The following is a 57,043-nucleotide window of genomic DNA, read 5'->3' as shown; positions in this document are numbered from 1 at the left end:
TGTCGACCGCGCCGTCGTTGAGTAGCTGCGCTTGTTGCGCGCCCGAGCCCCAGAACGCAGCGATGTGCTGCTTGAGCCGCGCCACCTTGTCGATCGCGCGCTTGAGGCCTTCATCGGTGGACAGCGTGGTGTACACATCCTGTGGCGCGACGCCATCGGCCATGAGCGCAGGCTCCAGATGGCCGAGCGCCTGGTTGCGATAGGCGCGGTGGCCGGGGAAACGCTCGACGTCCCAGAAATCGGCCCACGAGGCCGGCGCGGCATTCTTGTAGACCTCGGTGTTCCAGGCGAGCGCGGTGGAATACAGATCGCCCGCCACCCAATGCTCGCCGTGATAGCCGGGAAAGAAGGTGGAGACGTCGATGACATCGTAGTCCAGAGGTTCGAGCAGCTTCTCGGCGCTGGCGCGTGCCGCCCCGCCGGCCCCGATGCTCACCACGTCCCAGTTCACCGAATTCGAGCGTACCCGCAAGCGCAGGTCGGCCAGCCCATTGTAGGTTTCCTCGACAAGTTCGATGCCGAGCGCCTTGGCCGCGGGGCGCCAGACCGCTTGGCTTTGCGCGCGCTGGTAGGGTCCACCCCATGAGACGACGGTCAGGCTCTTGCGCCCTTGCGCCGACGGCGCGGGAACGTAGGCGCTCGCGACCAGGGCTGCGGACGAAAGGAGAAAGGTGCGACGTGATACGACAGTCATGGCGATTCCCGGTGAATGGAGGGTGACTGGGTTACCGCCCACTCAGGTCGCGGCGACCACGGTGAGCGCGCCGGTATCGGCGCCAGGAAGAAGCGGCACGCCTTGCAGCGTGATCCGGTGCATCAGACGCGCTTGTCCGTGATAGTCGTTCAGCGCGAAATGCCAGGTCGCGCGGTTGTCCCAGAACGCCAAGGTGTTTTCCCGCCAGCGCAGGCGCATGGTGAACTCGGGACGCGCCGCATGTTGGTAAAGGAATTCGAGCAACCCGCGGGACTCGGCCTGCGACCAGCCATCAATGCCGACCGTGAAGTCCGGGTTGACATAGAGCGCCTTGCGGCCGCTGATGGGATGACGAATGACGACCGGGTGCACGGCATCCTGCGTGGCCGAGCCGGTATTCATCAGCCGGCCCTGCAGATCGCCCCAATCGCGCACGCGCTGCGCGCCGAAGACGTGCCGGCTGGAATGCAGCGCCTGCAAGCCATCCAGGGTGTGCTTCAAACCGTCGGACAGCGCGTCGTACGCGGCATACATGCTGGCGAACAGGGTATCGCCACCAAGCGTGGGGACGGTCCGCGCATACAGCAGCGACCCCAGGGCCGGCGCAAGATCATAGCTGTGATCGGTGTGCCAGCCCTCGCCGATGTTCGACTTCTGCCCAGGGTCCTTGCGCACTTCGGCGATCATCGGGTATCCCGGCACCGCCGCGAAAAACCGGTTGACGTCGATATTGCCGAAGCTCTCGGCCACGGCAATGTGCTGCTCGGGCGTCAACGACTGCTCGCGAAACACGAGCACGCCGTATTCGCCCAGCGCCCGGCGCAGGCTGGCGAGCTCCTCGTCGCCCAGCGGAGCGGTCAGGTCGACCCCACACACCTCGGCGCCGACATAGGCGGACGCCGGCTTGAATTCGATTCGCGTGCTCATGATGGATCCCGTTCTCGACAGTGGCTCCGGTGAATTCACCAGGGTTTTTTATTGCATTGCAATACTTAATAAGTATATGCAATACCTAATATCGATATGCGGTTTCATTATTGGGATCGCGCGAAGGTTTTGTCAAGAACGGGATGCATCGCAACGCGTTGAGCGAGCGAACAGGCCGTCAACCTGCTCCGTGCGTTGTGCGCGGAGATGGGAAGCTTGGACAAACGTCGTTGGCTAGGGGCCAGTGCGCCCCGGGGACGGTCACGCGCGGGCAAGCATGTCGCAGCGCACGTTGGGGCGCCATCGGCGCGAAGCCGAGTCGGCCCGCCGGCAGGAAGTCTGCGCGGTTATCGTCTCGCGTTCGAAAAACTGCTCATCGCCCGCCAGCCAGCGGCCCGGGTGCGAGGTGCGCGGGGCCAGCCTATGGCGCCAGGTTCAACCAAGTCGGGCGCTGGGCAACCCCCATCGGGACGGCCGTCATCGCGGGCCCGCCGTGCGGCACCACTCGCCCGTCAGCACGCGTTTGCCATGAAGGTCTCGAGCGCGCGGAAGACACCGTCGCGCAGGTCGGCCTCGCGTCAGCAGATCGAGCCTCCGGTGCGGCGCGACCATCGCCATGCCACGCCTGCCACGCTATCGCGACGGCGGATTCGAGGCCGCACTAGATCGAATGAATCGCGCATCGCATGCCTGCGACACGATGCTAGCCGAGGATCTGGACGGCCTTGTACACCGCTGCCGCCAGGGCGCCGAGAAAACCGACGCCGGCGAGTATGACACCCAGGTTGCGGTCGCGGAACCCGAACCCGATCAGCATCAGCGTCACGGCGACGACCACGAAGACCAGCAGGGTGTTGTTGCTTATCATGAGGTTTTCCTTGGACTGCGCATGCCCGCACATGGTAGCAGGCCGGCCGCGTGCCGGCTCGGCCAGTCGGGCTGCGATACACTGGGCTGTTTTGGTGGACTCAGGAAACGTCGTTCCATGTTGAACTTGCGCCGATTGTTCCCGGTCGCGGCGGCCAGCGCCGTCCTCAGCGCCTTCACCTTCTTCACCCAGACCGCCGTGCAGGCGCGCGAAGCCGCGCCGCAACCGGCGGCGACCCAAGCCAATGCCCCGCTGCAGCTTCCGGCTGGCATCACGGCGGGCCCGTCCGTCGAAGGCGTGACCGAATACCGCCTGGTCAACGGCCTGCGCGTGCTGCTCGCGCCCGACCAGTCCAAGCCCACCACCACGGTCAACATGACGTATCTCGTGGGCTCGCGCCACGAGAGCTATGGCGAGACCGGCATGGCGCACCTGCTGGAACACATGCTGTTCAAGGGGACGAGCACCCAGCGCCACGCGCTCGGCGAGTTCTCGCGCCGCGGCCTGCGCGCCAACGGCTCGACCTCCCAGGACCGCACCAACTACTTCGCGAGCTTCGCCGCCAACGCCGAGACCCTTACCTGGTATCTCGGCTGGCAGGCCGACGCCATGATCAACTCGACCATCCTGCGCAGCGACCTGGACACGGAAATGACCGTGGTGCGCAACGAGATGGAAAGCGGCGAGAACAGCCCTTTTCGCATCCTGCTGCAGAAGATGCTGTCGATCGCCTACGACTGGCACAACTACGGCAAGTCCACGATCGGCGCGCGCTCCGATGTGGAGAACGTCGATATCGGCCAGTTGCGCGAGTTCTACAAGCGCTACTACCAGCCCGACAACGCCGTGCTCATCGTGGCCGGCAAGTTCGATCCCCAGCAGGTGCTGGAGGACATCGCACGCGACTTCGGCCGCATTCCGCGGCCCGAGCGCGAGCTGCCGCCGCAGTACACGGTCGAACCCGTGCAGGATGGCGAGCGCTCGGTCACCCTGCGCCGCACGGGCGGCTCGCCGCTGGTGGCCGCCCTCTATCACGTGCCCCAGGCCGCCAGCCAGGAGTCGCCGGCGGTCGAGGCGCTCAGCGTCATCCTGGGCGATACGCCGTCCGGCCGCCTCTACCATGACCTGGTGGCCAAGCAGAAGGCGGCCGGCGTGTTCGCCTTCTCTCTCGATCAGCGCGATCCCGGCACGGTGCTCTTCGGCGCCCAGCTCGAAGACGGCATGGACCCGTCCGACGCGCTCTGGACCTTGATCGATACGGTCGAGACGCTGGTACAGAATCCGATCCGGCAGGACGAGCTCGATCGCGCCAAGGCCAAGCTCATCCTCGATTGGGAACAGACCTACAGCGACCCGCAGCGCGTCGGCGTGGCGCTCTCGGAAGCCATCGCCTCGGGCGACTGGCGGCTCTTCTTCCTGCGCTGCGACCGCATCCGCGAGCTGCAGCTCGCCGACGTGCAGCGCGTCGCCGAGCAATGGCTGCTGCGCAGCAACCGCACCGAAGGCCGCTACATTCCGACCGACAAGCCGCAGCGCGCGCCGGCGAGCCCGGCGCTGGATTTCGACGCGATCTTCAAGGACTACAAGGGCGATCCCGACTTCAAGCAGGTCGAGGCGTTCGACCCCACGCCCGAGAACATCGACGCACGTACCGAGCTGCGCACGCTGGAGCTGCCCAACGGCGAGGTCTCGCTCGCGCTGCTGCCCAAGGCCACGCGCGGCGCACGCGTCGAGGCCCGGCTGCAACTGCACTTCGGCGACGCCGAGGCGCTGCGCGGACAACGCCTGGTGGCCAGCAGCGCGGCCAGCCTCCTCGATCGCGGCACCAAGTCCATGAGCCGCCAGCAGATCCAGGATCGCTTCGACCAGCTCAACGCCTCGGTCGGCTTCGGCGGATCGGGCACCGACGTCAGCGCGAGCATCTCGACCACCCGTGACAACCTGCCCGAGGTCATCGCCCTGGTCATGCAGATCCTGCGCGAAGCCACGTTCCCGCAGGATCAGGTCGACGAGTACAAGCGCGCGGTGTCGGCTGCGCTGCGCTCGGCCATGACCGAGCCCACCCAGATCGCGGTGCGCACGCTCGCCCGCCACGACAACCCCTGGCCCGCCGACGACGTGCGCTACGTACCGAGCTTCGAGGAATCGCAGAAGGAACTCGAAGGCCTGCAGCGCGAGGCACTGGTCGCCTTTCACGAATGGTTCTACGGCGCCGGCAAGGTGCAGTTGACGGCCGTCGGCGACTTCGACGCCAACCAGGCGCAGAAGGCGCTGGTCGACGGCCTGCAGGGCTGGCAGCAGGCGCCCGCCTGGCAGCGCATCCCGCAGCCCTATCGCGACGTGCCGGCCAAGCAGTACGTGGAGCAGACGCCCGACAAGGCCAATGCCTTCTACATCGCCCGCCAGCCCATCCCGGTGCAGGACGACAACCCCGACTTCGCCGCGCTCTACCTGGTCAACGCCCTGCTCGGCCAATCCGAGACCTCGCGGCTGTGGATGCGCATCCGCGAGAAGGAAGGCCTGTCCTACGACGTGCGCAGCATGCTCTCGGTCTCCTCCTTCGAGCCCTCGGCCGACTGGACGATCTACGCGATCTATGCGCCCGAGAACCGCCAGCGCCTGGAAACCGGCCTGCGCGAAGAGATCGAGCGCGTGCTGAAGGAAGGCTTCACCGAAGCGGAAGTGCGCGAAGGCGTCTCCGCCCTGCTCAACCAGCGCAGGCTGACCCGTGCGCAGGACGCGGCGCTCGCCAACGCGTGGATGAGCTATCTCGAAACCGGCCGCACCTTCGCGTGGTCCGCCAGGATCGACGAGCAGCTCAGGCAGCTCACCGCCGATCAGGTCAATGCGGTGGTGCGCAAATACCTCAAGCCGCGCCAGTTCACTTCCGTGCTGGCGGGCGACTTCAAGAAACCATGAGCGGTCTATCAGTATCCCCTGGCGCGGTGCGGCCATACGTCGGCGCCGCGCTGTGCGCCCTGGCTTTCGCCACGCCGGCACTGGCCCTGGACCAGGGCTTTCCCCTGCGCGACGCGCTGGCCCACCTGCCGCGCGTGCTGCTCGAACAGACGGTCGCGCAGCCGGCGTACTTCGTCGACGTCTCCGCCGCCCTGCAGACCGCGCCCGCCCAGGCCACACCGGCCGAGCTGGTGCGGCGCATGCAGGTGGGTGGCGGGCTGCGCGCCGTACAGGCGCTCGCATCGGGCGGGGCAACCGTCTGGCAACAGGCGGCCGGCATCGCGCCCAGCGATCTGCACTACCTCGTAGCCTTCGGCAAGCCGGCCGCGCGCACCACCGTGTGGGGCCTGGGCTCGGCCGCCAGCGTCGCCCAACTCATGCACGCACTGCCGGCCAAGGGGTTCTCGCCGTATGCCGCCAACGGCCTGCGCGAGGGCCTCGCGAACGGCGAACCCATGGTGCTGGACCTGTCGCGACGCGAGCCCGACAACCCCTGGCTGGGCGCGCGCGGGCAAACCTCGATCGTGGCGCCGCTGGACACCGGCGTGGTCCAGGCCGGCACGCCGCAGGCCGCCTCGCTCGTGCAGCAGGCGCGCCTGACGGACAGCCTGGCCGCGCATCCTGCGCTGAGCCCGGCTCTGGGCGTGCTCCAGCAGGTGGCCCAGGAGGATGGCACCCGCGTGATCCAGGCCTTGGTGCTGCGCCCTTCCGATCTGGCGCTCGAGCCCGACACACCGGCCGAGCGGGCGACCCAGGCGCGGCTGCGCGGCGCCCCCAACCCGCCCGCCGAGCCCGCCGGCGAACGCGTGCCGCCCTACGAGGCCGGCATCGTCGCCGACCTGCAGGGCAGCCGTGCGCCCGAGGTCGGGGTCGCGCTGAGCTATCGCGACTGCGTGGCCGCCACCGCCGCCGGCGAAGTACTTGCGCGCGCCTGGCAGGCGGGCAACCCCGCCGGCAGCGCACGCGAACCTCAGGGCCGCCCGCGCGCGGACGCCACCGTCACCGTCAGCATCACCACGCGCGAAGAACAGGACGGCTGTGCCGTTCTTGCCCGCCTCACCGAAGCGGGCGGCGAACGCTCGGCCAACCCCGTCTTCGACGCGGTGGCCACGGCCATCGACAACGACGACCTGCGCATTCTGCGCCTGGCGCCAACCGCACCATGACACGGCGCATCCCGTACTCCCTGCTCTGCCTGACGGCCGCACGAGTCTAGGGCACCGGCTCCCCTGATGTCGGAGTCGGTGCCGGATGCCGTACGCGGCCTCAGACATCGCCTCCCTCAGCGCACGGGCCCCGTGGCCCGACGGAGTACGACCGTGATTTCCTTCTGCCTCCACGCCGCGGGCCTCGCACGCCCGTGGCCACCTCCGCTCGAACTGCGGCTGGACGTCCAGTTGCCCGAAGACGAGCTCGCGCACGACCTCGCAGCCCTGCAGCGCAGGCTGCTCACCCCGGGCGACCCGCTGCACGGCCTGCCGGGCTTTCGCCTGAACCGCAGCTATCGGGTCAGGCACCGCGAAGCCGACGGCGAGAGCTTCCTGTATGTACAACACCGACCCAGCGGCGAGCTCGCCGGCTGCATCGTCTTCAATCGCCTGATCGAGCTCGACCGCCGCGCCGACCGTCTGCTGCGCTCGCCGCATGCGCGCGTTCTGCCGGCGCACCGCCGCCAGGGCATCACGCGGCAGATCTACCGGCATGCGCTCGATCATGGCATGTGCTTTCTGAGCGGCGCGCGCCAGTCCCCGGCGGCCCATGCGCTCTGGCTCTCATTGGCGCGCGGCTACCCGCATGGCTACGTCGCCGTGCGGAACAAACGCCTCGCCTGGCTGGGCACACAGGTCACACGTGCGGTGCGCGACGACCTGCATACCCGCACACTGCTGCTGGGCGCGGGCTGGAGCCTGCCGCGGTTCGCCGAGGCCGTGCGCATGCGCTGAGCGGCGGCGGCGTGGCCGGATGGCGAAGACAGTGAGCACGGGCCCGGCTGCGCGCCGCCCGCAAGCGTCATGCGGCTTGCCCGCACCCGATGCAGCGTGCTCGTCAGGCCGCTCCGCCGGCCGGTACGCGCCCGAGTTCGCGCGCCTCACGCTCGTACGGTTCGTACGAGGCCTTCAAGGTGGCGTGATTGAGGATCATCTCCGCCACCAGCGCGCGCGTCTTGGCGTCGTAGACCCGCGTGCGGACCCACACCGACTCCGTCTTGGCGCTTTCGCTGAGGGCGATGATCTCGCGCTCCAGCTCGTAGGGGTGGTCGACGAAGATCGGCCCCTGCAGATACCGGATCTGCTGACCGGCGAAAAGCCCGATCGCCGGGCCGCGGCCGCGGAAGCCCGCCTGGCCCATGGTCGTGCCCAGCAGCACGCTGACCATCTCCGTCGGGACGATTGGGCGCCCCCAGGGCGAACCTGCGCCATCCTCGGCGGTATACCAGGGGCACGGCTCGGTGATCACGCGCAGCTTGTCGTTCAGCGTGAACGGGTAATGCTCGCCCATGTGCTGATCGAAACCCATGCGCACGTGCTCCGGGCTGACCGCCCCCTTCTGGCCGACCGCCAGATCCCGGTTGATCACGAGTTGGGCCGAGGGCCGCAGGTTGGCAATGCGCTGCTCGATCTCGGTCGGGGGATCGTCGGCCAGCGGAGCACCCACCGACGCCGTTCCCTTCAGCACGGGCGTGCCGTCCTTCTTTTCCGCCCAGATCCGGACGAAGCGCGCGTCCGGCGCCGGCTGCTCCACGAAGGCGCGGACTTCCTCGCCCTCCACCACCATGTTCTGGTAGTGCGCGCTGATGCAGCCGGTCTCGAACCAGGCCGGCCCCCAGAGCGCGAGCAGGAGCGGGTCGAACTGGCTGAAATGCGTCGGGCCTTCGATCGGCGCGCCGCGCAGCCCCAGGTCGGCCGCCGTCGCGTCGTCGTGGATCGACTTGTGGCTGTCGTAGGTCTGGTCGGCCAGCATCTGGCGCGGCTTGCGCAGCGGGCCGGCGATGGCGATCGGCGTGGCAAACGGTGAAATTTTCAAGGTGTCTCCTCGGGAAAAGCGTTTGTGCTTGCAGGCTCTACCAAACGGCCCATGGCAAAGCATGGCACAGGAGCGCCACGGCGAACAGCCCGCCCCTGACGCGCCGAGGCCGGTGTGCGGTGCGCCGCTACAATGCCCGCATGACATCGCCAGCCCACCCCGACGACGCTGCCGTCGTCACCGCCGTGCGCCACTGGCTGGAACGCGCCGTGATCGGCCTGAATCTCTGCCCCTTCGCGCGCGCCGTGTACGTGCGCGATCAAGTCCGCCTGGCCGTCAGCGACGGCACCGATGCTCGCAGCGTGCTGTCGGACCTGCAGGCCGAGCTGCTGAGCCTGGCCGACACCGACCCGCAGACGGTCGACACCACCCTCGTGATCGTGCCCGCCGCCTTGCACGAATTCCACGACTACACCCACTGCCTCGCCGATGCCGAGCGCCTGCTCAAGCGCCTGAAGCTGCGCGGCATCATCCAGATCGCGAGCTTCCATCCCGACTACTGCTTTGGCGACGCCGAGCCCGAAGACATCGGGAACTACACCAACCGGGCCCCGTACCCGATCTTCCATCTGCTGCGCGAAGACAGCGTGGCGCGCGCAGTCCACGCCATTCCCGACCCGGACGATATCGTAGAAGCCAATCAGCGCAGATTGCGCGAGATGGGCCTGGACGGCTGGCGGCGCTGGATGGCGGGCCAGGGCTGACCCGCAGTGAAAGATCCCGGTTGATCGCGAGTTGGGCCGAGGGCCGCAACCTGCGATCCTCAGCCGAGTTCGCCCCTCAACGCATAGTGGATGCTGAATTCGTTCGAATAAACCGTGTCGCCGCACAATAGCGGCCTGTCCTGCAAGTCGAAGACCACGTGCTCGCGCACCAGCAACGCTGCACCACGAGGAACCCGAAGCTGCTGGGCCAGCGAGGCCGTCGCCGACGTGGCGCGCACGACGTTGTCGATGCGGGCGATGCGCAATCCCAAACGCTCGCGGAACACCTGCTGTATGGCTTGACTCGCCAGCCACTGTGGCTCGATCGCCTGTCCGACCACGCCGGTCAGGTAGCGGTCTTCGGCTGCAGTGCGCCCGCCCACGTGGCGCAGACGCCGCATGTGAAAAATCGGTTCGCCGACGGGCAACTGCAGCAAAGCCGCCTCCTTCGCCCCCGCGGGCAACTGCACATACGCCAGCAGTTCGTAGGCGACCTCCTCGCCCGCGGCCTGGGCACGCTCCTCATAGCCGGTCGCCACCGCAGTGTCGACTCGATCGTGCTGGCGCACGCTGACATAGCTACCGCTGCCGATCCGGCGAGTCACCACACCTTCGAACCCCAGCTCCTGGAAAGCCCGGGCCACGGTAGCGCGCGTCGTGCCGAAGCGGCGCGCCAGTTCGGGCTCCGACGGCAACTTGTCGCCGGGAGCAAAGCGGCCTGCAGCAATGCCGCTGCGGATGAAATCCTGGATCTGCCGATAGATGGGTACGTGCTGGCTCATGCGCGCGAGTATACCGAGGCGCAGTCCCCGCATCGCGTTCCCGCCGGATCAGGCCAACGGCCGGCGACGCATGTCCGACGCTTCACTAGGGTTTTCGCCGACTTGCATAGTTGACTAGTCGTATAGTTCAATGCAGACGCTGACCCTCGTCGGAATATCGCAACATGAATCTCGTCGACACCCACGTTCACGTCTTCACCCAGGATCTGCCGATGCTGGCCGCGCGGCGCTATACGCCTGCTTACGACGCCACCCTGGAGGACTACCGCGAGCATGGCGCGCGCGCCGGCATCACTCACACCGTGCTGGTGCAGCCCAGTTTCCTGGGCTTTGACAACAGCCACATGCTTGCCGCGCTGCGCCGGGACCCGCAACGGCTGCGCGGTGTTGCCGTTCTTCCGGTCGACACGCCTGCCGCAGCGCTGGACACACTGCAGCGCGACGGCGTGGTCGGCGTCCGTCTGAACCTGGATGGCCTGGCGCTGCCGCCCTTGCACGCCCCCGCCTGGCGGGTCTTTCTCACTGAACTGGCCCGCCGCGACATGCTGGTCGAGCTCCACCGCGCGGCGATCGACCTGCCGGCGCTCGTCCCTGCGCTGCTGGACGCAGGCGTGCGCGTGCTGGTCGACCACTTCGGGCGTCCGGACGACCTGCTGGGCCGCCACGATCCGGGCTTTCAGTACCTACTGTCGCAGGCCAAGACCGGCCGCGTCTGGGTCAAGCTGGCGGCGGGTTACCGCAATGGCTGGACATCCGCCGACGCGCAGACGGCCGTGGAGATCAGCGTCGAATTGCTGGCCCACTTTGGCAGCGGCCACCTGGTTTGGGGATCGGACTGGCCGCACACCCGCCACGAACACCAGAGCATTGCCGGCGCCCTCACGGCACTCGAGCACGGCGTCCCCGAGCCCGCCCAGCGCCAGGAAATCCTGGGCACCACGGCCATGCGTCTTTTCGGATTCTGACGTCATGCACGAGACGTCCTGCACACCGCCCGATTCCCGTCGCGATCTGTACGCGCAGGACGGCAGGCGCCTGGGGGCCTTCCATGCGCTGTCCACCCTGCAAGCGCGAAGCACCCGCGATCTGCGCCGACTGCCCTGCACCTTGCGCATCGTGCTGGAGGCCCTGCTGCGCCACCACGACGGCAGCCACGATATGACGCGCGCGATGAGCGCCGTGCTGGACTGGCAGCCCCGCGACGATCAGCGTCCCGACGTCCCATTCACGGTCGCACGCATCCTGGCTCCCGATGCCTCCGGCATCCCACTGCTGGCCGATCTTGCGGCCATGCGCGACGCGGCCCGCGAGCACGGCGCGCCCGCCACGGCCATCGCCCCGGCGCTACCTGTGGACCTGGTGGTCGACCACTCGCTGCAGGTGGACCATGCCGGCGCCGCGGATGCCGCCGAACGCAACCTTCGCCTGGAGTTCACGCGCAACGCCGAACGCTATGGTTTCCTCAAATGGGCCGCGCAAGCTTTCGAGCGCATCCGCATCGTGCCGCCGGGCAACGGCATCCTGCACCAGGTGAACCTGGAGTTCCTGGCGCACCAGGTATGCCAGGATGGCGATCTGCTGTACCCCGACAGCTTGATCGGCCCCGACAGCCACACCGCCATGATCAACGGGCTGGGTGTGCTCGGCTGGGGGGTGGGCGGGATCGAAGCCGAAGCCGCCATGCTCGGCCAACCCTTGATGTTGCGCCTGCCGGACGTGGTGGGCGTCGAACTCTCGGGCCGCGTGGGGGCTGGCATCACCACCACCGATATCGCCCTGACCTTGACCCGGCACTTGCGCCAGGCTGGCGTCGTCGGCAAATTCGTGGAGTTCGTCGGCGCAGGGGCAGCGGAACTTGCAGCGCCCGAGCGCTGCACCATCGCCAACATGGCGCCCGAATACGGTGCCACCGCCGCATTCTTCTGTATCGACGAACGCACGATGGACTATCTTGCCAGCACGGGCCGTTCGCCGGAACACCTGGAGCGCATACGCGCCTATTGGCGCGCGCAAGACATGTTCGGCATCCCGGCCGCGGGCGACATCGACTACAGCGCCCTGCTGCACATCGACCTCTCGACAATCCGCCCCAGCGTCAGCGGGCCGAGCCGCCCGCAAGACCGTATCGACCTGCGCGACATGGCCGCACAGTTCGAGCGACTGCTGTCGCTGCCTGCGGAACAAGGCGGCTTCGGCCATGCGACGCGCAGCTTCCTGCGACGGCCGGTGCGCGAACCACAGCAACGCAACGCCGGCCTCGCGGCGCCGGCCGAGCTGGCCGACGGCGATATCGTCATTGCCGCCATCACCTCCTGCGCCAACACTTCCAACCCCGCCGTACTGCTGGCGGCCGGCTTGCTGGCGCGCCACGCCGTGCGCCGCGGCCTGCGTGCGGCCCCGCACGTCAAGACATCGTTCACGCCCGGCTCCAAGGCCGTGGCGGCCTATCTGCAGCAAGCCGGCCTGCTGGAGAGCCTGGCATCTCTGGGATTCCAGGTGGCGGGGTTCGGGTGCGCCACATGCATGGGCAATTCCGGCCCGCTACCCGAGGCCGTACAGACGCAGATCGCCAAGCGGAACCTGGTCGTGGCCGCCGTCCTTTCGGGCAACCGCAACTTCGAGGCACGCGTCCACCCGGCCGTTCGCGCCAACTATCTGATGAGCCCTCCGCTGGTCGTCGCCTTTGCCATCGCGGGCCGCATTCTGGATACGGAAAAGGAGCCGCTGGGCTTCGACTGCACGGGAGTGCCCGTATTCTTGCAGGATCTCTGGCCAGCAGAAGCCGATATCCAGGCGCTTCTGCCTTGTGCCGCCGACAGCACGCACTTTCGCATCGGTTACGCCGCGCAGGCGCTGACCAATCCGCTCTGGGATGCCCTGCCCGCGCCGCACGGCGAGCACTACACCTGGAACGAGGCGTCCACCTACCTGCGCCGACCTCCCTTTCTGCAAGCGGTGCCGGCCAGCCCCGCACCGCTTGAGGCGATCGCCGGCGCACGCGCTCTGGCGATCCTGGGCGATTCGATCACTACCGACCACATCAGTCCCGGCGGCGCCATCGCGCCGGACTCGCCGGCAGGCATCTATTTGCAGGCCAACGGTGTGGCACCCATATCCTTCAACACGTATGTGGCGCGCCGCGCCAACCATGAGGTCATGATCCGCGGCACGTTCGCCAACGTGCGCCTGCGCAACCGGATGGCGGGGGGCCGCGAGGGTGGCTGGACCCGCCTGGTACCGGACGGGAACATCGTGTCGATCAGCGAGGCAGCGGCCACGTACCGCGAGCGCGGAGTGCCGCTACTGGTCTTCGCGGGCAGAGAGTACGGCACGGGTTCGAGCCGCGACTGGGCGGCGAAAGGTACCTATCTGCTGGGTGTGCGTGCCGTGATCGCCAGCAGCTTCGAACGCATCCATCGCAGCAATCTTGTCGGCATGGGCGTCCTGCCCTGTCAGTTGCCCGAGGGCATCGACAGCGACACCCTTGACTTGGACGGCAGCGAGACGTTCGCCGTGGAAGGCCTCGGGCAGGATGTCGTACCTGGCCAGATTCTGGATCTGCGCATCTGGCGAAGCGACGGCCGCACGAGCACTGTTGCGTTGCGTCTATGCGTGGAGACCAGCCGAGAGGCTGCCTACATCCGCCAGGGCGGAGTACTGCCCCATGTCCTGCGCCACCAGCTCGCCTGGCATGACGCCGGCCAGTCCGGACAACGCTGCGGCGCGGCCCGGCAAGCCCGTTGAAGCCTATCGCATTCACCACCGAAGGAGACAGTCATCATGAAAAAGCACGCTTTGCTTCGCGCCCTGCTCGCCGCCCCTCTGCTCGCGCTCGCCCTGCCCGCGGCCGCGCAGCAGGCACGCCTGATCATCCCGGCCCCGCCGGGTGGCGGCACCGACGGTTTCTTTCGCACCTTTGCGCTGGCGGCCGAGGAAAAACTCGACGGCCCGCTGGTGGTCGTCAATGTGGGCGGCGCCGGCGGCGCGATCGGCATGAACCAGATGATCCGCTCGGCGCCGGACGGCGCTACCCTGGCCGCCGTCTGGAACAGCCCGGTAACAGCCGTACCGCATAGCCTGCGCGACAGCTACGGTCCGGACGACTTCACACCCATCATCCAGCTATCCAGCGCGCCGTATGTATTCTGCGTGAAGTCGGAATTCCCCGCCCGCACGGGTCAGGAGTTCATCGCCACCTTGGAGAAGAACCCCGGCAAGTACACCTATGGCAACGACGGCGTCGGCGGCATAGGGCAATTGGCATCCGAGCGCATTTTCCGCGCCAAGAAATTGTCGGTACTTGGTGTCCCGTTCAAGGGAGCAGGCGACACATTGAACAACTTCCTGGGTGGCCACGTGGACATCTATGTCGGCTCCATCCTGCCGATCAAATCCCATCTGGACAACGGCAAGGTCGTCTGCCCGCTGCTCAGTTCCGCCGAGCGCACACCCATGCTGCCCAACGCCGCCAGCCTTACCGACATCGGGGTGCCAGAGGAACAAACCCTGCTCTGGCGCGGCGTGCTGGGCCCCAAGAACCTGCCGCTCCCCGTGGTGCAGAAGCTGCAGGCAGCCTTCAGCCACGCCGCGCAAAAGCCCGCGGTCCAGAAATTCGTGGCAGATGCGGGCGAGCAGGTCGTGATACGCACCGGCGCCGAACTGGACCGCATGATCAGGGATGAGTATGCGGCGCTGGGCAAGGTGGCAGAATCCCTGAACATTGCCAGGCAGTAGGTCGCCAGGTCGAAGACTAATCCGACTCGCGCACCGCGACATTTGCAATGGTCGCCTGCATGAGGGCCACCACCTTGCCGGAGGCCTCGCCGCCGGCGAACGCCCGAACCTCGCCGGTGCACACCGTGAGCGACTTCCCCGCGTTCTGCACCTTCCCGATGGCCAGGAAGCGTTCGCCCAACGCCGGCCGCAGGAGATTGATCTTGAACTCCGCGGTCACGACTTCGCAACCCTGTGGCGCCCGCGTCAGCGCCGCGTAGCCGCAGGCGCTGTCCAGCACGCTGGTGATGGCCCCCGCGTGCACGAAACCATGCTGCTGCGAGAGGTGCCTGGAAAAGGCAAGTTCGATATGCACTTCGCCATCCGCCACCAGGGCCAGCTTCGCGCCCAGGGTTTGCATCAGGCCCTGCGCGGCAAAGCTGCTGGCGATCCGTTCTTGGCTGTCGTTCATGGGCTGTTCCGGTCCCTGGGAGAAAGGCACGTGCCCGGATGGGGGCGTCCTGGTTCTTGCGCAAGAATGCCGTCTTGCGCGGGGTAGTGTGTCAAAGGCCCCGGCAGCGGGGCAGGAAGCCGCTGCCTGAGCAGCCAATCCATCGCGAGCGGCCAGAGCGAGGCGCGAAACCGCTGGTGAAAGAAAGCGAAATGGCCGATGCCGGCCTCGCTGATCGCAGCGGGCGCGAGGCGCAGGTGATGGCGCTCGCTGCGCGTGTAGTAGCCGAGCAGGCGGTCGATCGCGGGCACGGTGCCGAAGGGGTCGTCCTCGACGCCCAGCGCCAGGATGGGCGCGCGCACCTGGCCGAAGCGGCTTGCCAGCGTCGGGTCCGCACCGCGCAGCGAGGCCTCGAAGCGCGGCCCCATGCGCGCCCAGTCGAGCGCCACGCCCTTGGGCGTGTCTTCCATCCAGCCCAGCCGCTTGGCCGGCACGTAACCCAGGGCGCGCGCGATCAGCGGCATGGCGACGTGCCAGCGCACGAACATGCGCGCACGCGCGTGCCGCGCGTAGTCGCGCCAGTAGGCGAACTGCGCGCCCATCGTGAAAATGCGCTCGACCAGGTATGCGGACGGGGCCAGGCCGATCACGAAGCCGCCGATCGAATGGCCGACCACATATATCGGCTGCCCGGGAAAGTTCGCGGCGGCATAGCGGAGCACGCCCTCGAAGTCATGCACGCCCCAATCGAGCCAGCCCGCCGACAGCCGGCGCAGCGGGCCATGCCGGGACCCGCCGATGCCCCGATAGTCGTAGGTCAGCACGTCGCAGCCCTGTTCGTGCAGCGCGTTGCCGAAGCGTTCGTAGTAGCGGCATGCCACCGATGTCGCACTGTTGACGATGACGACGGGCCGCGCTCGCGCCGGCGGGCCGGCGTGCCGCCAGGCGAAGCCGCGCAGCGCATGACCGTCGGCGGCAGGAACATGGATGGCTTCTGGCATCTGTCGGACGAGGTGGGTGGCGCAGGTGTAACAGTACAAGCGTCCAGCACAGACCAAAAGGGCCGAGTCCTGTGCACAGGACTCGGCCCTCGTGGATGCCGTGGATGGTTTGCGCCCGTAGCGGCAGCCTGTCCGCACACGCTGGGGCCGCCCGCGCGGGGGGCGGCCCGACCTTCTTACTGCAAGGTCCGCGTGAACACGAACTGGCCGTCGCGGTAGTCCACCGGGATCACGTCCTTGGGCCCGAACTGACCCTCGAGGATCAGCTTGGCCACCGGGTTCTCGATCTCCTGCTGGATGGCGCGCTTCAGCGGCCGCGCACCGAACACCGGGTCGAAGCCCACCGCGGCGATCTGCGCCAGGGCGGCGTCCGACACGTCCAGCTTCATCTCCATCTTCTCGAGACGATCCTCCAGCCGCTTCAACTGGATCTTCGCGATCGAGGCGATGTGCTTGTTGTCCAGCGCATGGAACACCACGACTTCGTCGATCCGGTTCAGGAACTCCGGCCGCATGTGCTGGCGCAGCTCGTCCCACACCACCGCCTTGATGGCGTCGTAGGGTTGTCCGGTCATGCTCTGGATGTGCTGCGAGCCCAGGTTGGACGTCATCACGATCACCGTGTTGCGAAAATCCACCGTGCGCCCCTGGCCGTCGGTCAGGCGGCCGTCGTCCAGCACCTGCAGGAGCACGTTGAAGACATCCGGGTGCGCCTTCTCGACTTCATCGAGCAGGATCACGCTGTACGGCTTGCGGCGCACCGCTTCGGTCAGGTAGCCGCCTTCCTCGTAGCCGACGTAGCCCGGGGGCGCACCGATCAGACGGGCCACCGAGTGCTTCTCCATGAACTCGCTCATGTCGATGCGGATCATGTGCTCGCTGGAATCGAACAGGAACTCGGCGAGCGCCTTGGTGAGCTCGGTCTTGCCCACGCCCGTGGGGCCCAGGAACAGGAACGAGCCATACGGCCGCGACGGATCGGACAAACCGGCGCGCGAACGGCGGATGGCGTCGGACACCAGGCGCACGGCCTCGTCTTGACCGATCACGCGTTCGTGCAGGCGCTCTTCCATGTGCAGCAGCTTGGCGCGCTCGCCCTGCATCATCTTGGAGACCGGAATGCCCGTGGCGCGCGACACCACTTCGGCGATTTCCTCGGCGCCGACCTGGGTGCGCAACAGCCGCTGGCGACCGGGCTCGGTATCGCGCGCGCCTTCGACCTGCTCCTCGGTTTCCGCGGATTTCAGGCGGGCTTCCAGTTCGGGCAGCTTGCCGTACTGCAGCTCGGCGAGCTTGTCGAACTGGCCGCGGCGCTGCAGCTCGGCCATCTCGGCGCGCACCTGGTCGATCTCTTCCTTGATCGACTGCGTGCCCTGCACGGCCGCCTTCTCGGCCTTCCAGATTTCCTCGTAGTCGTTGTACTCGCGCTGCAACTGCTCGAGCTCGTCCTCGATGCCCTGCAGGCGGCGCTTGGACGCCTCGTCGGTTTCCTTCTTGACGGCTTCGCGCTCGATCTTCAACTGGATGATGCGCCGCTCCAGGCGGTCCATCACCTCGGGCTTGGAGTCGATCTCCATGCGGATGCGCGCGGCGGCCTCGTCGATCAGGTCGATCGCCTTGTCCGGCAGGAAGCGGTCGGTGATGTAGCGGTGCGAGAGTTCGGCCGCGGCCACGATCGCCGGGTCGGTGATCTCCACGCCGTGGTGCAGCTCGTAGCGCTCCTGCAGGCCGCGCAGGATGGCGATGGTCGATTCCACCGAAGGTTCGTCCACCAGCACCTTCTGGAAGCGGCGCTCGAGCGCGGCGTCCTTCTCGATGTACTTGCGGTACTCGTCGAGCGTGGTCGCGCCGATGCAGTGCAGTTCGCCGCGCGAGAGCGCGGGCTTCAACATGTTGCCCGCGTCCATCGCGCCTTCGGCCTTGCCGGCGCCGACCATGGTGTGGATCTCGTCGATGAAGACGATGGTCTGGCCTTCGTCCTGAGCGATTTCCTTGAGCACGGACTTCAGGCGCTCCTCGAACTCGCCGCGGTACTTCGCGCCGGCGAGCAGGGCCGCCATGTCGAGCGAAAGCACGCGCTTGCCCTTGAGCGTCTCGGGCACCTCGCCGTTGACGATGCGCTGCGCCAGCCCTTCGACGATGGCGGTCTTGCCCACGCCGGGCTCGCCGATCAGCACCGGATTGTTCTTGGTGCGGCGCTGCAGGATCTGGATCGTGCGGCGGATCTCGTCGTCGCGGCCGATGACCGGATCGAGCTTGCCCTCGCGGGCACGCGCGGTCAGGTCCAGGGTGTATTTCTTCAAGGCTTCGCGGTTGGATTCGCCTTCGGCCGAATCCACCGGCCCGCTGCCGCGCACGGCGTCGACCGCCGCTTCGAGCGCGGCCTTCTGCAGCCCGGCCTCGCGCAGCAGGCGGCCCGCCTCGCCCTTGTCCTCGGCCAGGGCCAGCAGGAAGAGTTCGGTCGGGATGAAGGTATCGCCGCGCTTGCCGGCTTCCTTGTCGGTGCGCGTGAGCACGGCCTGCAGTTCGCGGCCGATCTGTACGTTGCCGTCGCCGCCCTGGACCTGCGGCAGGCGTTGCAGGGCCTGCTGCAGCGCGGGTTGCAGCCGGTTGACCGCGACGCCGGCGCGCGAGAGCAGGCTCGCCACCCCGCTTTCGGCATCGCCCAGCAGCGCTGAGAGCACGTGGACCGGCTCGATGTACTGGTGGTCGTGGCGCGCGGCCAGGCTCTGGGCGTCCGCCAGGGCCTGCTGGAATTTCGTCGTGAGTTTGTCGAAGCGCATGGGTCTGTTTTTCCTTCCAGGAAAATGCCGGAACCCCCGCTTCGGCGCGCCCTGGGCAGCCTGGCCGCCGTCTGTCCGGCCGTGGGAGATCCTGCATGAGTCGTTGGCCACAACTGCCCGTTTGCCAGCACATGGCATACCGGACTGTGGCGTTGACCTGCAGATTGGGGCCCCGCGAGCGGTTTCAATACCCTGAAGCACACAGGGTTATTGTTTTTTTTGCAGCGCGCCAAGACCGGACGCGGCGACACGCCACTAGCGCGAACCGGCGATCGTATCCTCACCGCCGCCCGCTTCGCGGCTCGGCAGCAGGACGTCCGCCCGCGCATCGGCCAGGTAGACGTGCTCGAACTGCGCCGCGATCGTGCGCCAGCCGAAGGTCTGCGCGACACGATGCCCGGCGGCGACCAGAGCCTCGCACAGCGCGGGATCGTCCATCAGCCGACGCACGGCGTGCGCGATCTCCCCGCTATCCCGCGGATCGTCCAGAACCAGCGCATCGCGCTCCGGCATCAGGTGGCCCGCAAAGCCGCAGTAGCGCGCAGGGCTGAGGATCACCGGCAGGCCGTGCGCCATCGCCTCCAGCGGCACCATGCCGAAAGCGTCGCCCAGCGTGGCGAAGAGGCAGATGTCGGCGGCGTCGTAGAACACGTCCACATCGCGCTGGCCGGGCCAGGCTTGCACACGAGCCGCCACGTTCGACGCCAGGGCGCTCGCCCGCACGCGCTCGGCCGTGGCCGCGTCGCCGCCGACGACGAGCAACTGCGTGCGCTCGGGCAGCCGGGCAAGCGCGTCCAGCGCGGCGTCCAGCCCCTTGCGCACGGGGTCGTTGGCGATCAACAGCAGATAGACGCGACCCGGCGTCAGGCCCAGCCGGGCGCGCGCAGCGGCCTGGTCACGGGGCTGCGCAGGAAGCTGCACGCCGGGTGTGATCACTTGTACCGGCGCCATGCGCGCATAGGCGGTCGACAGTTGCTGCGCGATCAGGGCCGATGCCGCCACGACCGTACGCTGCGGGCGCGCCTGAACGCGCAGCGCCTCGAGCGCCAAGTAGGTGAGCCAGCGCATGCTGGTGAGCGACCGCAGCCGGCGCCGCCAGCTCGGCGGATTGTGCAACCGCGAATAGCGTACCGGCATGACATGTACGACTTGCACATCGCCCAGCCAGAGGTTCTCGTGACTGTGCACCACGTCGAAACCGCGCAGCAAGGGCGCGCAGCGCCGGCCGAAGTCGAGCAGGTTCAGCCAGCGCGGCAGGCGGCGGTTGCATCCGACCAGGGTGTGCGCCAGCGGCAGCGGGCTGTCCCACTCCTGGCAGAACACATGGATGTCGTGGCGCTGCGCGAGTTCGGCCAGCACGCGCTCGCCATAGGCTTCGGCGCCGCCGAAGCGCGCGCCGAAGCGACGCGCCACGAACGCGATCCGCAGTCGGCGGCCATGCGGTGCCGCAGCCGGGAAACTTGCACTCACGCAGGCTCTCCGCGCCGGTCTTCGTAGGCCGTCATCATCTTCTGCAGCAAACCGAGCAAATGCGTCGAACGCACCACGGGAACCCGGCGCAGGTGCCAGGGATCGTCACCCCGGCGCGTGCGCCCGCGTCGCGTCGTGGTCGCCGTCCGATAGCCGGCTGCGCGCGCCATGTCGGCGTGCTCGGGCGCATAGGCGCCATAGGGATAACAGAAGGCCTCCACCGGCTGCTGCACCACAGTCTCCAGCCGCGCGCGGGCATGGTCGATCTGGCGCCGGGCGTCGTCCGGGGCAAGCTCGGTCAGGCGGGCATGGTCAAGCGTGTGCGAACCGACCTCCATGCCCGCGGCCGCCCAGCTACGGATCTCGTCCTCGTTCATGAGCGCGGCGGCCGGTACGCCGTTGCCGGCATCCCAGAAATTCGTGCCCCCCGCATGCGCGGCGACGAAGTAGTTGGTCGCAGTGTGGCCGGTGGCGCGCAGCACGGGCAAGGCATGCTGCAGCACGTTGCGATAGCCGTCGTCGAAGGTCAGGCCGAACACCTTGCCCTCGCGCTCGCCGGACAGATACGGCATCAGCTCGTGCATCGACAAGCCGCGCCAGCCCAGCATGCGCAGCGCACGCATGTGCCGCGCAAACACGCCGGGAGCAACCGTCAGGCTGCGAAACGGCGTACCGGACGGTGGCGGCGGCGCAACCTGGTGGTACGTGAGGATGGGAATCGGGCGCTCGGACTGGGACATCGACAAATCTCGGGGCGGGCACGGCCTGGCGGGCGCGGTGCATGCTTTTTGTTTCTTTGTATGTAGCTGGATTAAACGACATGTTGCGCGCGCATGCCAGTGTTGGCGCCGGCGCGATGCAATAAACTCAGCCCTGCCCGCCCATCCGTCTCCTACATGACACGCTACGCCGACGATTCCCCGCTGCCCCGCTACGCCGCCTGGCTCGCCGAGACCATACGCATGGCCGAGCACCGCTGGGGGCCCTATGAAGACAGCGAGATCGTGCGGCATCTGCGCCACAGCGGGTTGCCGGTGGAGACGGCGCTGCTGCGCCGCAATGTCGAGCTCGCCAAGCGCGAAGGGCTCGACGCCATTGCCCGCCGCTGGCGAGACAATGCCTGGCTGCTCGGCCCACTCGCCTGCCTGATCGCGGTGCTGTCCGGCGCGGGTGCGGCCGCCGCCGCGCTGGGCGACGGCAGCCGGCCGGTGAATCTGTTCTGGGCCCTGGGCGGGCTGCTGGGCCTGCACGCGCTCACCTTCATCGTCTGGCTGGTCGGCATGGGCTGGGGCGAGCGCGTCGGCAGTGTGCTCGTGCGTGCAGTCCTCGGCGCAGCGACACGGCTGTCGCGTCTGCCGCCCGTGGCCGCCGCCGGCACACGGCTCGACGGCAGCCGTCCCGCCGCGGCGGCCCTGCTGCCGCGCGCCCTGTTCGCGCTGCTCGGCCGCGCCGGCATGCTGCGCGCCGGCGTGGGCTGCTTTGCCAACGCCTGGTGGCTGCTGGCCCTGCTTTCCGCCCTGCTCACGCTGGTTGCCATGCTGGCGACGCGCCGCTACGGCTTCGTGTGGGAAACCACGCTGCTCGGGCCGGACACCTTCGTCGGCCTGACCCAGGCGCTCGGCCGCCTGCCGGCGCTTTTCGGCTTTCCCGTACCCGGGCCCGACATCGTTCGCGCGAGCGGCGCGGCCATGCCGCTCGATGCGCCGGCGCAAGTGTTGTGGTCGAACTGGCTGCTGGGCTGCCTGGTGGTCTACGGCGTGCTGCCCCGCGCGCTTGCCCTCCTCGCCTGCGCGGCCCTGCTGCTGGCGCGGCGCCATCGGCTGCGCGTGGACACCGACGACGCCACTTTCGCCGTACTGCGCGAACGCCTGCAGCCCAGCAGCGCGCGCCTGGGCGTGACGGACGCGACACCCTCGCAGTTTCCCTCGGCCGGCGATGCCTCGACCCTGCCCGCGGCCGGCGCCACGCCCCTGCCCGAGGGCCTGCGCGAGCGCCTCGATGCACCGCAGGCGCAGGTACTGGTCGCCATCGAGCTGCCCGCGGACCTTCCATGGCCGCCGGCGCTGCCCGCCGACGCAATCGACGCGGGCACCATCGACGGCCGCAAGCTGCGCGGCGCACTGCTCGACGCATTCGCCGCCCACCCTCCGGCGCGCCTGCTGATTGCCTGCCATGCGCCGCAGACGCCGGATCGCGGCACCGCTCGCCTGGCCGCGGAACTCGCCGGTTCGGCCCGGCATGCGCGGGTCTGGCTCGTCGGCGAGGCGCCGGCCGCGCGTATCGAGCAATGGCGGGCGCGCCTGGTCGAGGCCGGCCTGCCGGACGCCGGCATCTGCACCGACGGCAAAACGGCGCTCGCTTGGCTCGCCGCCCCTCCGAATGACGCTACGCTGACATGACGATCCCCGCGCTCACGACGTTCGCTGTCCCCCAGGGGGCGCTTCAGCCGCCGCCGGGCGGCCGCGCGGAGCTGACATGAAACCGCTACGCCTCGCCGTCGTCGGACACACCAACACCGGCAAGACTTCGTTGCTGCGCACGCTGACGCGCGATCCGGAATTCGGCGAGGTGGCCGACAGCCCCAGCACCACGCGACACGTCGAGGCCGCCGCCCTGCTGCTCGAAGGCAAAGCGGTGATCGAACTCTTCGACACGCCGGGCCTGGAGGATGCGGTCGCCCTGCACGAATACATCGACAGCCTGGCGCCGCCGAGCGAGCGCCTGGACGGCCCCGCCCGCATCGAACGCTTTCTGCAGACGCGCGAAGCCACCCTGCGTTTCGAGCAGGAAGCCAAAGTGCTGCGCCAGCTCGCCGCGAGCGACGCCGGCCTGTACGTGGTCGACGCCCGCGATCCCGTGCTGGAGAAGCATCGCGACGAACTCGCGCTGCTGGCCAGTTGCGCCCGCCCCCTGCTGCCGGTGCTCAACTTCGTGAGCGCGGCCGGCCACCGCGTGCCGGAATGGCGCGACGCGCTGGCCCGCCTGGGCCTGCACGCGATCGTGGAATTCGACACGGTGGCCCCGGCCGTCGACGGCGAACAGCGGCTGTATGAAAAGCTCGGCACGCTGCTGGATTCGGCAGCGCCCATGCTGACCGCGCTGATCGCCGACCACGCCCGGCATCGCATCCTGCGCCGCGAAGCGGCCGGGCGCATCGTCGCCGACATGCTCATCGACTGCGCCGCGCTGCGCGTACCCAGCCCGCCCGAGGCCCAGGCCGTCGCCCTGCACGAGGAAGCGCTGCGCAACCTCGTGCGCCAGCGCGAGCAGCGCTGCATGCTCGAGCTGCTCGCACTCTACGGCTTTCGGCAGAGCGATCTGGCCGGCGCCGACCTGCCGGCCTGGAACGCCCGCCTCGAACACGATCTCTTCAATCCCGAAGCGCTCAAGGACATGGGTATCGAGGTGGGCAAGGGCGTCGCGGCCGGCGCCGCCGCGGGCGCCGCGCTGGACCTGGCCACCGGCGGCCTCAGCCTGGGAACCGGCACGCTGGTGGGTGCGGCGGTGGGCGGCCTGTGGCAGACCGCGGGCCGTTTCGGCGAACGCTTCATGGGGCGGCTCAAGGGCGCGCGCGAGCTGACGGTGGACGACGCGGTGCTGCGCCTGCTCGCCCTGCGCCAGCGCTGGCTGATCGGCGCGCTGGAGGCGCGCGGCCACGCCGCACAGCAACCCCTGGCGTTGGACACGGCGCAGGACGAAGAACTGCGCAAGGGAACGCTGCCCACGGAACTGCGCGACGCCCGCGGCCACCCGGAGTGGAGCTCGATGGCCAAGAGCCACCAGGACACGCCGCGCCGGCGCGCCGCCGTGGTCGCGCTTGCGCAGGCGCTCGGCTAGCGCAACTCGCCCGCCTGCGACGAACGCAGCACGCGCCGGCACGTTCTCTCCTCGTTTTCCCTAGCATGGGCGGATTTTCGGGACGGCCCCGATTGACGGTTCCGTTCGCACGCCCCTATTGTGAATGCACATTCACTTTCGGGACCGCAGGATGCAAGACGCCCATGCCGATGTCCTGCTCGACGGGCCGCCGCCCCGCGCGCGTCCCGACGGCCAGCGGGCCCTGCCCACCCGGCAGCCGCGCGCCGAGCGCACGCGCGAAAAGCTGCTGCAGACCGGCAAGCACCTGCTGTCCGCCGGCGGCTTCGACGATGTCTCGATCGCACAGATCGCCGCGCAGTCCGGCTGCTCGGTCGGCGCCTTCTACATCCGCTTCAAGAACAAGCAGGCCTATTTCGAATTCCTGCTCGACCGGATCATCGACGAGGTCCGCCAGCAGGCGCTGCGCGTGCTCAATCCCGCCAGCCTGCGCGGCCTCACCCTGCAGCAGACGCTCGAGCGCTGCGTGCGCCACCATATCGGCGTGATCCGCGCCAACGAGGGGCCGCTCTGCGCCGCGCTGGAATACAGCATCAACGGCGGCAGCGACTGGCAGCCCATCCGCGACGCCGGCGCGTGGCTGAGCGCGCACTACACCGGGCTCATCCTCGCCAAGTCGCGGCGGCGCGACAAGCAAGCCGCCGCGGCCCGCCTGCAGATCGGGCTGCACATCGCGACGGGCCACCTGCTCAACGTCATCACCCACAAGCCGGCCGTACTGGCGCTGGACCACCCTCATCTCGAATTCTGGCTGAGCAGCATCGTGCTGCATTGCCTGAACACCGCCGGCCCCATGCCCGACGCCCTGCGGGCGGCCGGGGAAGGCCGCGAAGCCTGCCAGCCTCGGAACTGACAACGAGGCGGCAGCCGTCGCAGGCCTGCGTTGCCCGCCTCGCGCGGCGCAGGCCTGCACCACCCAGCCGAAGGAGTGCGAGAACGACCATGCCCACCGTCAATTTCATTGCCTACAGCGGCGAACGCCACGCCGTCCAGGTTCCACCGGACACCGTGCTGATGCGCGCCGCCGTCGACAACGGCGTACCCGGCATCGACGGAGACTGCGGCGGCCAGTGCGCCTGTGCCACCTGTCACGTCTACATCGAAGCCCCCTGGGCCGGCCAGTTGCCGGCCATGAGCGAGTTCGAGAACGACATGCTCGGCCTGGCCAGCGAGCGGCGCGACAGCTCCCGCCTGGCTTGCCAGATCCCCGTCACACCGGCCCTGGACGGCATCGAAGTGCGCCTGCCCGAAGGCCAGCACTGAGCCCCCGCCAGGAGGAGACACCATGACACCGACAGAACAGGCCCGACAATCCGCCGCCCGCGAACACGCGTTCTCGATGCGCCTGGAAGACATCGACCCCGCCACCCCGGACTACTTCGAGCAAGGCACCGTCGATCACTACTTCGAGCGGCTGCGCCGCGACGACCCGGTGCACTATGCCGAGAACCCTCTGGTCGGCGGCTACTGGTCGGTCACGCGCTTCAAGGACATCATGCAGATGGAGACCCACCATCGCATCTTCTCGTCCGACTGGCGCCAGGGCGGCATCACACTCACCGACGAGCCCGAGGACGAGCACAAGCTGCAGATGTTCATCGCCATGGACACGCCGCAGCACGACGTGCAGCGCAAGGCCGTCAGCCCGATCGTCTCGCCGGGCAACCTCGCCAACATGCAGGACCTGATCCGCGAGCGCACCTGTCGCGTGCTGGACAGCCTGCCGCGCGGCGAGACCTTCGACTGGGTCGACAAGGTCTCGATCGAGCTGACCACGCTGATGCTGGCCACCCTGTTCGACTTTCCGCTGGAAGACCGCCGCCTGCTCACCCATTGGTCCAACGTGGCCACCTCCAACCAGGCGGTCGACCCGCGCGCGCCCAGCCCCGAGGAGCGCCGCGCCGAGCTGCAGAACATGCTCGCCTACTTCACCCGGCTCTGGAACGAGCGGGTCAACGCACCACCCGCGCACGACCTGGTCTCGATGCTGGCGCACAACCCCGAGACCCGCAACATGGGGCCGCGCGAATACATGGGCAACCTCGTGCTGCTCATCGTCGGCGGCAACGACACCACGCGCAACTCCATGACCGGCGGCCTGCTGGCCCTGAGCGAGAACCCGGCCGAATGGGACAAGCTGCGCGCCAACCCCGGTCTGGTCGAGAACATGGTCTCCGAGATCATCCGCTGGCAGACCCCGCTCGCCTACATGCGGCGCACCGCCCTGCAGGACGTGGAGCTGGGCGGCAAGACCATCCGCAAGGGCGACAAGCTGGCCATGTGGTACCTCTCGGGCAACCGCGACGAGGACGCGATCGCCAACGCCGGCCGCTTCCTGATCGACCGTCCGCAGGCCCGCCAGCACCTGTCGTTCGGCTTCGGCATCCATCGCTGCGTAGGCAACCGGCTCGCCGAACTGCAGCTACGCATCCTGTGGGAGGAGATACTGAAGCGCTTCCCGACGATCGAGGTGATGGGCGAGCCGGTGCGCGTGCGCTCGACCTTCGTGCACGGGTACACGGCGCTGCCGGTGCGGATACCGGCGTAAGCGTGCGCCTCATCGCCGCCCTAGCCCTGGCTCAGCCGGCCGCATAGACCTCCCGCGCACACTGGCTCAGGGCGTTGATGCGGCGGCTGTCGGCGTCCGCGGCCCGACGGGCCAGAACGATCTGCCGCCGCGGCATGCGCTGCTCCAGCGAAATGCATGCAACCGCGCTCGCCGAGAGCCGCAATTGCCTGGACAAGGGAATCACGGAGAAGCCGAGCCCTTCCGAGACCAGGCCGGCCACGCCTTGCGCCGTCATGATCTCGTAGCGCGGCTGCAGGCCCGGCACGACCTGGCGCACGAAGGCCGAGGCCATGCGCCCGCCCTCGAGGCTGCCGTTGTAGCGCACCCACGGCCACCTGGCCATGGCGGCCTCGGCCGAGAGGCGGCGGCGGCCTTCCTTCGGGTACAGGAGCACGAAAGGCTCTTGCGCCAACGTATCGCACATCAGCTTGCGCGATACGCCCGCCTGCGGATTCACGACCAGCGCGGCGTCGATGTCGCCCGCCTTGATCGACTCCAGCAACTGCCCGGATGTGTTCTCGGGCTCCAGGACGACATGGATGCCCGGATGCCGCTCGGTCATGGCGCGCAGGATGGCGGGCAGCGTGGACAGCATCACACTGTTGATGACGCCTAGCCTCAGTCTGCCGGCCGCCTCCGGCAGGCTCCTGTCGCGTAGCGACTCCAGATCGGCGAGGGTCTGCTCGACCGTGCCGACGAGCTCCAGCGCGAACGGCGTCGGCTTCACCGCCCGTCCCGACCGGTCGAACAGCGGCTGGCCGAAATAATCCTCGAGCTGGCGCATCTGCTGGCTCACCGCGCTCGGCGTCAACGCCATTTCCTGCGCGGCGGCGGCAAAGTTGCCCCGCCGCACCACGGCCTGCAAGGTAGGCAGGTTGCCCAGCTTCATGAAGGTCTCCTGCAAGTGGGCCGCTCTCGCCCGATGGCGTGTGCTCGATACATTAGCGATCCTTACTTTCCGATCAAGGATAAATCGCTTTTTCTTATCTTAGGGATGCGTAGCATAGCTGTCCAGGCAAGTACGAATGCACACGACGTTCGCGTCGAAGGAGACAAGCATGACGACAGGCAGCGGCCGGCCCGACCTGGACAAGGACATCCAACGCGTCTTCGCCGTATTGCACGGCGCAGGCATCGCGATCTGCCCGAACACCGTGGGCTACGGCATCTGGGGCGGCTCGCCCGAGGCGCTCGAACGCATCTACCGGGCCAAGGAGCGCGGCCCGCACAAGCGCAATGCCTTGATCACCGACGAGGTCGGCCAGCGGGAGATCCATGTCCTCGACCAACGCCGGCAGGACATGATCGAGTGCGTGACCGAGGACTACGACCTGCCGATGGGCGTCATCGCGCCCTACCGCGCGGATCACCCCCTGATCCGCGCGATCGAGCCTGCCCTGCTGCGAGCAAGCACCGCGAACGGCACCATCGGCATGCTGCTCAACGGCGGCCCGGTCCATACGGCGATCGGACGGCTCAGCCGCGAGGCCAACCACCCGGTATTCGGTTCGTCGGCCAACCTCTCCGGCACGGGCACCAAGTTCCGCCTGCAGGATGTGCAACCCGAACTGCGAGCCATCGCGGACATCGAACTGGACTACGGGCTGCGCCGCTACCACCACTATCGGCGCTCGTCGACGATCATCGATTTCACCGATCTGAGCGTGGTGCGCATGGGCTCGTGCTACGAGCTGATCGCCGACGTGCTGCAGCGTCACTTCGGCCTCGAGCTGCCCGCGGACCCCGGTCGCGACGCCAACCCGTCCGGCCACTTGCAGGAATTCCGGCTGCGTCCGTTCACGGAGGCCACGGCATGAACAAGACCACGATACTGCGCCGGCTGATCCTGGCACCGGAGCTGCTGGTCATGCCCGGCGCCTACGACCCCCTCTCGGCCCGGGTGGTGGAGCAGGCCGGCTTTCCTGCCATCCAATGCTCGGGTTTCGGCATGTCGGTGACGCGGCTGGGATTGCCGGACTACGGCTTTCTTTCCATGTCCGACATGCTGGCCGCCACCCAGCCGATCGTCGACGCCGTGGCCATACCCGTCATGGCCGACGGCGACACCGGCTTCGGCAATGCGGTCAATGCCTGGTATGCGGTGCGCGCGTTCGAGCGCATCGGCTGCGCCGGCGTCAACATCGAGGACCAGCAGGCGCCCAAGCGCTGCGGGCACCTGGACGGCAAGACAGTCCTGCCGATCGAGGAAGCCGTGGCCAAGATCCGTGCCTGCGCCCAGGCGCGCACCGATCCCGATTTCGTGATCAATGCCCGCACGGACGCCCTCGCGATCGGCGGGCTCGAGGACGTCGTGCGCCGGGGCAACGCCTATCTTCAGGCCGGCGCGGCGATGGTCTTCATCGACGGCATGACCGACAAATCGCTGGCGCGCGAGGCGGTGCAGCGCATCCATGGCCCCGTGGCGATCAATGTGGTGGAAGGAGGCAAGTCTCCGGATCGATTCACCTTCGCCGAGATGCAGGACATGGGCATCGCACGGGTCAGTCTGCCCGGCACGCTGCTGATGGCCGGCATCCACGCCATGCAGGCGGCGCTCTCGGCCCTGCGGCGGGATGGCCAGACCGGCTCCCCGGACGTGCCCCTGGCGAGCTTCGACACCCTGAAGCGGCTGGCCGGGTTCGAGCAGGTCTTCGCTCTGGAGCGCGCCTACCTGGCAGGCCTGCAGGAGCGCACCGATGCCTGAAGCCCGCAACATCATCGAGAAGATCTGGGACGAGCACGTGGTGGCGGACCTCGGCGGTGGGCGCAGCCTCCTGCACGTGGATCGCATACTGCTGCACGACCGCTCGGGCCCGGCAGTGTTCGGCCCGCTGCAGGAGAGCGGCCGCGCCGCGGCGCAGCCTTCGCTGGTATTCGGCACCATGGATCACATCGTGGACACCCACGTCGGCCGCAACGACGACACGCGCTTCAAGGGCGGCCGCGCCTTCATCCAGGCGTTCCGCGAGGGTGCGCACCACGCCGGCATCACCCTGTTCGACCTCGACGACCCTCGGCAGGGCATCTCGCACGTGGTGTCTCCCGAACTGGGGATCGCGCTGCCGGGCGCCACCCTGGTCTGCTGCGACAGCCACACCTGCACTGTCGGCGGCATCGGCGCGCTCGCCTGGGGTATCGGCACCACCGACGGCGAACATGCGGTTGCCACCCAGACGCTGGTGCGAGCCCAGCCACCTACGCTGCGGGTCGAGTTCCATGGCAAGCTGCCGCCCGGCGTCTTCGCCAAGGACATGGTGCTCGCGCTCATCGCCCGCTACGGCGCCGATGGCGCAGCCGAACACGCCATCGAATTCTGCGGCGAGGCCGTGCGCGGCCTGGACGTCGAGGCCCGGATGACGCTCTGCAATATGGCGGTGGAGTTCGGCGCCTGGACCGGGCTCGTCGCGCCTGACGACGTCACTTTCGCCTGGCTGCGGGACCGGCCCTACGCCCCGCAGGGAACGCGCTGGGATGCCGCGGTCGCCCATTGGCGCACCCTGGCATCCGATCCCGGCGCCAGCTACGACCGGACGCTGCACCTGGACTGTTCGCGCCTGGCGCCGCAGGTGAGCTGGGGCACGAACCCCGGCCAGGCCTGTGCCGTGGATGGCGGCGTTCCTGCCGACCTTTCCGGCGAGGAGCGGGCCCTGGCCTACATGGACCTGCGGCCGGGCCAGCCCCTGGCCGGGCTGCCCATCGACGCCGCCTTCATCGGCTCCTGCACGAACAGCCGGCTGTCCGACCTGCGCCTGGCCGCCGGAGTCGTGCGCGGCCGCAAGGTCGCTCCCGGCGTGACGGCGCTGGTCGTGCCGGGCTCCACCAGCGTCAAGCGCGCCGCCGAAGCCGAGGGGCTGGACGCCGTCTTTCGCGCCGCGGGCTTCGAATGGCGGGAAAGCGGCTGCTCGCTGTGCTTCTACGTCGGCGGCGACAGCTTCGATCGGCCGGGACGGACCGCGCGGCGGGTGATCTCCAGCACCAACCGCAATTTCGAGGGTAGGCAAGGTCCAGGGGTACGCACCCACCTGGCTAGCCCGGCCACCGTCGCCGCATCCGCGCTCGCCGGCTGCATCGCGGACCCGCGCCCGCTGCTCGCCTAGGAGACCGGCACATGGAAACCTTCGTACGGGTCACCGGCATCGTCGCGCCGCTCTTGCGCGACAACATCGATACCGACGTGCTGATCCCCTCGCGGGAGATGACGCAGCCGGGCAAGGCGGGATACGGCGAGAAACTGATGGCCGGCTGGCGCTATGTGCAGGACGCCGACGGAAGGCGCCGGGAGAACCCCGACTTCGTGCTCAACCGGGCCCCTTTCCGGCAGGCCTGTTTTCTGGTGAGCGGCGCCAACTTCGGCAGCGGCTCCTCGCGGGAACAGGCCGTCTGGGCGCTGCGCCAGTTCGGCATCCGCGCCGTCTTCGCCGCGAGCTTCGGCGCCATCTTCAAGAACAACTGCTATCGCAATGGGGTGCTGCCGGTGGTGCTGCCACGCAGCGATCTGGAGTCCCTCGCCGCCGCAGCCGAGACGGGCGTACTCGTGATGACGGTGGATCTGGAAGCCGAGCGCGCAAGCCTGGCCGACGGTCGCGCCTGGCCGCTGGCCGTGCCCGCCAACGAGCGCAGCATGCTGCTGGCCGGGCTCGACGCCATCGGGCTCACGCTGCGGCTGCAGGAACGAATCACCGATTTCCAGGCTGCCGACCGCGTGCGCCGACCCTGGATCTGGCGCTGACAGCCGGCCACGACACCACGAAAAGAGAGAGGAGACACACCATGACAATCACGCGCATGACCGCGACCGTCGCGCTCGCGCTGGCCACCATCGGCGCCGCCAGCGACCCGGCACGTGCCCAAGCCGAGTATCCACGGCAGCCCATAAGGCTGGTGGTGCCGGCGCCCGCCGGCGGCGGCACCGATCACATGGCCCGCGTGATCGGCAACGCCATCGCCGCCAATACCCGCTGGACCGTCGTCGTCGAGAACAAGCCCGGGGCCAGCGGCATCATCGGCATGGAGGCAGCCGCCAAGGCCAAGCCCGACGGCTACACCATCGGCATCGGCCAGACGGCCACCGTCGCGATCAATCCGGAACTCTTTCGCACCCTGCCCTACGACGTGCTGCACGACTTCGTGCCGATCGCCACGCTGGCCGAACAGCCGGTCGTGCTGGTCGTTCGCGCGGATGCCTCCTATTCCGACCTGGCCGACCTCGTCAAAGCGCATCAGGCCAAGCATTTGACGCTCGCCTCGGCCGGGGCCGGAACCGTCGGCCAACTGGTCGGCGAAATGCTGGGCACCGTCGTCGGCGCCAAGTTCGTCACCGTCCCTTACCGCGGTACGGCGCCAGCGCTGCAGGACGTCGTCGGCGGCATCACCGATGCCATGTTCGCGACTCCGCCCGGCGCGCTGCCCTTGCTCCAGGGAGGCCGTTTGCGCGCGCTGGCCGTCACCTCCGCCCAGCGCCTGCCGCTGCTGCCGGACGTACCCACATTGGCCGAACTCGGCTACCCCGGGATCGAAGTCAGCGAATGGAAAGTCCTCATGGCCCCGCGCGGCACGCCTGCGGCCGTCATCGAACGCCTGCACCGGGAAGTGCAGGTCGCCCTGGCGCAGGACGAGGTGATCGAGCGCGTGGTGGCCGACGGCAATCTGCCGCTGACAGGCTCGACGGCGGCGGCGGAGGCCTTCGTCAGGAAGGAGCTCGCGCGCTGGAGCGGGATCGTGCGGGAGGCCGGGCTCAGCAAGACGAACTGATCGGTGCCGGCCGGCATGCGCATGCCGGCCGGCGAATACCCCGGGTCGGCGATCCGGCCACCAGCCGAGGATCAGAAGTCGTAGCGCATGCCCACGGTCACGCTGCGCGGCGCACCCCAGGTGTACTGGATCCGGCCGAAATCCCGCAGGCCGGCGAAGTAGGCCTTGTCGAGCACGTTCCTGACGTTCAGGTTCACGCTGAAGTGGCGACTCACACGGTACCGCGCCATCAGGTCGACGAGCCAGAACGACGGCTGCACGAGCGGGCCGGCCGATGTCTTGCTTTGCCAGCGCGTGGCCGCGCCCACGGTCAAGCCGTTCAACGCGCCGGCGAACTGGTAGGTGGTGGCCAGCTTGAACTGGTTCCTGGGGATGTAACCTGTGCTGTCCAGGCTGCTGTCGTTCATGACGAAGCCGCCCTGGGCCTGCCAGCCCGGGGCCAGCTCGCCGGAAAGCTCCAGCTCGTAGCCCCGCCGCGTGACGCCCGAGACCGCGCGATAGATGGCCGTGCCATCCGGCATGACCTCGCCCGTACTCTCGGCCACGTTGTCGGTCTTCATCCAGAAGTGGGCGATGCTGGCATTCAGGCGTTGATCGAAGAATTCGCCCTTGGCCCCGACCTCATAGGTCTTGCCCTCCTCGGGGTCGAGAGTCCTGCCCTGCGCGTCGATGACGCTTTGCGGCTTGAAGATGCTGGCGTAGCTGCCATAGAGCGAGACGTTCTCGTGCACGTCCACCACCAGCCCGGCATAGGGCGTGACGACGCCGTTTCTCCTGAAGTCGTAGTTCGAATAGGCGTAGGGCGTGAGGTCGTATTGCTGGTAGTTGGTGACGCGCGCGCCCGCGATCAACTTGACCGGATCGGCCAGACTGAAGCGGCCGGCGGCGTAGAAGGAATGGCGCCGGGAACTGAAGTAGCTGTGGTTGTCCACCGGGTAGCTGCCGATGTCGTCCGGCCGCACGATGGCGCCGCCGCCGTCGGCATAGTCCAGCCCCGGATTGGTGAGACGCTTGTTGGCCGAATAGGTGTCGGAACTGGTGCGGGCGGTATCGGCGCCGATCATCAGTTCATGGGTCATGCCGAGAAGCTGGAATGGACCCTGCAAATCGAAGGCGACACTGCGATTGCGGTTGGCGTGGTCCTCGGCCCTGCTGATGTCGACCACCTCGGGTATGCCGGTGAACCAGATGCCCGTTTCGCCATAGGGCATTTCGGTTTTTTCGTCGCTGGCACGCAGTTTGGCCGTCCAGCCGTTGCCGAAACGATGCTCCAGGCTGGCAAACACGGTGCGGGTATCCTGCTCGTAGCCGGACCAGGGCGCCCCCACATTGAACGAGCGCGGCTGCAGGCCCAGGTACTGCCCATCGGCCGAATAGGCCTGAATCATGCTGGTGCTGCCCGCGCCGTAATACTCGCGGCGGCGATAAGTAAAGCCCGCATTGAGCAGCGTGTCGGGCGTCAGGTCCACGTCCAGCGTGCCGTACAGCGTCTGGTTGCGACGCTTGGTGTAGTCGCGGAAATCCTTGCCGTCCGCCGCCGCCGCCACCAGACGGCCGCGCACCGTGCCACTGGCATTGAGCGGTCCGCCCACGTCCACGTCGGCGCGGTAGTTGTCCCAGCTTCCGGCGCCTGCGCCGATGCTGGCCCGGAAGTCGTGTGTCGGGCGCTTGCGGATCATGTTGATGGTGGCACCGTACTTGCCATCGCCGTTCATCAGGCCGGAAGAGCCTTTGAGCACCTCGATGCGGTCGATCTCCGCCATGTCGTCCATCGTGTACAGCATCTGCGTATTGGCATACCAGCCGCTCGCCATCTGACGCAGGCCGTCGACCTGCAGATTGACGTTGTCGCCGCGCACCAGGAAATTGTTGCCGTCCCCCTGGTGATCGACGGTAAGGCCGGGCGTCTGCTCCATCACGTCGGTCAGCGTCTGCAGCTTGAAGTCGTCCATGCGCTGGCGCGTCATCACGGTGACGGATTGCGGCGTTTCACGCAGAGAGAGGTTCAGGCCGGTGGCGGTGCGGCTGGGGCCGGTCTGGGCGTAGCTGCCCGTGTCTTCGGTGGTTCCATCGCGTGCCGCCGTCACTGTGATGGGCGTCAGCATCACTGTTGCACCCATAGGCGCGGGCTTGATGACAATGCCGCTGCCCTCCTGCACTGCGATCAATCCACTTCCCGCCAGAAGCTGCTCCACCGCCTGCCCCACCGTGAGCGCCCCGTTGACCGAGAGCGCCGTCTTGCCGGCCACCAGCGCCGGAGAAAACCCGATGGGCGTACCGGTGGCCGCCGAAAGCTCGTTCAGCGCGGAGCCCAGCGGCTGCGCAGCGATGGACAGGGTGATGGCACCGGCGCCGTCGGCGGCGGCCTGGGCCTGGACAATCGCCGGCGCGCCCAGGGTCAGCGCGATGGCCAAGGCGAGAGGGGCGGGACGAAAACGCGGGGGCACGTGGCGCATGGAGACGTGTTGCATAAGTCGAGTAATGAATGAAAATGAAACTCACTACTCTTAAAGACGCACCAACTCGCCGGAAATGCACCCCCGCTCGCCAAGCTTTTTCAATCGCCTTGCGTGCACCTGCTGCGCTTACGACGCGGCGGCGATCTCGGTCTTCCCGTCCGGCCCTTGCACCAGCCTGACGGGCAGGATCTGCGTCAGCATCCGCGCGAACTCCCCTGGCCGGTCGATCTGGTAGCTGCCGCCGATGGTCATGGCCGCGACAGCCGGATTCCGGATCACCAGCCCGGTCGGGCCGTAGCGTTCGAGTTCGAGCAAGGCATCGGCCAGCGGCGTGTTCTCGAAGCGCACCAGGCCTTTGCGCCAAAGCGCAATGCTGCTGGGTGCAACCGCCGCGGCCTGGCCGAGTGCACCGTTCGGCGACACCGTAAGGCCCTGGCCCGCCGCCAGATCCACAGCCGGGGCCGGTCCACCATCCGCCGGCGCGTGCCCGCCGGCAACCCGTACACGACCCTCCTCCACCGCGACATTGACCGCACCCGCATCCATACCGGCGCTGCGGTAGCGCACGCAGAAGCGCGTGCCCACCACGGTGACACGCGCCGGCCCGGCCAGCACGTGGAAGGGCTTGTCGCTGTCGGGCGCAACAGCGAACATGATCTGCCCCTCCCTGATGCGCACTTCCCGACGGTCGCGGTACAGCACCACTTGCGCCTGCGTGTCGGCGTCCATGGCCAGTTCGGTGCCGTCGGGAAGCGTGACCACCTCGCGTTGCCCGCGCTCGACCGAGTAGCTGTCGGCAAAGACCTGCGGTTGCTGCCACTGATACCAGCCCAGCCCCCCCGCCAGCACTGCTACGCAGCAGAGTGCCGCCAACGCCGGACGCGACAACGCCCGATTCAACGAGAACCCACGGCGGGCATCTTTGCCCGAGTCGCTGCGCCCGGCCCCCGGGCGGGGTGCTTGTCCAACCCGAGCAGGCACGGCGGTCGGCGCAGCGCAAGAAGACGCACGGACCCGGGCAATCGCGTCGGCGGGCAGGCTGCGCAGCGCCGCCAGACCTTCGTCCAGGCGACGAAAGGCAGCCGCATGGGCGGGGCAGGCCGCCATCCATTGCTCGAACTCGGCCTGCTCGGCGGCGGTGAGGCCTTGCTCGCGGCGGGTGTGCCATTCCGCCGCCGCGACGTCGATCGGATCCTGCGCGCGAAAGTATTCCTCGAGCTCGCGCGCCTCGGCAGCCTCGTCGACTTCAACCCCCATGATCGAGCGCCTCCCTGCGGGCCGCGCAGGCGAGCTTGCCGCGGCTGATGTACTGGTTCACCATGCTGAGCGACACCCCCATGCGTTCGGCGATTTCCTTGTTCGGCAGTCCGTCGAACAGGTACATGCAGAATGCCTCGCGGCACCTTGGCGGCAACGCGTCGATGGTGTCGAGGTAGGCCCGGACGGCCTGTGCGGAGGCATAAGCCTCCTCGGGCTGGAGATGCCGCGGGCTTGCGGGCTGGCGGGCCTCTTCCAGAGCGTCTATATCGTCGTGCTGGCGAACCTCGGCGCGCCGGTCCAGGTCGATCTTGGCACGCAGCGCAACCTGCCTCAGCAAGGCCCCCGGCTCCAGAATCACCTGGCCCGACTGCTGCATCGACAGCACGCGGGCGTAGCTTTCCTGCGCCAGATCGGCCGCGGTATCGCGGTCTCTCACCTTGCGCATGCAGAAGTTCAACAGGTCTCTGTAGTAGCGAGTCAGCACGGTCCGATCAAAGCCATCGAGACGACGGAACCCGTCGAGCATGTGCGGCGATGTGGCTGCGGCCGAATCCGTAGCGCGTTGAGTGGCGAGCGGGCGTGCCGGCATTATAGTCTGAGAATGCGAATGGTTCGCATGTGTGCAGGGTGCAGCCCGTGCCCCTGCTGTCTGCATCTTCCTTACGGGCTGCCGGTGCCGGGCCGAGCAGCCGGCTGAGCTGCAGACAGCGCTGGCGCAGGCGCTTGCCGGATCCAGCAGCGACGCGGCCCGCGCCCAGGCGTGCGATCAAGCCGTCCGGATGCCGTCCCCGCCGGCGCCGTGCCCACTTGTATGGACATCCTGACCCGGCTGGAAGAAGGCACCCAACCGAGTGAACACTGCGTGCCCGCCGTGGTGCCGGCGCACCGCTGCGACATCCTCCAGCTTTTCGAGCTGACGGATCATCTGCGCCAGCCTGGCGTCCTCATGGACCCGCAGCCAGATGCGGCTGCAGCGGCCGTCGTCGACGGGCAGGCAGAGAATGCCCTCCACGTTGAAGGCGCGGCGCGCGAAGAGGCCGACGACGTGCGACATCACGCCCGGATGGTTGGCGACGTCGATCTCCAGCACGGCGCGCGACAGCGCCTGGCTTTCGTCTTGGGTGATGGCGTTCATCGTTCAGGCTCCGATCATGTCGCGGTTGGCGGCGCCCGCGGGCACCATGGGATACACCTTCTGCGCGGCGTCGATGCCGGCATGGATCAGGCAGGGACCGGGCCGGCCCAGGGCCTCGGCCAGGGCCGCGCAGGGGTCGGTGGCCGCATCGAGGTCGATGGCAGCGATGCCGAGCGCGCGGGCGGTGCCGACGAAATCCGGCATGGCCCGGAACGCCGAGGCGAAGAGACGCTGGCCGTAGAACAAGGTCTGCTGCTGGTGCACCAGCCCGAGCACGGCGTTGTTCATGAGCACGATCTTGACGTCGACGCCCTCCTCGGCCGCCGTGACCAGTTCCTGGAGATTCATCAGGATCGAGCCGTCGCCGGTGAAGCACACCACCGTGCGGTCCGGCGCGGCGAGCGCGGCGCCGATCGCCGCCGGCAGGCCGAAGCCCATCGTGCCCAATCCGCCCGAGGTCAGCCACTGGCGCGGCCGGCGCAGCGGATAGGCCTGCGCCGCCCACATCTGGTGCTGGCCCACGTCGGTGACGACGATGGCATCGTCGCCCACGCAGGCGGCGACCGCCCGGATCAGGCCGAAGTGCGAGCGCGGATCGTCCAGGCCTGGCAGCGGCTGCGGATGCGCGGCCTTCAGCGCGTGGATGCGCCCGCCCCAGGCCTCGCGCGCAGCCCGCGGCACCAGCGGCAGCAGCCGGGCGAGTGCTTCGCCCACGTCCGCCACGATGCCGACGTGCGCGGTCTTGATCTTGTCCAGCTCGGCCGGGTCGATGTCGACGTGGACGATCTTCGCCTGCGGGCAGAAGGCCGCGACCTTGCCGGTGGCGCGATCGTCGAAGCGGGCGCCGACGGCGATCAGGAGGTCGCACTCGTCGAGCGCCAGGTTGGTGTACGGAGCGCCGTGCTGGCCCAGCATGCCGAGCGAGAGCGGGTGATCGACCGGCATGGCGCCCAGCGCCATCAGCGTCATCACGGTGGGCAGGTTCGCCTTCTCGGCCAGCGCGATGGCCAGTGGCGCCGCGCCGGCATGGATCACGCCGCCGCCCAGATAGAGCACCGGGCGCGCTGCCTGGGCGATCAGCGATGCTGCCTCGGCCAGCGCCGTGCCATCGGCCGGCGCCGGCTTTGCGCGCCGGCCGGGTTCCGGCCACTCGGCAACGTCGATGACGCGGCTCTGCACGTCCTTGGGAATGTCGATCAGCACCGGGCCGGGCCGGCCGGAGGCAGCGATGGCGAAGGCGCGCGGGATCACTTCCAGCAGTTCCTCGGTCGACGAGACCAGGAAGTTGTGCTTGGTGATCGGCAGGGTCAGCCCGTAGGTGTCGACCTCCTGGAAGGCGTCGGTACCGATCTGCGCCTTGGGCACCTGGCCGGTGATCGCCACCAGGGGGATCGAGTCCAGCTTGGCATCGGTGATCGCCGTCAGCAGGTTGGTGGCGCCGGGGCCGGAGGACGTCATGCACACCGCCACCTCGCCCGAAACGCGCGCCTGGCCCTGGGCGATGAAGCCGGCGCCCTGTTCGTGACGGGCCAGCACGTGGCGGATCGTGGCCGACTGTCCGAGCGCGTCGTAGATGGGCAGGATGGCGCCGCCCGGATAGCCGGTGATCAGGCGCACACCCTGGCGCTCGAGCAGGCGCACGGTGATCTGTGCGCCGGAAAGGGCTTGCGCGCAGGGCACCGGCCTAGCGGCCGGCGCCTGCACGCCACGATTCGGGTGGGCCTTCGGCTCCAGGAGAAGACTATCTGGCGGGGGTTCGCCGTGGGCGGCGAGCACTGCGCTGTGGCGCGTGGTCATGAATGGCTCCGTGAATTCAGGCGATGCCGACGGAGCGCAAACGAAAAACCCCGCCGATTGCGCCGGCGGGGTTCGGGGAAGACGGTCTGCTGCTTGCTGCTTTTTGCCTACCCGGTTCGCGACGGCGCGTGCGTAACGACGCCTACGACGACAACGCGAACGACGACCGGCAGCGCTGCGCGGGCAGCGGCGGCAAGGTCAAAGTCGTGGGTGGCGTGCATGTCGCGTTCCGGATGAACGGGAAGAATCAGCAAAGGCCATTGTGGCCGAAGATGCCGCGAAAGACAATGGCCTGGCAGCCTGCATGCTCGAGCCAGCGCGTCGGGCATCCAGGTCGGTCCGTGCCTTGCCCTGGGCTCGAGCACGAGCAAGAAGCGCCGCGCCGGCTACACCGAGATGCCTCCATCCACGCTGAGCGTCGTGCCCGTGGTAAACCCCGCGCCCGGCGAACACAGGTAGAGAACCGCCGCGGCAATCTCTTCGGGGCGGCCGGTGCGCTTCATCGGCTGCAGTCCATTGAGAAAATCGCGGCCGCTTTCCTCGGCTCGCATCTCCTCGTTCATGGGCGTATCGATCACGCCTGGACATACCGCATTGACCCGGACGCCTTGCGAAGCGAACTCCACTGCCGCCGATTTGGTCAGCCCGATGACGGCAAACTTGCTCGCGTTGTATATCGCCGAGCCCGGAAAGGCTCGGATGCCCAGGAACGAGGCGGTATTGACGATGCCGCCGCCGCCACTTTTCATGATCGCCGGAATCTCGTGCTTCATGCAAAGCGCGACCCCGCGCACATTGACGGCCAGGATGCGGTCGATGGCCTCGGCCGATATTTCGGTCATGGGGGCGGGCGGGAGAAAAACCCCCGCATTGTTGAAAGCGAAATGCAAGCCGCCGAATACCTCAACGGCCCGCGCGACCATTGAGGCAACCTCCTCTTCGACGGAAACATCGGCCCGCACGAAAAGCCCTTTGCCGCCGGCTTGTTCGATGAGAGCAACGGATTCGGCGCCCTCGTCTTCCCGCCGTCCGACAACGACAACGTTGGCCCCTTCCCGGGCAAACGCAAGAGCGGTGGCCCGGCCAATGCCGGAGGTGCCGCCAGTAACGAGAGCGACTTTGTCGGCAAATATTCTCATAGCGTTAGATCCTCGTTCGTTCCTCGATGTTGCGGCGCTTGGCGTAGGCCGCGCGTGCTGCGTCCATGCGCGACGAGTTCTCGATGACCCACTCGGCGAGCGCCCGCACCGGGACCAGAAGCTCGAACCCTAGTTCGGTCAATGCATATTCGACTTGAGGCGGTTTTACGGGGTCACCGTGCGAGAAACGAAGCCATTTTCCTCCATATCCCGCAAGGTCGTGAACTCAAAGCCAAGGATTGCCGTCATCATCGGCTCGCCCCGTCCGACCCGATTCGCCGACAAGCCGGCGCCATGGATTCTGAAGCAGGCCAAGGCTCGCACCAACATGGACGTGGAGCTGGTCGACCTGCGCGAGCATCCGATGCCCTTCTTCGACGAGATATCGACGAACAGGTTCGTGCCGAGCCTGAATCCCGAGGCGGTGCGGTGGCAGGAGACCGTCGGCAAACGCGAAACGCGTTCGACGAGCTGGTCTGGTGGGCCAAGGCAACGATGGCTGCGAGAGCGCTCGAAGCATGAGCCCTGTTCGTGAAAGGAAAAAGGGGGCGCCGCACGGCGCCCCCTCTCCTCAGTCACGACCGGACGACAACAACCCGCCTCAGATCTCCTCGTACAGCGGCAGCGTCAGGAACTCTTCGAACGCTTCCTGCGTGCTCATCTGCTCGAAGATCTTCGCGGCCTTGTCGTAGGCCGGGCTTGCGCCGACGTCCGCCTTGACCTTGGCCAGCTCCTGCGGAATCAGCTCGCGCACGAGCTCGGCGGTGACCTTGCGGCCGTCTTCCAGCTTGCCCTTGGGCGAGCGGATCCACTGCCACACCTGCGAGCGGGAAATCTCGGCGGTGGCGGCGTCTTCCATCAGGTTGTGAATGGGCACGCAGCCGTTGCCGTCCAGCCAGGAACCCAGGTAATGGATGCCGACGTTGATGTTCATGCGCAGCCCGGCCTCGGTGATCGGGGCCTGCGGCTCGAAGTTGAGCAGGTCGGCGGCGCTGACCTGCACGTCCGGGCGCTTCTTGTCGATCTGATTGGGGCGATCGCCCAGCACGGCGACGAACTCTTCCATGGCGGTCTGCACCAGGCCGGGGTGGGCGACCCAGCCGCCGTCGTAGCCGTCGGTGGCGTCGCGGCGCTTGTCCATGCGGATGCCGTTCATGGCCACTTCGTTCTTCTCCGGATCGCTCTTGATCGGGATCAGGGCGCTCATGCCGCCGATGGCCGGCGCATTGCGCTGGTGGCAGGTCTTGAGCAGCAGCAGCGCGTAGGCGCGCATGAACGGGGCGGTCATGGTGACCTTGGCGCGGTCGGCCAGGCAGAAGTCGCGGTCGGTCTTGAACTTCTTGATGCAACTGAAGATGTAGTCCCAGCGGCCGGCGTTCAGGCCGGCGCTGTGCTCGCGCAGCTCATACAGGATCTCGTCCATCTCGAAGGCGGCCATGATGGTCTCGACCAGCACGGTGGCCTTGATGGTGCCCTGCGGGATGCCCAGGGCGTCCTGGGTATCCTTGAAGATGTCGTTCCAGAGGCGGGCCTCGAGATGGCTTTCCATCTTCGGCAGGTAGAAGTACGGGCCGCTGCCGCGGGCGATCAGCTCCTTGGCGTTGTGGAACATGTAGAGCGCGAAGTCGAAGATGCCGCCCGAGACGCGCTTGCCGTCGATGAGCACGTGCTTCTCGTCGAGGTGCCAGCCGCGCGGGCGCACCAGCAGGGTCGCGACCTTGTCGTTCAGCTTGTAGGTCTTGCCGTTCTGCTCCAGCGAGATGGTGCGGCGGATGGCGTCCTGCAGGTTGATCTGGCCCTGCATCTGGTTGTCCCAGTTGGGCGTGTTCGAATCCTCGAAGTCGGTCATGTAGCTGTCCGCGCCGGAGTTCAGCGCGTTGATGACCATCTTGCGCTCGACCGGGCCGGTGATTTCCACGCGGCGGCACTGCAGGTCGGCCGGCAGCGGCGCGATCGTCCAGTCGCCGGCGCGCACGTCGGCCGTCTCTTCGAGGAAGTCCGGGCGTTCGCCGGCATCCAGGCGCTTGGTGCGCTCGGCACGGGCGGCCAGGAGTTCCTGGCGGCGGCCTTCGTACTTGCGGTGCAGTTGCGCGACCAGGGCCAGGGCCTCGGGCGTGAGCACGCGGCTGGCGACGGCGTCGGCGACCGGCGCGGTGATCTGGATGCCTTCGGGCAGTTGGTTGGACATGTCGTTCCTCCGATGCGCGGGGGGGTCAACCCCCGCCGATTTCATGAGACTGGGGTCGAGTGTATTACCTACCTCTGTGTAGAAAAACCCCCTGGATGTGTCATCATCTTTGCCTGAAAGTAAAAGATGACCCATGGACCGCTTCAAGCAACTGGAAACCTTCGTCGCCGTCGCCACCCTGGGCAGCCTCTCGGCGGTGGCGCGCGCAGAAAGCCTGGCGCCGGCGCTGATCGGCCGCCGCGTGGACGCGCTCGAGGCCCGGCTGGGCGTCAAGCTCCTGGTGCGCACGACGCGCCGGATCACCCTCACGCCCGAGGGCGAAGCCTTCCTCGAAGAAGCCCGCAACATCCTGCGCGAGCTGGAGGACGCCGAGGCAATGGTGGCGCAGGGCAGCGCGACCCCGACCGGCCACCTGCGGCTGACCGCGCCGGCCGGCTTCGGCCGCCGGCACGTCGCGCCGCTGCTGCCGGAGTTCCTCGATACCCACCCCAAGCTGTCGGCTTCGCTGGATCTCACCGACCGCCTCACCGATCTCGTGCGCGAGCGTTACGACTGCGCTGTGCGCATCGGCGATCTGGCCGAATCGAATCTGGTCGGCGTCAAGCTGGCCGAGAACCGGCGCGTCGTGGTCGCCGCCCCGGCCTACCTCGACAGGCGCGGCACGCCGCGGGTGCCCGCCGACCTGCTGCAGCACGAGTGCCTGACCCTGGGCATCGAGAGCAGCCAGCACCGCGGCTGGCTGTTCCGGCAGGGAAACGACACCGTCACGCAGCGCGTGAACGGTTCCTTGTCGTGCAGCGACGGCGCCGCCCTGCTCGACTGGGCGCTCGACGGGCTGGGCCTGGCCTGGCGCTCGATGTGGGAAGTCCGGCAGGACCTGGCGCGCGGGCGGCTGGTCACCGTGCTCGACGAGCACGCCGCGCCGCCCAACGCGATCTACGCCCTGCTGCCGCAGCGCAAGCACCTGCCGCTGCGGGTGCGCGTGTTCGTGGATTTCCTGCGCCAGCGGTATGCCGATCCGGCCTACTGGACGCGCGCCGACGCAGGCGCCTGAACCCCCTCAGCCCTTGGCCGCGCCGAAAGCCGCCTGCAGTTCCTGCTGGCCCTGGGCCCGGCCGGCTTCGGGCACGCTGTCCTGCATGCGCTCGCCGATGGCGTCCCACTGCGCCACTACCCGCTCGGCGGCGTCCGGGCCGGTGCCCACGTAGGCTCCCGGCGTGAGGGTGATATAGGCCCGCTCGAAATGGCCGGCGCCCGCGCACAGAATGGCGCGCGTGGGTGCCTGCTCTCCAACGAGCGCGAGCAGGCCCACGCTGACGGCCTCGGGCTTGAGCGCGGCCAGCGCCTGCTCGGGCATCAGGCCTTCCGTCATCTGCGTGGCCGCCGTGGGCGCGAGACAGTTGACGGCGATGTTGTTCTTGAGCCCCTCGATGGAGAGCGTCTGCATGAAGCCCACCAGCGCCATCTTGGCGGCGCCATAGTTGGCCTGGCCGAAGTTGCCGTACAAGCCGGAGGACGAGGTGGTCATCACGATGCGCCCGTAGTTCTGCTCGCGCATGATGTCCCACACGGCCTTGGTGCAGATCACCGAACCCATCAGGTGCACATCGACGACCAGGCGGAAATCGTCGAGCGACATCTTGCCGAAGCTCTTGTCGCGCAGGATGCCGGCATTGTTGACCAGGATGTCGATGCGCCCCCAGCGCTCCATGGTCTGCGTCACCATGGCCGCCACCTGCGCCTCGTCGGTCACCGAGCCCTGAAAAGGCATCGCCTCGCCGCCCGCCGCCGCGACCTCCTCGGCCACCCCGGCCGCCCCGTCGCCCAGGTCCATGACGACCACCTTGGCACCCTGGCGCGCGAGAAACAGTGCATGCGTGCGGCCCAGGCCGCCACCGGCTCCCGTCACGATCGCAACGCGTCCTTGCAGTTCCATCTCCTTCGACTCCTGTTGTTTCCCCATGGGGTTCGATTGTTCGAATGCACCGTATGCAGCGCCCGCATCGGGCGCCCGCCGCCCTGGCGACGCAGGCCCATGCCGGCACGCCGCGGCAAGCACGGCGCTTGCGAGCTGAAGCATACTCGCACAGGCGGCGACTCGGATAGCTGCGGTCGATGCAGGCCCGCAGGCGCGGCAACCGGCTTTGGAAAAGGGCGTATGCGCAGCGGCGCCATCCTGCCCCTGCTCCCGCGCGGCGGGCGGCGCCGTTGCGGCGCCGCGCAAGATGTGCCTGCGCACGATGGCAGGGTCGCCTTGCACAGCGCCTGCAGCACGTTGGCGCGCAGACGGCAAGGGCGGCCGAGTGTGGGAAGCGAAAGGCGCACCCGCCGGGAGCTGGGCGGCGGATGCAAACAGCGCCAGGGGTTCGACGGTGAAGGGCCACCCGGGCAAGCGCTCGGTTCAAAGCATGCGTGAACGGGTGCAACGAAGCGATAGGGAGATTCCCGGAGGGGTTTACCCGGGCGGCATGGTTGCCGCCCGGCCCTTGCTAGCAGGGCGCGAACACCGGCACCGGCGCGCCATCGTTCTCGGTCGGCACAAACTTCACCTGCACCTGCTGCCCGATGCGCACGGTATCGAGGTCGCAATCGACGATGTGGGTCATCATCGTCACACCCTCGTCGAGCTTGACGTAGGCGATGCAGAACGGGTTGGGGCCCGCGCGGCGCGTGATGCTGAAGGAATACACCGTGCCGCGGCCGCTGGCGTCCTTCCACTCGGTGTCGCCCATGCAGAACGGGCACAGCGTGCGCGGATACCAGTGGAACTTGCCGCAGGACTTGCACTGCTTGACCAGCAGGCGGCCTTCGCGGGCGGCGGCCCAGTAGGTGCCGCTGTCGGGCAGCTCGACGGGGGCGCGCAGCGTCGTGGGGACGTAAGGGGTGGTCATGTCGATTACTCCCGTTCGAGGATGAGGGTGGCGCTGCCGTGGCGCGAGCCGAGCAGGCCGCCGGTGCCGTGGGCCAGGGCCAGGTCGCAGTTGGCCACCTGTACCTTGGGATGCGCCTCGCCGCGCAACTGGCGCACGGCCTCGATCACCTTGGTGATGCCGCCGCGATTGGCCGGATGGTTGTTGCACAATCCGCCGCCATCCGTGTTGAAGGGCAGTTTGCCCACACCCGAGATCAGGTTGCCGTCTGCCACGAAGCGGCCGCCCTCGCCCTTGGCGCAGAAGCCGAGATCCTCGAGCTGCATCACCACCGTGATGGTGAAGCTGTCGTAGATCGACGCGTACTTGATGTCCTGCGGTGTGATGCCGGCCTCCTGGAACGCCGCCGGGCCCGAGAAGCGCGCGCCCGACCAGGTCAGGTCCACCTCGCCGCCCAGGACACCCTTGATGTGCTCGCCCCCGCCCAGGATCTTCACCTTGGGACGGTTGAGCCTGGCCGCGATCTCCGGGCGCGCCACCACCAGCGCACCGCCGCCGTCCGACACCACGCAGCAGTCCAGGCGGTGCAGCGGGTCGGAGATCAGGGGCGAATTCACCACGTCCTCGACCGTCACCACATCGCGCAGCATGGCGTGCTCGTTGTATTGCGCGTGGTGCGAGGCCGCCACCTTGACCCAGGCCAGTTGCTCGGACGTCGTGCCGAACTCGTGCATGTGGCGCATCGCCGCCATGGCGTACATGTTCACCGTGACCGGGTTGAACGGCGCCTCGAACGGCGCATCCGGCACATTGGGCACCACCACCCGCGGCGCCGTGCCGCTATGCCCTTCCGAGCGTGGCCGGCCCGCCAGCGTGATCAGCGCCACGTTGCACTTGCCCGCTGCGATCGCCTCGGCCGCATGCGCCACGTGCGCGATGTAGGACGAACCACCCATGTCCGTGCTGTCCACATGGCGCACCTTCAGGCCGAGGTAGTCCACCATGCTGACCGGCCCCATCCCCGGCGCATCCCCCGCGCAGAAGTAGCCGTCGACGTCCTGCAGGGTCAGTCCCGCATCCTCCAGCGCCCCGCGGGCCGACTCCGCATGCAACTGCGCGACCGACTTGTCCGGCGCCTTGCGGGTCGGGTGCTCGTAGGCCCCCACGATGTAGGCCTTTCCTTTGATACTCATGTTGCCTTCCTTGTTGAGTTCGGAATACGGGCTCCGGCATACCGTCGTTTCGAAGGCGGCGTGCAAGCACGCGCATGCGCTTCGCCTTGCGGCATGCCGGGGCAACTGGGGTGGTATTCGACTACAGGGGGCAGGCGAAGGCAAGAGCGCGAGGACCGCGCAACGGGCTTCAGGTCCGCAGAGCGGTTCGGGAGTTACGAAGGGAGGGCTTGGGAATCCTGAAGGCTGGGGGGCGACTGCGCAGGCCATCCCGCGGCGATTCTTACGCTCTCCGTACGAATCCATCACGGGGAATGGCCTTTCGTCGCGTCCGGGAGGGTGGGAGACTGCCCGCACAACGATCACAACGACGGAGACGACGATGAAGAAGGGACTTTTGCCCGCGCTACGGCGCGGCGCAACGTGGGTGGGGCTTCTATCCGCCGTGCTGGCGATCACACCGACCGGCGCAGCCGCCGCCGACAGCTTTCCCGGCGGACGTCCGGTCACGCTGGTCGTGCCTTGGCCGGTCGGCGGCGTCACCGACGCGGCCAGCCGCATCCTGGCCAAGGAACTTGGCGAGCAACTGGGCACCGCCATCGTGGTTGAGAACCGCAGCGGCGCGAACGGGCGCGTCGGCACCGACTATGCGGCATCCGCCAGGCCGGACGGCTACACCTTGTTCGTCGCCAGCGCGGAAACCCATGCCATCAATCCGCACGTCTATTCGAGCATGACCTACGAACCGGTCAAAGCCTTCGCGGCCGTGGCGCCGTTCGCGCTCAACCCGTTCTCCCTGGTGTCCCGCGGCGATCTGAAGGCCGAATCGCTGCAGGACATCATCGCCCTGGCGAAGGCGCGGCCGGGCGAGCTGACCTTTGCCTCCTGGGGCGTTGGCAGTACCTCGCAGATCGGCATGGAGATGCTCAAGGCGCGCGACGGTCTGCAACTGCTGCATGTCCCGTTCCAGGGCGAGGCTCCGGCCGTGAACGCTTTGATGGCGGGCCAGGTGGATCTGATGGTGCTGCCCGCCGCGCGGGCCAAGGCGCTCAGCGCGGACGGCAAGATCAAGGTGTATTCCACCATGACGAGCGAGCGCTCGTTCGTCATGCCCGATGTCCCCAGCCTGAAGGATCTCGGCGTCGACGGCATCGACGTCGTCAACTGGTTCGCCATCGTGGTGCCGGCCGGCACACCGGACTCCGTCGTGCAGCGCCTGGCGACGGCGATCGACGCCATCGTCGAATCACCGGCGGCCAGGACGAGCTTCCGGGCGCTGGGCGTCGACGTCCATCCCGCGATGGCCCCGGACGAGTTGCAGCGTTTCATCCAGTCCGAAACCGAGCGCTGGGGCGAGGTGATTTCCAACGCCGACATCAGCCTGGACGGCTGAGCGCGCAGTCGCCGAACGGCCCATGCCGGCCAGGCCCGACGGCGGCGGGCGCCGGCGGCCAGTCCGGCCGACGCGGCAGCCTGCCGCCGCAGGCGGACTATTCGATCACATCCAGCAACCAGGAGGAGCTGAACCTTGAACGCGATCTATCTTGTCCTCGACATGCAGAACGACCTGCTCACCCCGAAGCCCGGCGCGCAGCCCGGCCCGCTCGTACAGCAGGCGCTCGCCAGAGACATCGTCGCCCGCACCGCGCGCGCCATCGGCAGCGCACGCAGCGCCGGCGTGGCCGTGGGCTTCGTGCGCGTGGGCTTCTCGAGCGACTATCACGAATGCCCGAAGAACTCCCCGGTATTCTCCGGCGCGCCCAGCGCGGGCCTCTTCAAGCTGGGCACCTGGGGCACGGAGATCCATCCGGATCTGGACGCGCGGGAAACGGACGTTCACATCGTCAAGCACCGCGTGAGCCCTTTTTACGCCACGACGCTCATGGCCCAGTTGAACGCCATGCGCATCGAGCGCATCTATTGCTCGGGCGTATCCACCCAGGCCGTGGTCCAGGCCACGGTGCGCGATGCCCACGACCGCGACTTCGACGTGGTGGTGCTGGAGGACTGCTGCGCCGCGCATTCCGCCGAAGAGCATGCCAACTCGATCCAGTCGCTGGCGCGCTTCTGCCGGATCGCCGACGCCGGCACGGACTTCGGAGCCACACGATGAATCTGTCCGGCGAAGTGGCTCTGATCACAGGCGCCGCGCAAGGCCTGGGCCGCGCCATTGCCATGGCCTACGTGCGCAGCGGCTGCCGCGTGGTCGTGGCCGACATCAACGCGGCAGGCGCAAGCGACGTGGCGGTGCAGATCGATGCGAGCGGCGAGCGGGCCGCAGCCGTGCCGCTGGATGTGTCCGATGCGGATAGCTGCCGGCAGGCCGTGCAGGCGACGCTGCAGCGATTCGGCAAGCTGAGCGTGCTTGTCAACTGCGCCGTGTTCGCCAAGTACGGCCCGCTCGCCGACATACGGCCAGGCACGGTCGATCGCATGCTGGCCGTCGGCCTCAAAGGCCCGCTGCTGCTCAGCCAGGCGGCAGCCGAACCCATGCGCCTGGCGGGAGGCGGCGTCATCATCAACATTTCGTCCGTCGTGGCCTTGACCGGCATCGCCTACAGCAGCGCCTATGCGTGCATCAAGGGCGGCCTGGACGCGATGACGCGCGCGCTCGCCGTCGAACTGGGCCCCGTGGGCATCCGGGTCAACTCGCTGGCGCCCTCGGCCATACCGTCGGCGATGTCGAACGCGAATCTCGACGCCAACGGCTGGGAGGAGCGACGCCGCAGAACCGCGCTGGGGCGCATCGGTTCGCAGGACGATGTGGCCGCCGCCGCGCTGTTCCTGGCATCGCCGGAAGCCGCGTTCCTGACCGGCGTGGTGCTGCCGGTGGACGGCGGCTTCAGCATCGCCGGCATGGTGCCGGGTGTCGATCTGGCCGAGGTCGGCCGCACGCGCGACTGAACGGCCGACGATCGGCCGCGATCCAGGAGGAATCCAGAAATGCTCGAACAATATAGCTACGACGTGCTCGTCATGGGACATGGCATCGCGGGGATGTCGGCCGCGGTGGCAGCCATGGAAGGCGGGGCCCGTGTCGCCGTGCTGGAACGCGCCAGCGAGGAGGAAAGCGGCGGGTGCACGCGTTACACGGAAGCCTTTCTCCGCATGAAGAGCGAAACCGAGCTGGCGGACGACTTCGATGACGCCATGGCCGAGGTGGCCAGCGCCAACCCCGACCCCGGCCTGATCGCCGGCATGGACCGCTCGCCCGAGGAATGGGACAGCGTCATACGGGCGATGCCGGTCACCGATACCGAATACCTGGCGACGTTCTCGCGCGAGGCCGTGCCCGCGATCCAGTGGCTGAAAGGCCACGGCGTTCGCTTCATCCCGACGATGCTGCCGCAGATCACGCTGTCGCCCATGCCGATGATCACCCCGAGCGGCGGCGGCGCGGCCATGCTGGAGGCCTTGAAGGCGGCGGCGCATCGTGGCGGCGTGCATTTCCATTACGAGACCACCGGCCGCAAGCTGATCGAGCGCGACGGTGTCGTGTGCGGCGTCGCCGCGGTGCGCAGAGGCCATCGCCCGGCCGAGTTTCTCGCCGAGAGCGTGATCCTCGCCAGCGGGGGTTTCGAAGGCTCGGTCGAGATGCTGGCGCGCTACATCGGCCAGGGCGCGTCGGGCATCCGCCCCGTCGCCAAAGGCGCCCACTACAACCGCGGCGAAGGGATACGCATGGCGCTCGAGGCGGGCGCGGCGCCGGCCGGCGACTTCGGCGCCTATCACTCCACCCCCGTGGACGAACGATCGGCCCGGGCGGAGGCCAAGGTACTGATCTTCCCGTTCGGTGTGGTCGTCAATCGCCTGGGCCTGCGCTTCTGCGACGAGGGTAGCGGAGCCGACTACAACAGCTACGACAGGCTGTGCTGGGCGATCCAGAAGCAGCCCGACAGCATCGGCTATGCCATCCTCGACGCCAGGATCGAGGATGTACCGAACTATGCGCGCGCCGTCCTGAGCGATGTCGCACCGATACGTGCCGACAGCGTGCAGGCCTTGGCAACCCAGCTTCGCGTCCCCCCCGGCACGCTTGCCGCGACGCTGGAGGCGTTCAATGCGTCCTGCCCTAAGGGCAGCTTCGAGCCGTCGCGGGCCGACGGCCTCGCCACCACCGGCGCCGTGCCCCCGAAAAGCAACTGGGCACGCCCGATCGACAAGCCTCCCTTCATCGCGTATCCGCTGATCCCGTCCGGCATCATCACGTTCGGCGGCGTCAAGACCAACGCCAGGGCCGAGGTCCTCAACGCCGACGGCGACGCCATCCCGAACCTGTATGCGGCCGGCGCCATGACCGGCGTCTATTACCGACGCTACCCGGCAGCCACCTCGGTACTGCGCGGAGCGACCTTCGGCCGCATTGCCGGCATGCAGGCGGCACGCCGCGCAAGGGCGCCCGGCGGGCCCGCCCGGTCATGACCGCCCGCGGGGCGCCGGGCCTCCCGACGGCATGAGCGCAGGGTTATCATGCCCGTCATGGATCTGCTCGGTGCCATTCGCACCTTCGTCACCATCGTCGAGGCCGGCGGCCTGGCTCCCGCGGCGGAGCGGCTGCAGATATCCGCGGCCGCGGTCAGCCGGCATCTCGCCTTGCTCGAGAACCACCTGGAAGCGCGGCTGCTGGACCGGACCACCCGGCGGCATCGCCTGACCGAGATCGGCGAGACCTGCTTCGAGCGGTATTCACGCATCCTGGCCGATATCGAGCAGACGCAGCAATTCGCCACGGCCGGCACGATCGAGGCGAAGGGCGTACTGCGCGTCGCCTCCACGATCCATTTCTGGACCTGGCGCATAGCGCATGTGCTGCCCAGGTTCATGCGCATGCATCCGGCACTCGAGATCCAGGTGAATCTGAGCGAACGGGTCGTGGACCTGGTCGAGGAAAACTACGACCTGGCCTTGCAGTTCCACCCGCCGGTGAACCAGTCCGTGGTCGGTCGCAAGATCACCACCATACAGCGGGTCGTGTGCGCCTCCCCCGAGTACTTGCGGCTGCACGGCGTGCCTCGGACACCCGAAGAGCTGACGAACCGGGAGTGCCTGCTCTACGCCAGCCGGGGAGAAATCGTCGAATGGCGCTTCCGCAATGCCGAGGGCGAAAGGTCGGTCCGGGTCAACGGCCGGCTGCGCTCCACGGACGCGAACACGCTGCGGCTGGCGGGCATCGAAGGGATCGGCATCATCCGCTCCCCGCTCTTCGTGGTCGAGGAGGACCTGCGCACGGGCAGGCTGCAGAGAATCCTGTCCGAGGCGCAGTCCGTCGATCCGGACCTGCTGGCCGTCTACCCCAGCCGGCGACACCTGCCGGCGAAGGTCCGCGTCTTCGTCGATTTCCTTTGCGAACATTTCGGGCAGTGACGTCGCGGCGCGCCTTGCCTCCGGATGGCGGCGAGCGGGGAGAACGTGACGTTGGTTTTGTGCCCCGTCGACGGGCTCCGGACCACGCGCGGCGTCGCCGACCGGATGGCGCACTGGAGCGGCCGAGCGCCGGCCCGGCCATGACTGCGTCCTGATGCGCCATGCAGTTTGATCGGCCCGGTCATGCCAGGGCGCGCATGAGCTTCGTATGCTTGTGACCTCAATCAGCAAGCGGCCTCGCGCAAGACGACAGCATCGGCCGCATGGAGACCGTGTTGCAATCGCCCGAATCAACATTGGATGGCGTCGCCCGATTCGCCGCGGCCGAGCCCGACCGGCCGGCCATCATCCTGGCCGACTCCGACAGTCGCATGACCTACGGCGCGCTGCATGCACGGTCCGCGCGGCTCGCGCACTTTCTGTCGGCCCGCCTCGATGTCGGCGCCGTCGTCGCCATCCTGCTCAGCAACCGCCTGGAGTATTTCGAGGCGGTATTCGCCGCACGACGTGCAGGCGTCTACTACGTGCCGATCAGCACGCATCTGACGCCAGGCGAGATCGACCACATCCTGCGGGATTCGGGTGCTCGCCTGCTGCTGACCGAATCCGCACTGCGGCCCTGGCCGGACATCGGCCACGCGCCGGCGACGCTCGAACGGGTGATCTGCATCGACGCCGATGCCGAGATCGCGCCGGGACTGAGCTATTCGGCCCTGCTGGACGCCGGCAGCGACATACCGTCGCTGCCGGATCGCCCGCTTGGGCTGGACTTCTCGTATTCGTCGGGCACGACGGGGCGCCCCAAAGGCATCAAGCACGATCTGGCCGACCAGGAACTGCGCAAGGCCCTGGCCGGCGACTGGCTGTCCTTCTTCGCGTTCGACCCCCGCAGCGTCTATTTGTCGCCCGCACCGCTCTATCATGCGGCGCCCCTGCGCTTCAGCGTGCGCTGCCTGGCGCAGGGCGGCACCGTCATCGTGCTGCCGCGATTCGATGCGCAAGCCGCGCTGGCCGCCATCGAACGCTATCGGGTCACCCACTCGCAATGGGTGCCGACGATGTTCATCCGCATGCTGGCGCTGCCGGCCGAGTGCCGCTCGATGCACGACCTGTCCAGCCACCGGCTGGCGCTGCACGCGGCCGCGCCCTGCCCGCCTCAGGTCAAGCGCCAGATGATCGACTGGTGGGGGCCCATCGTTTGGGAGTACTACAGCGGATCGGAACGCGCAGGCGCGACGGCCATCTCGGCCGAGGAGTGGCTGGCGCATCCGGGCTCGGTAGGCCGGGCCAAGCAAGGCCGTCTGCATATCGTCGATGCCGACGGACGCGAATGCCCGCCGATGCAGGACGGCCTGGTGTGCTTCGAAGGCGGCCCAACCTTCGCTTACCACAACGACTCGGCGAAGACCGCTGAATCGCATACGCCGGAAGGCTGGGCCACCTTTGGCGACATCGGCCACGTCGATCGGGACGGCTACCTGTATCTCACCGACAGGCGCGCGAACATGATCATCTCCGGCGGCGTCAACGTGTATCCGCAGGAAGCCGAGACACTCCTGCAGGATCATCCGTTGGTGCACGACGTGGCCGTCATCGGCGTACCTCACCCCGAGTTCGGCGAGGAGGTGAAGGCGGTGGTCGAACTGAAGGCGTCGGCTCCCGCCGATGCAGCAACGGCGCAACGACTCATGGACTACTGCCGCGAGCGGCTGTCTTCCATCAAATGCCCGCGCAGCATCGACTTCGCCACGGACCTGCCGCGCACCGAAACCGGCAAGCTGCTCAAGCGCGAGATCCGCGACCGCTATCGTGCCGCGGCAAAGACATCCGCCTGACACAACAAAACAACGGAGACGACACCATGGACCACCTGCCGATGCGGCGACGCATCACGATTGCCGCGCTGACCACGCTGCTGACCTTGCCTGCATCGGCATGGACGGCCCAGGCGGCCGGGCCGACCGCACTCATCGTGCCTTACGCGGCCGGCGGCGCGGCCGACCCCGTCGTCAGGCCGCTCGCGCAGCGCCTGCAGGAAGTCCTGGGCCGCCCCGTGATCGTCGAGAACAAGCCGGGCGCCAACGGCATCATCGGCACGCAGTATCTGCTGCGCCAGCCGGCCGATGGCCACACCATGATGTTCCACATCACCAGCCTGATCCAGAACATCGCCCTGTCGCGCACCGAGCCGCCGTACGATTTCGCCACGGACATCCAGCCGCTGGCGCTGATCGGCCGCCAGGCTGTCGTACTGGTCGTCCCCAGCGCCAGCCCGTATCAAAGCCTGGCGGACGTGGCCCGGGCCGCCAAGGCCGATCCCCACGCTTTCTCGTTCGGTTCGTACGGTGCGGGCTCGACATCGCACATCTATGGCGAACAACTGCGCGCATCGTGGAACATCGACATGCCGCACATCGCATTCAAGGGCACGGCGCCGCTGCTGCAGGACATGCTCGGCGGGCGCGTTCCCATGGCGTTCGTCTCGGCCGCCACGGCAATCGAGCGGCAAGGCGAGCAAGGGCTGCGGCCGATCGCCGTCGCGCACACCCATCGGCTGGAGCAACTGCCCGAGGTGCCGACCTTGGCCGAGCTGGGCTACACGGGCTTTGAAGCGACCGGCTGGTGGGGGCTTTTCCTACGTGCCGGCACGCCTGAATCCGCGGCCGGACCGCTCCGTACGGCGATTCAATCGATCCTGCGCGAACCCGACATGCGCGAACGGATGCGGCTGGCGGGCCTCGAACCCAGCAGCGAGACGCCGCAGGAGATCTCGGCGGCCATGGCGAGAGAGTTTCGGCACTGGGAAGCCCTGAGCCGCCGCTTCGACATCACGTTGCAGTGATTCCGGGCCAAGCCAGGCCCAGAGGGCGCGTTATGCTAGGCGCGACTCCCTTCCAACCCGCCAGCCCGACGTCGATGTGCGCTGCTCGAGGACGCCCGAAACAGGCTCCCGCATTCCCTGCCGAGGATGCGGGCGACGCGGTGCGGGCGCCGTTGCCGATAGGCGGCTGGTCGGTGCGATTGTTCCTGCGCAGCTCGGGCCTGCCAGCGCCAGCATCGCAGACCATCCTGCGCCGCGCCGGCATTCTCGCGAGCGAACTCGACACCGCCGAGCTGCGCGTCGACGAACAGCAATTCACACGATTCCTGATCCTGCTGAGCCGACGCACCCGCGACGAAGCGTGGGGGCTGGCCTCGAACCCCGTGCCGCTGGGCACCTTCCACACCCTGTGCCGGCTGATCGTGAACTGCCGCACCCTGGGCGAAGCCCTGGGGGTCGTGGGCCGCTTCTATCGTCTCGTCGTGTCCGACTTCGCCATCAAACTGCGCCGCGATGACAACCAGGCCATCGTCTGGCTCAAACCCTTACGCACGCTGGAAGCGGAGCGCTACGTCAGCCTGCACGGCGCGGCGCTGTTTCTGCTGTACCAGTTCATGTGCTGGCTGGTCGACCGCCGGCTGCCCCTGCTGGCAGCGAGCTTTTCCTACCCGCGCCGGCCCTCGAGCGCCGAACCGCTGCGCGCCTACGACACGCGAGTCATCGAGTTCGAGCAGCGCCATACGGAATTGCGCCTGGAAGATCACCTGATGTCGCTGCCCATCATCGGCGGCGAAGACCGGCTGAACCGCTTTCTCTCGGCGGCGCCCCGGGCGCTGATCACACGCTACTACGACGAGAGCCGCGTCAGCGACCGCGTGAAGTCGATTCTTCGCACCCAGGTCGGCGTCCCGCTGGGCCTGAACGACGTGGCGGCGCGCCTGCACATGACGCCGGTCACGCTGCGCCGCCATCTCGCCGAGGAGGGTTGCCGTCGCTTCTCGGAGCTGCGCGACGACGTCAGGCGCCGGGCGGCGCTGGACATGGTGCGTCAGAAGCATGTGAAGCTGGAAACCGTCGCGCTGCGGCTCGGTTTTTCTGAATACAGTACTTTTCACCGCGCGTTCCGGCGCTGGACGGGCATCGGACCGACCGAGTTCCGCGAACATCCGCCCGCCGATTGAGGCAAGTCCGAAGGCCAACGCCATGCGGGTTGCGCGAACGGGTCATGGCGCGCGCGCACGCGAGCTTTCATGATGGCGAATCACACAAGGAGCCGAGCATGAAAGCGTGGATCAGCCATGAGCCGGGAGGGCCCGAAACCCTGGTGCTGGACGAGCTGCCAGACCCCATTCCCGCCGATGACGAAGTGCTGGTCAAGATCGACGCTGTCGGCGTGAACTATCCTGATGGCCTGCTGCTGCGCGACCTTTATCAGGTCAAACCGCCGCGCCCTTTCGTTCCCGGCAGCGAATTCTGCGGCGTGGTCGAACACGCCGGCGCCGGCGTGACGCGGCTTCGTCCCGGCGACCTCGTCATCGGCCGGTGCGGCTGGGGTGCCATGGCCGAGCGCATCGCGGTGACGGCGCAACGCTGCGTGCGCATCGCTCCCGAGACCCCGCGCGCGCAGGCTGCCGCCTTCATGTTCGCATACGCCACCGCCTACCACTCGCTCGTCGATGCCGCCCAATTGCGCGCCGGGCAGACGGTATTGGTGTTGGGCGCGGCAGGCGGCGTGGGGTCGGCGGCCGTCGAGGTGGCTCGCGCGCTGGGCGCGCGGGTTCTGGCCGCCGTATCGTCCGACTCGAAGCTTGCCTTCGCCCTGGCGCGCGGCGCGTCGGCGGGCATCGTCTACGACGCCCAGGTCGCCGACAAGGACGCCCAGCAGGCGCTCGCCCGCCAGCTCAAGGAGATGGCGGGCGGCGGCTGCGATGTCGTGGTCGATCCGGTGGGCGGCTTGTACACCGAACCAGCGCTGCGCAGCCTGAAACGCGGCGGCCGACACCTGGTGGTGGGCTTCACGGCGGGCATCCCGCGCGTACCGCTCAACCTGGCGCTGCTCAAGAGCCTGCAAATCATCGGCGTCGACTGGCGCAGCTTCGTGCAGGACGATCCCAAGCTGAACGATCGCAACGTGCAGTCGCTGCTGGCCATGTGGCGCGAAGGCGTGCTTCAGCCCGAGGTCACCGAAACCTTCACGCTGGCCGAGGCGCCCGCGGCGATCGCGCGCCTGGATTCGCGCAGCGCCCTGGGCAAGATCGTCGTCGTGG

Annotated in this window: 50 protein-coding genes (1 of these 50 cut by a window edge); 28 read left to right on the top strand and 22 right to left on the bottom strand. The window is 68.1% G+C overall.

From position 1 onward, the window contains the following. The 3 genes from FOZ76_RS09300 to FOZ76_RS27470 form a co-directional block, all read right to left on the bottom strand. On the bottom strand, positions 1-694 hold the 5' portion of the coding sequence (locus FOZ76_RS09300; protein WP_143947873.1) for an ABC transporter substrate-binding protein. 371 nt of this gene lie to the left of the window's left edge; 694 of the gene's 1,065 nt are visible here — the first part of the coding sequence; its start codon is at positions 692-694; the stop codon falls past the left edge of the window. 42 nt (positions 695-736) lie between these two features. Continuing rightward, on the bottom strand, positions 737-1,621 hold the full coding sequence (locus tag FOZ76_RS09295; RefSeq protein WP_143947872.1) for a TauD/TfdA dioxygenase family protein: 885 nt from the start codon (positions 1,619-1,621) through the stop codon (positions 737-739). 703 nt (positions 1,622-2,324) lie between these two features. Further along, complete coding sequence (locus tag FOZ76_RS27470; protein ID WP_211366156.1) at positions 2,325-2,489, bottom strand: hypothetical protein; 165 nt, start codon at positions 2,487-2,489, stop codon at positions 2,325-2,327. A gap of 117 nt (positions 2,490-2,606) precedes the next feature. On the opposite strand from FOZ76_RS27470, the gene FOZ76_RS09290 reads away from it, so the two are divergent. The 3 genes from FOZ76_RS09290 to FOZ76_RS09280 all read left to right on the top strand — a co-directional run bounded on the left by FOZ76_RS09290 (position 2,607) and on the right by FOZ76_RS09280 (position 7,390). Continuing rightward, positions 2,607-5,408, top strand: a complete 2,802-nt coding sequence (locus FOZ76_RS09290; protein ID WP_143947871.1) for a M16 family metallopeptidase — start codon at positions 2,607-2,609, stop codon at positions 5,406-5,408. Continuing rightward, on the top strand, positions 5,405-6,613 hold the full coding sequence (locus tag FOZ76_RS09285; RefSeq protein ID WP_143947870.1) for a hypothetical protein: 1,209 nt from the start codon (positions 5,405-5,407) through the stop codon (positions 6,611-6,613). The genes FOZ76_RS09290 and FOZ76_RS09285 overlap by 4 nt, the downstream gene beginning before the upstream one ends. A gap of 153 nt (positions 6,614-6,766) precedes the next feature. After that, positions 6,767-7,390, top strand: coding sequence for an N-acetyltransferase (locus FOZ76_RS09280; protein ID WP_246129384.1), 624 nt, complete (start codon positions 6,767-6,769; stop codon positions 7,388-7,390). A 103-nt stretch (positions 7,391-7,493) separates the two neighbouring features. On the opposite strand, the gene FOZ76_RS09275 is transcribed toward FOZ76_RS09280, so the two are convergent. Further along, on the bottom strand, positions 7,494-8,471 hold the full coding sequence (locus FOZ76_RS09275) for a hypothetical protein (RefSeq protein ID WP_143947869.1): 978 nt from the start codon (positions 8,469-8,471) through the stop codon (positions 7,494-7,496). A gap of 140 nt (positions 8,472-8,611) precedes the next feature. Between FOZ76_RS09275 and FOZ76_RS09270 the strand changes: the two genes are divergently transcribed. Continuing rightward, positions 8,612-9,175: a DUF1415 domain-containing protein gene (locus tag FOZ76_RS09270; protein WP_143947868.1), complete on the top strand. Its 564-nt coding sequence runs from the start codon at positions 8,612-8,614 to the stop codon at positions 9,173-9,175. Positions 9,176-9,234: 59 nt separating this feature from the next. Here FOZ76_RS09270 and FOZ76_RS09265 read toward each other — a convergent pair whose 3' ends face one another. Beyond that, positions 9,235-9,957, bottom strand: coding sequence for a GntR family transcriptional regulator (locus FOZ76_RS09265; RefSeq protein ID WP_170235364.1), 723 nt, complete (start codon positions 9,955-9,957; stop codon positions 9,235-9,237). Between the two features lie 164 nt (positions 9,958-10,121). On the opposite strand from FOZ76_RS09265, the gene FOZ76_RS09260 reads away from it, so the two are divergent. From FOZ76_RS09260 to FOZ76_RS09250, 3 genes are read left to right on the top strand one after another with little or no spacing between them, the layout of a single operon-like run. After that, a complete protein-coding gene (locus FOZ76_RS09260; RefSeq protein ID WP_143947866.1) occupies positions 10,122-10,922 on the top strand; it encodes an amidohydrolase family protein in 801 nt (266 codons plus the stop codon). A gap of 4 nt (positions 10,923-10,926) precedes the next feature. Continuing rightward, positions 10,927-13,701 carry an aconitate hydratase AcnA gene (gene acnA, locus FOZ76_RS09255; protein WP_143947865.1) on the top strand — a complete coding sequence of 925 codons (2,775 nt, stop codon included), beginning with the start codon at positions 10,927-10,929 and terminating at the stop codon, positions 13,699-13,701. 36 nt (positions 13,702-13,737) lie between these two features. Further along, a complete protein-coding gene (locus FOZ76_RS09250; RefSeq protein ID WP_143947864.1) occupies positions 13,738-14,691 on the top strand; it encodes a tripartite tricarboxylate transporter substrate binding protein in 954 nt (317 codons plus the stop codon). Positions 14,692-14,707: 16 nt separating this feature from the next. Here FOZ76_RS09250 and FOZ76_RS09245 read toward each other — a convergent pair whose 3' ends face one another. The 5 genes from FOZ76_RS09245 to FOZ76_RS09225 all read right to left on the bottom strand — a co-directional run bounded on the left by FOZ76_RS09245 (position 14,708) and on the right by FOZ76_RS09225 (position 21,115). Beyond that, positions 14,708-15,142: a PaaI family thioesterase gene (locus FOZ76_RS09245; protein ID WP_143947863.1), complete on the bottom strand. Its 435-nt coding sequence runs from the start codon at positions 15,140-15,142 to the stop codon at positions 14,708-14,710. Further along, on the bottom strand, positions 15,139-16,122 hold the full coding sequence (locus FOZ76_RS09240) for an alpha/beta hydrolase family protein (protein WP_143947862.1): 984 nt from the start codon (positions 16,120-16,122) through the stop codon (positions 15,139-15,141). The genes FOZ76_RS09245 and FOZ76_RS09240 overlap by 4 nt, the downstream gene beginning before the upstream one ends. A gap of 176 nt (positions 16,123-16,298) precedes the next feature. Further along, positions 16,299-18,905, bottom strand: a complete 2,607-nt coding sequence (clpB, locus tag FOZ76_RS09235) for an ATP-dependent chaperone ClpB (protein WP_143947861.1) — start codon at positions 18,903-18,905, stop codon at positions 16,299-16,301. 255 nt (positions 18,906-19,160) lie between these two features. Next, a complete protein-coding gene (locus tag FOZ76_RS09230) occupies positions 19,161-20,375 on the bottom strand; it encodes a glycosyltransferase family 4 protein (RefSeq protein WP_246129383.1) in 1,215 nt (404 codons plus the stop codon). Beyond that, positions 20,372-21,115, bottom strand: coding sequence for a polysaccharide deacetylase family protein (locus tag FOZ76_RS09225; protein ID WP_143947860.1), 744 nt, complete (start codon positions 21,113-21,115; stop codon positions 20,372-20,374). The genes FOZ76_RS09230 and FOZ76_RS09225 overlap by 4 nt, the downstream gene beginning before the upstream one ends. Positions 21,116-21,271: 156 nt before the next feature. Here FOZ76_RS09225 and FOZ76_RS09220 point away from each other — a divergent pair, with 156 nt between their 5' ends. The 5 genes from FOZ76_RS09220 to FOZ76_RS09200 all read left to right on the top strand — a co-directional run bounded on the left by FOZ76_RS09220 (position 21,272) and on the right by FOZ76_RS09200 (position 26,799). Then, positions 21,272-22,774 carry a DUF2868 domain-containing protein gene (locus FOZ76_RS09220; RefSeq protein WP_143947859.1) on the top strand — a complete coding sequence of 501 codons (1,503 nt, stop codon included), beginning with the start codon at positions 21,272-21,274 and terminating at the stop codon, positions 22,772-22,774. Between the two features lie 76 nt (positions 22,775-22,850). Then, positions 22,851-24,212, top strand: a complete 1,362-nt coding sequence (locus tag FOZ76_RS09215) for a GTPase/DUF3482 domain-containing protein (RefSeq protein ID WP_143947858.1) — start codon at positions 22,851-22,853, stop codon at positions 24,210-24,212. A 151-nt stretch (positions 24,213-24,363) separates the two neighbouring features. Next, the gene (locus FOZ76_RS09210) at positions 24,364-25,104 is read left to right on the top strand and encodes a TetR/AcrR family transcriptional regulator (RefSeq protein ID WP_170235363.1); all 741 of its coding nucleotides are present in this window, start codon (positions 24,364-24,366) and stop codon (positions 25,102-25,104) included. Positions 25,105-25,193: 89 nt separating this feature from the next. Next, positions 25,194-25,514 carry a 2Fe-2S iron-sulfur cluster-binding protein gene (locus tag FOZ76_RS09205; protein WP_143947856.1) on the top strand — a complete coding sequence of 107 codons (321 nt, stop codon included), beginning with the start codon at positions 25,194-25,196 and terminating at the stop codon, positions 25,512-25,514. 22 nt (positions 25,515-25,536) lie between these two features. Continuing rightward, complete coding sequence (locus tag FOZ76_RS09200; protein WP_143947855.1) at positions 25,537-26,799, top strand: cytochrome P450; 1,263 nt, start codon at positions 25,537-25,539, stop codon at positions 26,797-26,799. Positions 26,800-26,830: 31 nt separating this feature from the next. Here the strand turns inward: FOZ76_RS09200 and FOZ76_RS09195 are convergent, their stop codons facing one another. After that, the gene (locus FOZ76_RS09195) at positions 26,831-27,709 is read right to left on the bottom strand and encodes a LysR family transcriptional regulator (RefSeq protein ID WP_143947854.1); all 879 of its coding nucleotides are present in this window, start codon (positions 27,707-27,709) and stop codon (positions 26,831-26,833) included. A gap of 169 nt (positions 27,710-27,878) precedes the next feature. On the opposite strand from FOZ76_RS09195, the gene FOZ76_RS09190 reads away from it, so the two are divergent. From FOZ76_RS09190 to FOZ76_RS09170, 5 genes are read left to right on the top strand one after another with little or no spacing between them, the layout of a single operon-like run. Next, positions 27,879-28,637 carry a Sua5/YciO/YrdC/YwlC family protein gene (locus FOZ76_RS09190; protein WP_143947853.1) on the top strand — a complete coding sequence of 253 codons (759 nt, stop codon included), beginning with the start codon at positions 27,879-27,881 and terminating at the stop codon, positions 28,635-28,637. Beyond that, positions 28,634-29,524: an isocitrate lyase/PEP mutase family protein gene (locus FOZ76_RS09185; protein WP_143947852.1), complete on the top strand. Its 891-nt coding sequence runs from the start codon at positions 28,634-28,636 to the stop codon at positions 29,522-29,524. The genes FOZ76_RS09190 and FOZ76_RS09185 overlap by 4 nt, the downstream gene beginning before the upstream one ends. Beyond that, entirely contained in the window at positions 29,517-30,917 is a 1,401-nt protein-coding gene (locus FOZ76_RS09180) for a 3-isopropylmalate dehydratase large subunit (RefSeq protein WP_143947851.1), read from the top strand. Before FOZ76_RS09185 ends, FOZ76_RS09180 begins: the two co-directional genes overlap by 8 nt. 11 nt (positions 30,918-30,928) lie before the next feature. Beyond that, a complete protein-coding gene (gene leuD / locus FOZ76_RS09175; protein ID WP_143947850.1) occupies positions 30,929-31,549 on the top strand; it encodes a 3-isopropylmalate dehydratase small subunit in 621 nt (206 codons plus the stop codon). A gap of 41 nt (positions 31,550-31,590) precedes the next feature. Then, complete coding sequence (locus FOZ76_RS09170; protein WP_246129381.1) at positions 31,591-32,571, top strand: Bug family tripartite tricarboxylate transporter substrate binding protein; 981 nt, start codon at positions 31,591-31,593, stop codon at positions 32,569-32,571. 71 nt (positions 32,572-32,642) lie between these two features. Here the strand turns inward: FOZ76_RS09170 and FOZ76_RS09165 are convergent, their stop codons facing one another. The 7 genes from FOZ76_RS09165 to FOZ76_RS27695 all read right to left on the bottom strand — a co-directional run bounded on the left by FOZ76_RS09165 (position 32,643) and on the right by FOZ76_RS27695 (position 40,503). Then, positions 32,643-35,027: a TonB-dependent siderophore receptor gene (locus tag FOZ76_RS09165; protein WP_143947849.1), complete on the bottom strand. Its 2,385-nt coding sequence runs from the start codon at positions 35,025-35,027 to the stop codon at positions 32,643-32,645. Between the two features lie 129 nt (positions 35,028-35,156). Further along, positions 35,157-36,287 carry a FecR family protein gene (locus FOZ76_RS09160; protein ID WP_143947848.1) on the bottom strand — a complete coding sequence of 377 codons (1,131 nt, stop codon included), beginning with the start codon at positions 36,285-36,287 and terminating at the stop codon, positions 35,157-35,159. Then, positions 36,277-36,816: an RNA polymerase sigma factor gene (locus FOZ76_RS09155; protein WP_143947847.1), complete on the bottom strand. Its 540-nt coding sequence runs from the start codon at positions 36,814-36,816 to the stop codon at positions 36,277-36,279. The genes FOZ76_RS09160 and FOZ76_RS09155 overlap by 11 nt, the downstream gene beginning before the upstream one ends. Before the next feature lie 240 nt (positions 36,817-37,056). After that, positions 37,057-37,425, bottom strand: coding sequence for an acetolactate synthase small subunit (gene ilvN, locus FOZ76_RS09150; protein ID WP_143947846.1), 369 nt, complete (start codon positions 37,423-37,425; stop codon positions 37,057-37,059). 3 nt (positions 37,426-37,428) lie between these two features. After that, complete coding sequence (gene ilvB, locus FOZ76_RS09145) at positions 37,429-39,222, bottom strand: acetolactate synthase large subunit (RefSeq protein ID WP_143947845.1); 1,794 nt, start codon at positions 39,220-39,222, stop codon at positions 37,429-37,431. A gap of 386 nt (positions 39,223-39,608) precedes the next feature. Then, positions 39,609-40,361, bottom strand: coding sequence for a glucose 1-dehydrogenase (locus FOZ76_RS09140; RefSeq protein WP_143947844.1), 753 nt, complete (start codon positions 40,359-40,361; stop codon positions 39,609-39,611). A gap of 4 nt (positions 40,362-40,365) precedes the next feature. Next, a complete protein-coding gene (locus FOZ76_RS27695; protein ID WP_211366153.1) occupies positions 40,366-40,503 on the bottom strand; it encodes a hypothetical protein in 138 nt (45 codons plus the stop codon). A 78-nt stretch (positions 40,504-40,581) separates the two neighbouring features. Between FOZ76_RS27695 and FOZ76_RS09130 the strand changes: the two genes are divergently transcribed. Continuing rightward, a complete protein-coding gene (locus tag FOZ76_RS09130; RefSeq protein WP_143947843.1) occupies positions 40,582-40,896 on the top strand; it encodes an NADPH-dependent FMN reductase in 315 nt (104 codons plus the stop codon). Between the two features lie 66 nt (positions 40,897-40,962). On the opposite strand, the gene aceB is transcribed toward FOZ76_RS09130, so the two are convergent. Further along, a complete protein-coding gene (gene aceB / locus FOZ76_RS09125) occupies positions 40,963-42,549 on the bottom strand; it encodes a malate synthase A (RefSeq protein ID WP_143947842.1) in 1,587 nt (528 codons plus the stop codon). 133 nt (positions 42,550-42,682) lie between these two features. Here aceB and FOZ76_RS09120 point away from each other — a divergent pair, with 133 nt between their 5' ends. Further along, the gene (locus FOZ76_RS09120; RefSeq protein ID WP_143947841.1) at positions 42,683-43,603 is read left to right on the top strand and encodes a LysR family transcriptional regulator; all 921 of its coding nucleotides are present in this window, start codon (positions 42,683-42,685) and stop codon (positions 43,601-43,603) included. Positions 43,604-43,609: 6 nt separating this feature from the next. Here the strand turns inward: FOZ76_RS09120 and FOZ76_RS09115 are convergent, their stop codons facing one another. From FOZ76_RS09115 to FOZ76_RS09105, 3 genes are all read right to left on the bottom strand, one after another. Beyond that, positions 43,610-44,485, bottom strand: coding sequence for an SDR family NAD(P)-dependent oxidoreductase (locus tag FOZ76_RS09115; protein ID WP_143947840.1), 876 nt, complete (start codon positions 44,483-44,485; stop codon positions 43,610-43,612). Between the two features lie 553 nt (positions 44,486-45,038). Next, positions 45,039-45,440 carry a Zn-ribbon domain-containing OB-fold protein gene (locus FOZ76_RS09110; protein WP_143947839.1) on the bottom strand — a complete coding sequence of 134 codons (402 nt, stop codon included), beginning with the start codon at positions 45,438-45,440 and terminating at the stop codon, positions 45,039-45,041. A 5-nt stretch (positions 45,441-45,445) separates the two neighbouring features. Then, positions 45,446-46,612 (bottom strand): thiolase domain-containing protein, encoded by a 1,167-nt coding sequence (locus tag FOZ76_RS09105; protein ID WP_143947838.1) that lies wholly within the window; start codon positions 46,610-46,612, stop codon positions 45,446-45,448. Between the two features lie 361 nt (positions 46,613-46,973). On the opposite strand from FOZ76_RS09105, the gene FOZ76_RS09100 reads away from it, so the two are divergent. From FOZ76_RS09100 to FOZ76_RS09060, 9 genes are all read left to right on the top strand, one after another. After that, positions 46,974-47,984, top strand: a complete 1,011-nt coding sequence (locus tag FOZ76_RS09100) for a Bug family tripartite tricarboxylate transporter substrate binding protein (RefSeq protein ID WP_170235362.1) — start codon at positions 46,974-46,976, stop codon at positions 47,982-47,984. Positions 47,985-48,119: 135 nt separating this feature from the next. Continuing rightward, the gene (locus FOZ76_RS09095) at positions 48,120-48,704 is read left to right on the top strand and encodes a cysteine hydrolase family protein (protein WP_246129379.1); all 585 of its coding nucleotides are present in this window, start codon (positions 48,120-48,122) and stop codon (positions 48,702-48,704) included. Next, on the top strand, positions 48,701-49,495 hold the full coding sequence (locus tag FOZ76_RS09090) for an SDR family NAD(P)-dependent oxidoreductase (RefSeq protein ID WP_143947836.1): 795 nt from the start codon (positions 48,701-48,703) through the stop codon (positions 49,493-49,495). The genes FOZ76_RS09095 and FOZ76_RS09090 overlap by 4 nt, the downstream gene beginning before the upstream one ends. Before the next feature lie 39 nt (positions 49,496-49,534). Then, complete coding sequence (tcuA, locus tag FOZ76_RS09085; protein WP_143947835.1) at positions 49,535-51,013, top strand: FAD-dependent tricarballylate dehydrogenase TcuA; 1,479 nt, start codon at positions 49,535-49,537, stop codon at positions 51,011-51,013. 48 nt (positions 51,014-51,061) lie between these two features. Continuing rightward, positions 51,062-51,955, top strand: a complete 894-nt coding sequence (locus FOZ76_RS09080; RefSeq protein WP_143947834.1) for a LysR family transcriptional regulator — start codon at positions 51,062-51,064, stop codon at positions 51,953-51,955. Between the two features lie 263 nt (positions 51,956-52,218). Further along, a complete protein-coding gene (locus FOZ76_RS09075; protein WP_143947833.1) occupies positions 52,219-53,790 on the top strand; it encodes an AMP-binding protein in 1,572 nt (523 codons plus the stop codon). 26 nt (positions 53,791-53,816) lie between these two features. Then, positions 53,817-54,797 (top strand): Bug family tripartite tricarboxylate transporter substrate binding protein, encoded by a 981-nt coding sequence (locus tag FOZ76_RS09070; RefSeq protein ID WP_170235361.1) that lies wholly within the window; start codon positions 53,817-53,819, stop codon positions 54,795-54,797. 173 nt (positions 54,798-54,970) lie between these two features. After that, positions 54,971-55,957, top strand: coding sequence for an AraC family transcriptional regulator (locus FOZ76_RS09065; protein ID WP_170235360.1), 987 nt, complete (start codon positions 54,971-54,973; stop codon positions 55,955-55,957). A gap of 98 nt (positions 55,958-56,055) precedes the next feature. After that, positions 56,056-57,043 (top strand): NADPH:quinone oxidoreductase family protein (locus FOZ76_RS09060; RefSeq protein WP_143947830.1); only part of this gene is annotated, 988 nt, incomplete at its 3' end.

This window comes from Verticiella sediminum, assembly GCF_007558815.1.
Taxonomy (GTDB): domain Bacteria; phylum Pseudomonadota; class Gammaproteobacteria; order Burkholderiales; family Burkholderiaceae_B; genus Verticiella; species Verticiella sediminum.
The sequence above is the reverse complement of the archived record's forward strand: the minus strand, read 5'-3'. Positions and strand labels throughout refer to the sequence as shown.

Coding starts and splice junctions, on each gene's coding strand:
- FOZ76_RS09295 (WP_143947872.1), bottom strand. CDS start 1,621: ATGAGCACGCGAATCGAATTCAAGCCGGCGTCCGCCTATGTCGGCGCC.
- FOZ76_RS27470 (WP_211366156.1), bottom strand. CDS start 2,489: ATGATAAGCAACAACACCCTGCTGGTCTTCGTGGTCGTCGCCGTGACG.
- FOZ76_RS09290 (WP_143947871.1), top strand. CDS start 2,607: ATGTTGAACTTGCGCCGATTGTTCCCGGTCGCGGCGGCCAGCGCCGTC.
- FOZ76_RS09285 (WP_143947870.1), top strand. CDS start 5,405: ATGAGCGGTCTATCAGTATCCCCTGGCGCGGTGCGGCCATACGTCGGC.
- FOZ76_RS09270 (WP_143947868.1), top strand. CDS start 8,612: ATGACATCGCCAGCCCACCCCGACGACGCTGCCGTCGTCACCGCCGTG.
- FOZ76_RS09265 (WP_170235364.1), bottom strand. CDS start 9,957: ATGAGCCAGCACGTACCCATCTATCGGCAGATCCAGGATTTCATCCGC.
- FOZ76_RS09260 (WP_143947866.1), top strand. CDS start 10,122: ATGAATCTCGTCGACACCCACGTTCACGTCTTCACCCAGGATCTGCCG.
- acnA (WP_143947865.1), top strand. CDS start 10,927: ATGCACGAGACGTCCTGCACACCGCCCGATTCCCGTCGCGATCTGTAC.
- FOZ76_RS09250 (WP_143947864.1), top strand. CDS start 13,738: ATGAAAAAGCACGCTTTGCTTCGCGCCCTGCTCGCCGCCCCTCTGCTC.
- FOZ76_RS09245 (WP_143947863.1), bottom strand. CDS start 15,142: ATGAACGACAGCCAAGAACGGATCGCCAGCAGCTTTGCCGCGCAGGGC.
- FOZ76_RS09240 (WP_143947862.1), bottom strand. CDS start 16,122: ATGCCAGAAGCCATCCATGTTCCTGCCGCCGACGGTCATGCGCTGCGC.
- clpB (WP_143947861.1), bottom strand. CDS start 18,905: ATGCGCTTCGACAAACTCACGACGAAATTCCAGCAGGCCCTGGCGGAC.
- FOZ76_RS09225 (WP_143947860.1), bottom strand. CDS start 21,115: ATGTCCCAGTCCGAGCGCCCGATTCCCATCCTCACGTACCACCAGGTT.
- FOZ76_RS09220 (WP_143947859.1), top strand. CDS start 21,272: ATGACACGCTACGCCGACGATTCCCCGCTGCCCCGCTACGCCGCCTGG.
- FOZ76_RS09215 (WP_143947858.1), top strand. CDS start 22,851: ATGAAACCGCTACGCCTCGCCGTCGTCGGACACACCAACACCGGCAAG.
- FOZ76_RS09210 (WP_170235363.1), top strand. CDS start 24,364: ATGCAAGACGCCCATGCCGATGTCCTGCTCGACGGGCCGCCGCCCCGC.
- FOZ76_RS09205 (WP_143947856.1), top strand. CDS start 25,194: ATGCCCACCGTCAATTTCATTGCCTACAGCGGCGAACGCCACGCCGTC.
- FOZ76_RS09200 (WP_143947855.1), top strand. CDS start 25,537: ATGACACCGACAGAACAGGCCCGACAATCCGCCGCCCGCGAACACGCG.
- FOZ76_RS09195 (WP_143947854.1), bottom strand. CDS start 27,709: ATGAAGCTGGGCAACCTGCCTACCTTGCAGGCCGTGGTGCGGCGGGGC.
- FOZ76_RS09190 (WP_143947853.1), top strand. CDS start 27,879: ATGACGACAGGCAGCGGCCGGCCCGACCTGGACAAGGACATCCAACGC.
- FOZ76_RS09185 (WP_143947852.1), top strand. CDS start 28,634: ATGAACAAGACCACGATACTGCGCCGGCTGATCCTGGCACCGGAGCTG.
- FOZ76_RS09180 (WP_143947851.1), top strand. CDS start 29,517: ATGCCTGAAGCCCGCAACATCATCGAGAAGATCTGGGACGAGCACGTG.
- leuD (WP_143947850.1), top strand. CDS start 30,929: ATGGAAACCTTCGTACGGGTCACCGGCATCGTCGCGCCGCTCTTGCGC.
- FOZ76_RS09170 (WP_246129381.1), top strand. CDS start 31,591: ATGACAATCACGCGCATGACCGCGACCGTCGCGCTCGCGCTGGCCACC.
- FOZ76_RS09165 (WP_143947849.1), bottom strand. CDS start 35,027: ATGCGCCACGTGCCCCCGCGTTTTCGTCCCGCCCCTCTCGCCTTGGCC.
- FOZ76_RS09160 (WP_143947848.1), bottom strand. CDS start 36,287: ATGGGGGTTGAAGTCGACGAGGCTGCCGAGGCGCGCGAGCTCGAGGAA.
- FOZ76_RS09155 (WP_143947847.1), bottom strand. CDS start 36,816: ATGCTCGACGGGTTCCGTCGTCTCGATGGCTTTGATCGGACCGTGCTG.
- ilvN (WP_143947846.1), bottom strand. CDS start 37,425: ATGAACGCCATCACCCAAGACGAAAGCCAGGCGCTGTCGCGCGCCGTG.
- ilvB (WP_143947845.1), bottom strand. CDS start 39,222: ATGACCACGCGCCACAGCGCAGTGCTCGCCGCCCACGGCGAACCCCCG.
- FOZ76_RS09140 (WP_143947844.1), bottom strand. CDS start 40,361: ATGAGAATATTTGCCGACAAAGTCGCTCTCGTTACTGGCGGCACCTCC.
- aceB (WP_143947842.1), bottom strand. CDS start 42,549: ATGTCCAACCAACTGCCCGAAGGCATCCAGATCACCGCGCCGGTCGCC.
- FOZ76_RS09120 (WP_143947841.1), top strand. CDS start 42,683: ATGGACCGCTTCAAGCAACTGGAAACCTTCGTCGCCGTCGCCACCCTG.
- FOZ76_RS09115 (WP_143947840.1), bottom strand. CDS start 44,485: ATGGAACTGCAAGGACGCGTTGCGATCGTGACGGGAGCCGGTGGCGGC.
- FOZ76_RS09110 (WP_143947839.1), bottom strand. CDS start 45,440: ATGACCACCCCTTACGTCCCCACGACGCTGCGCGCCCCCGTCGAGCTG.
- FOZ76_RS09105 (WP_143947838.1), bottom strand. CDS start 46,612: ATGAGTATCAAAGGAAAGGCCTACATCGTGGGGGCCTACGAGCACCCG.
- FOZ76_RS09100 (WP_170235362.1), top strand. CDS start 46,974: ATGAAGAAGGGACTTTTGCCCGCGCTACGGCGCGGCGCAACGTGGGTG.
- FOZ76_RS09090 (WP_143947836.1), top strand. CDS start 48,701: ATGAATCTGTCCGGCGAAGTGGCTCTGATCACAGGCGCCGCGCAAGGC.
- tcuA (WP_143947835.1), top strand. CDS start 49,535: ATGCTCGAACAATATAGCTACGACGTGCTCGTCATGGGACATGGCATC.
- FOZ76_RS09080 (WP_143947834.1), top strand. CDS start 51,062: ATGCCCGTCATGGATCTGCTCGGTGCCATTCGCACCTTCGTCACCATC.
- FOZ76_RS09075 (WP_143947833.1), top strand. CDS start 52,219: ATGGAGACCGTGTTGCAATCGCCCGAATCAACATTGGATGGCGTCGCC.
- FOZ76_RS09070 (WP_170235361.1), top strand. CDS start 53,817: ATGGACCACCTGCCGATGCGGCGACGCATCACGATTGCCGCGCTGACC.